Below are 54,809 nucleotides of genomic sequence, written 5' to 3'. Positions count from 1 at the left end.
CGTCCGGCGCACCGCAGGGCGGCACCCCGGACGGCACCCCGCCCCCGGCGGCCCCGCCGGCCGCCCCCGCGGGCGGTACGGAACCGGCACCGCCCACGGCCTCGGGCCCGAGCGGCGATACCGCCTCCACGACGGGGGCCCACCCAGCCGTCCGCGGCCAGGCCGTGCGCGAACGGGCCGTACGCAACCGGGCCGTACGGCTGAGGGCCATCGGCGCCCTCCCCGTCGGCGGGGCACTGCTCGCCGGCGGGCTGCAGTCGACGGCACCGATGGCCATGGCCCACGACGCCGGCGCCGCCAAGGGCGACGGCACCGCGAAGTCCACCGAGGGATACCGCAGCGCGGGCGAAGCCGTGTGCGACGTGCTGGACGGCCTGTACCACGCCCGCAACCCCACCGTGCACGGCACCGGCACCGTCACGGGCACCGGCACCGGCACCGGCACCGGCACCGGCACCGGCAAGGCCAGGAACCGCGCCCCGGACGGGTTCCACGCCAGGGTCGATGCGGAGGCCCCGCTCCCCGTCCGCGGCTCGCTCGACGTCTCGCCGGGCGGCGCCCGGAAGGGCGCCGGCCCGAGCCCCGTACCGTCCCAGCGCGCGGCCCCGCAGCAGTCGTCGGGCGGTTTGCTCGGCGCGGTGGGCGACCTGCTGGGCCTGCGGGGCAAGCAGCCGTCGTCCCAGGCACCGGCACCGCGACGGCCGGGCGCCACCCCGTACGCGCCGCCGGCCCCACGCGCGGGCGGGTCCGCCCGCCGTACGCCGCCCAAGGTCCCCGCGCCGTCTGCCGGCGCACCCCCCACCGGCATCCTGTCCGGCAACAAGATCAGCCCCGACTCGCTGCTCGACCTGGTCCTCCCCCGCCGCCCCTCCGACGGCGGCATGGACGAACCGCTCTCCCTGCTCCCCGCCCGCATCCGCCTGGGCACCCCCGACTCCCCCTGGTGCCTGCCGAAGGTCTCCCTGGAACTGTCCATCGGCGCGGCCCGCTACCGCGACCGCCTGCTCGCCGCCGAGCAGCCGTTTCGGGTGCTCACCCCGCTGCTGATCCTGACCGGGCTGACGTACCACGGCATCGCCGCCGTCCCCACGCACGCCGGCGCCGAACGCGTCCTGGTCTTCACCGTCTGGCGGGCCGACATCGCGAGCCTCCGCCAGACCGCGGGCCTGCTCTCCCCCGCCTGCGCCCGCCGCCACGCCCGCGACTGGACCCCGCCCTTCCACGGCCTGCCCGGGCTCGGCCTGCCGCTGCTGGACATCGGGCTGCCCGGTATCGGCCACGTCTCCCCCGAGCCGCCGCCGTGGGCCCCCTGCCAGGGCGAGCTCGAATCGGACGCCCGGCCCTTGAGCACCACGACCGCCACCGGACGCCCGGTCGTCCTGCTCACCCGCGCCCTCAGCGGCAACCTCCTCGGCCTGCTCCCGGTCACCTTCACCCCGGACATGCCGCCCCCGCTGCCGCCCGGGCTGACGATCCCCATCCCGCTCTTCTTCACGCAGGTCGTGACGTACAACCAGCTGCTTACCGCGCAGCGGCTCACGATCCCCGGCCTGCACCAGCAGACGTCACTCGGCTGACTGGCACACGACGGCGCCGGCCAGCAGCACGGCGGTCAGAGCGGTGACGACGAGGGCCCTACGGACAACGGACATGGCACACCTCAGTGCAGCGACGGACCGGTTCGAGCAGCCCACAACCTACCGTCACCGATCAACCACTCAGTGTCATGCCGTTACGAGGAACCACCCGCAGGGACTACGAGGCCTTCTGGCCCCGCACCTGGATCCCGTCCAGCAGCTCCCGCGTGGCCGCCGCCACCGCATCCACAGCCTCCTCGAACGCCTCCCGGTTGTGCGCCGCCGGCGCCCGGAACCCGGAGATCTTCCGCACGTACTGCAGGGCCGCGGCCCGGATGTCCTCTTCGCCGACCTCAGGCGTCATCGGCGGGCGCAGGGTCTTGATGCTTCGGCACATGGCTCCAGTGTGCCCGCACCCACTGTCACGCCCACCCGGCGCGCGGCCGCCGTCCCCACCACCAGCCGCTCTCACCACCGGGCGCGGCCTCGTCCTCCACGGTCAGCTCGATGTACCGGCCGTCCACCTCCCCCAGCGACTCCCCGAACAGCTCCGCCACCGGCCCCGGCAACCTCCGCACCAGCGAGGCCACCCCGTCCCGGCACACCAGTTCCCCCCGCGCCGTCTCCCGCCCCGCCTCCAGCCCCCGCACCACCCGCTCCCACGCCTCCAAATGCCCCCGCACCTCCCGCAACACGCTCCCCTCCACCTCCCACAACGCCTCGTCCACCGCCCCGTACGGCGCCCTCCGCAACGCCTCCATCGCCTGCTCGAACCCATCCGTGACCGGCGTCTCGCTCTGCCTCATGGCCCCATGCTCCGCCCGCAGGCCGCACCCGTCGCGCACTGCACGCCATACGTGTCAGTGGCTCCTGTTAAAACTGGACCGCGCCGATTCGCCTCAGGGGGGCCTATGTGACGAATCCGAACCACGACCTCGATCCCGTCTCCGGGCTGTACGAAAGGCTCATCACCGGCAGCCTCGAAGAACGCATCAAGGCGCTCAAAGCCGAGGGTTGGAGCGCCGTCAACGAAGCTCCTCGGCCCGGCCGAATACGTCGAACACAAGGGCAGCAAACCGATGGGCGCCGTCTGGCGCCTCCGCCAAGAACTCCCGGCGGATGTCTGGACCTACTCGGCCATCGCCGCAGGCTGACGCCCCAACTCCTGTTACTGAACTGATGCTTTAAGGTTCCTGCGCCACCCCCCCGAGCGACCTTCTGTCACCGGCATGCAACACCACGTATCACCCGAACCCGATCCGCCGTTCCTGGTGCGTCACGACATCACGAGCATCGGAGGGTTCCCAATGGGTCGAGTCAACGCGGTGACGCGCTACGTGTCGCAGGTCGCCCTGGCCACGTCCACGGCAGTCGCAACGGTGATCAGCTTCTCGACTCCCTCATCGGCAAGTGCGGTGGGATTTGCGAAAGTGGTCGGCTTCTGCCTGGACGCGAAGGGCCAGGCGGTTTGCCTCCCCACCACCACGCTTGGCCACTTCGTGCGCGGATCGGGCAGGAATGTGAACCGCCAGGAGGCGTCCGTGCAGGACAGCTTCGGGATGGACAGCGCCGGCGGGAACTGGTGCAACTGGCGTATCGACTGGCGCTACTCGGACACGAATGGCCGTACTTACCTCATCAGCCGGGGCGAAACGCACCGCAAGTGCACGCTGCACAGCTCAATCGGCCGTGTCGACACGACGCACCACACGTTGAAGCACTACGGCAAGGCGTGCGCGGACTTCTTCGTCGCTGGCACCAGGCGCGCATCGCAATGCCACTTCATCACCGAGTGACAGCCGGAGCGACCATGCCCTCACGTATGCACCCCTCGCTGGCTTCCCGCGCGCTGCGCGTACTCCTGGGCGCGGGAGTGAGCTATGCACTCGCGACCGGGCTGGTCCTGCTCGTCTTCGCCTTGCTTCCCCAGGACGCCCTGCGTTCTCTCCAAGAATCGGGATTCTTCTGGACAGTGCTGGCCACCACTGTCGTCATCTTCGTGGCGGGGGCCCTCGCCCTTCGGAGTCGGCGCGAGCGGTGAGGCCACGGCACCACGCCGGCTGTCGGTAGCCCATTCACACCAGCCCCGTGCACAACACCCGTGAATTCGTGACTGCGTACACCCGTGTCGGGGACCGTGGGCGAGCGTTGAAGCACTGCGGAGGGGGCGGGCGTGACCGGCCCCCCAGGTGTCGCGACATCGTCGAGGAACAGGGCGGGATCCCCATGGTCAACAAGTCGCCGAACGTGCGGTCGGGCCGGTTGATGCGGTGGGTGCTGACGGCGGGGCTCAGTTACCTGGGGGCGATGTTCGTCGTGCTCGGATGCCTCTCGCTGCTGCCGAAGCGGACGCAGACGTCCTTGTCGGAGACCGCCGTGGGGTGGGCCGTGCTCGGGGTGAGCATCGTGCTGTTCACGCTGTTCGCCGGGCGGAGCCGCGGGCGGTCGTGAGCCACCCGCCCCGCCCGTCACGCCCGCATCCACGTGCGCGTGCCGAATGAACCGCAGGCGCGGGAGGCTATGTCCGCGGCGAAGGCGAGGGCGGCGTCGAAGACGGCTGGGGTGAGGCGGGTCGTGAGGTGGGCGGCGAGGTGGTGGGCGAGGGCGCCGTGGAGGACGTCGCCGGCGCCGAGGGTGTCGACGACGGGGGTCACGGCCGGGACGGGGATCTGCCCGCCGGGCCGCAGGATGGGGGACGGGCCCTGGGTGACCGCGGTCCAGCGGACGCCGGCGTCGTGGAGGAAGGCGAGGACGTCGGCCGGGGTGGAGGTGCCCGGGGGGTGGAAGTCGGCGGAGCAGACGGCGACGTCGACGTAGGGGAGCAGGGTGGGCGTGGCGGGACGCCAGCTGCCCGCGTCCAGGAGGGTGGGGACCCCGGCGGCGCGGGCGAGGCGGACGGCGGGGACGGCGAGGGCGGGGTGGTGGGCGTCGACGAGGACGATGTCGGCGTCGCCGACGAGGACCGAGAGGTCTCCGGGCGGGGACACGGAGGTCCCTGAGGCCGCGTTGGTCGAGGCGACGGCGCGGTCGCCGGTGGCGGCGGTGACCAGGATGGTGGAGACCGCGGGCGGTTCGGGGGAGTCCGCGGTGAGGTTGATGACGTCGACGCCGAGGGCCGCGAGGTCGGCGTCGATCGCGCCGGCGAGGACGTGGCCGCCGAAGGCGGTGAGCAGCACGGCCTCGCCGCCGAGGTGGGCGAAGGTGGCGGCGGCGCCCGTGGCGGGGCCGCCGGCGGCGATGGTCTGGGCGCGGGCGGTGAGTTTCTCGTTCGGGGCCGGGACGTGGTCGACGAGCGTGATGACATCGAGAGTGCAGAGGCCTACGAAGAGTGCGCGCATGGGCGCATAGTGGCAGCAGGGGGCGTGCGTTTCCCGTCTTACGCGCCTCCTACGGGTGGGGGTGCACCATTTTTCCGGGAGTCCTGACGCGCAGCGCGTCGGTGCCACTACGCTGAGTGCTCGCAATGGTGCGCGGGGAATGCCGTGAGCAGGAGGGCCGCATGGGGAACGCGCGACCAGGTGGGGCGGGTCCGGCGGACGTCGAGGTGGTGCTGGCCAGGGCACAGAACGCCTTCGACGTCGACGACCGCGTGCTGGGGCGGCTGTCGACCGCGCTGATGGGCTGCACGGAGCTTGCGTCCTTCCGCCAGCGCAAGGGTCCGCCGCGCAGGCTGAGCCGCAGAACGTTGCGGCACACGTTCCTGCTGGCCGACGGCAGCACACAGCTGCTGTGGGAGATCGAGCACAACACCGGCCCCGGCGCCGACGAACCGCTGTACGAGGTGTACTCCGACCCGGACGCGCTGGCCGTCGCCCAGCACGCGATCGACGCGCGCTTCGGGGAGCCCTCGCCGGAGGAGCTGGAGGCGGAGGCGGCGGACTGGCTGGCACGGTTGCCGCAGCTGGCGATGGACCTGACGCCCGGACCTCGGCAGTACACGGAGGAGCACTCCGCGGAGCACGCGTGGCGGGTGCTGCGGCGTGCCGAGAACACGGACGTACCGGGCGAGGAGCTGCGCAGCCGGCTGGGCGCGGCGGTGGGCCACGACATCGCGTACGTCACCGGGCGGCACACCCGGATCGGCACCGGCCGGGTCGCCGGCTGGACGCTGTACGAGCATGCCTTCCTGCTGGCGACCGGCGAGGAGATCAGCCTCTGGGAGGTCGAGCACACGATGACCCCCGACGGGCGGCCGGTCTGCGAGGTGTACGCCGACGAGACGGCGGCCTGCGACTCCGCGGACGTACGGCTGGAGGCTCTCTAGCCGCGTTCCGGATTGCGGCCGGGGTGCGGCCGGAGGAAATTGGGGCGTAGGCGTGTCGGTGGGAGGCGGGAGGTTCCCATGCCGGTCCTGACGGAGGTCGAGTTCCCCGGTGTGACGGCCCTGCAGTACGAGGAGGCGAACCACCGCGCGGGCTTCGGGCCCGAACACCCTCCCGCGGGGCTGCTCTCGCACGCCGCCGTGATCACCAACGAGGGCCTGCGGCTGGTGAACGTCTGGCAGTCCGCGCAGGCGCTCGAGGCCTTCATGGAGATCATGATGCCCGCCGCCAAGGAGTCCGGCTTCCCGGAGCCGAGCGGGCCGCCGAGGATCTCGGAGCTCTACAACTTCGTCGTCCCGTAGACACGGACCGGCGGCCCTGGGTGACGGGGGGTGTCGCCAAGGCCGCCGGAGTCCGTGTGGTCGTGCGTGGCCGGTCGCTCGTCTCAGACGGACAGGCCCTTGCTGCGCAGCCAGCCCATCGGGCCGATCGGGTCGCCGCCGCCGGGGCGCACCTCGAGGTGCAGGTGCGGGCCGGTGACGTTGCCCGTGGCGCCGACGCGGCCGATGGTGTCACCGGTGGTGACCTTGCCGGAGGTGACGATCATCGAGGAGAGGTGGCAGTACCAGAGCTCGGTGCCGTCGTCGAGGGTCAGGATGATGCGGTAGCCGTACGAACCGGCCCAGCCCGCCTCGGTGATGGTGCCGCTGTGGATGGCCTTGACCGGGGTGCCGGTCGGGGCGGCGAAGTCCTGGCCGGTGTGGGTGTTGGCCCACAGCGAGCTGGACTCGCCGAAGCCCGCGGTCAGGGTGTACGAGGTGACCGGCTTGACGAAGCTCTTGGCGAGCTCGGCCAGGCGGGCGGCCTCGAGCTTCTTCGCGGCCTCCTCCGCGGCCTTCTTCTTGGCGGCGGCCTCAGCGCGGACCCGCTCCGCCGCCGCGGACTTGGCTGCCTTGGCCGAGGCCTCCTGCTGCGCGGCGGTCCTGGCGGCCCGGTCGGCGGCGTTCCGCTGCTGCTGGGCCTGGTCGAGGATGCGGTTGCGCAGCGCCTCACCCGCGTCGGGGCTCAGGGCCTCGGCGACGGGCTTGGCCTCGGGGGCGCTGTCGTCGTCGACGAGCGCGCCGATGCCGGGCAGTTCGGACGCCTCGGGCAGATGGGGAAGGGAGACGGGGAGGGGGTTCTTGCCCTCGGCGGCGGCGACCCCTCCGACACCCAGCACGGCCACGGCCGCGACTCCGAAGACCGCCGAACCGCGGCCCAGGGAGCGCTGCTTGGCGACGCGGTGCCGGCCGCGCACGGGCCCGGCGGACTCCTCGGTGGGGTTCCACGGCTCGGCCGGCGGGCCCTCGTGGGGCGCGCCCTCGAAGGCCTCGAAGGCCTCGATGTCCTCGGCGTCCTCGCTGTGCCGGGCGTCCGCGAAGGCCTCGATGTCCTCGGGGAGCGGGTGGGTGGCGACGGTGGCGGTGGTGGCGGCGGCCTCGTACGCCTCGTGCCCGGCGGCCTCGTGCTCCGCGACGGTGGCGTCCTGGGAGGTCGTCTCCGCGGCGGCGGCCGCGTCGAGCCAGCCGGCGGCCATGTTCCACTGGCCGGTGTCCCAGCCGTCGATCGCGTTCTTCGTCGGCGGTGCCTGCTCGGCTGCCGGGGGGTTCCAGCCGGCGGCGATGTTCCACTCGGCGGTGTCCCACTCGGGGTATGCGCTGACGGACCCCTGTTGCTGTCCGGGTATCAGGGCAGGCTCGTTCGACGCCACGCGGGCGCACTCCTTTCCTTCCTTCTCGCCTACCGGGTTAGCTGACGGGTTCGGAGCAGGAAGGTCTCCTACGAGGACCGCGGAGGGCCCCCGATTCACCCCAGGAAGTGGTTCCCCGGTTCCCGCGGACGGGATTCGGCAAGCGCACGGCGCCGCCCTGTCGGCGGTGGGACGACCGCGCTGCGTTATCGAACGTTAATAGAGGCGCCCGCCAATTCCAAGCCACTCAAGCGAGTTCATGACGGGAATCTATGGGGATGGACGGGACAGAAGCGGACATTGGGTCGTGACTGCCGTGACCTATGGGAAATGTGAGTGTGCATCAGTCGTTATGCGGAAGGGAGTGTCGCGCTCACGAGGAGTGATGGTCACCCCGGACCCCGGCCGCCGAGCGCGCGCCCCAGACGGCCGTCCAGGCGCTCCGCCGAGGCGTCGGCGCCGCGGTGCGCCGCGAGCATTCCGTGCACTTCACGCTGCAGGACCCGGGTGAAGGTGACGTAATGCGCGGTCGCCGGACGGGCCCTGGCGGCCTGCAGCGCGCACCACAGCAGGGTCGTGTAAGCGGGGGTCGCGGCGGACGGCGAGGGCGGGGGCTCCGAGCCGCGTCCCGTGGGGCGGTCGTAGAACCAGGCGCGGGGGTCGTGAGGATCGTCACAGTTGACATTCCCGGCTCCGTATGCCGACCGCCGTGCCGGGGCGAAGCCGGCCCGGAGCAGGGCATGTTGGGCGTCGCGTCCGGTCAGGAAGCGGATCAGGTCCGCGGCGTCGTCCGGGCGGTCGCTGTTCGCCGCCACGCCGAGGCTCTGACCGCCGAGCGCCGCGATGCCGGGGAGCCGGGCCACGCCGAAGCGGACGCCTGGGGCGAGGGCGGCGTCCAGCCGGTTGTAGGCGTAAGGCCAGTTGCGCATCAGCACGCTCTGCCCCTCGGTGAACTGGGCGAGGGTGACCGACTCGTCGGCCTCCAGGGACACCGGGTTGAGGTTGTTGGCGGCGCCCAGCCGGCCGAGCTCGTCCAGGCCCTCGCGCAGCCCGTCCTCGGTGCCGATGTAGCGGCCGTCGCCGTCGACGAGTTCGACGCCCGCGGTCCAGAAGGTCTCCAGGGTGTTGACGGTCAGGCCCTCGTACGCGCGCAGCTGGGTGGTGTAGGCGGCGTGGCCGAGCGGGCGGACGTCGGCGAGCAGGTCGCCGATCTTGGCGTATCCGCGCAGGTCGGCGGGGCGGCGCCCGGCCTTGGCGAGGTCGTCGGTGCGGTAGTAGAGCAGGCCGACGTCGGTGTTGAAGGGCACCGCGTACGTGCGGCCCTTCCAGCGCCCGGCGTCCGCGGCCTGGCGCAGGAAGTCCCCGTCGACGAGGGCGGGGGCGAGCGGGCGCAGCAGCCCGCTGTCGGCGAACTCGGGGATCCAGCTGATGTCGAGGTTGACCACGTCGTACGCGGCGGTGCCCGACTGGAAGGCGCCGATCAGCTCGCTGCGCTGCTCGTCGGAGGCGGAGGGGAGCTCGACGAGCCGGGCGGGCCGGGACGGGTTGCGCCGGTTCCACTCCTCGATCAGGGCGCGGCGGACGCCGGGTCGGCCGCCGGCGGTGAGGTCGGCGTCGCTGGCGACGATCAGCGGCCGGGAGCGGTCGGGCTCCGGCGCCGGGGCGGCGGCGGGGCCGCTGCAGGCCGCCCCGGCCAGCAGGAGCAGGGCGCCCAGCGCGCGGCGCGCGCGCCGGCGGCGGACGGGGCGCGGAGGGCGGAGGGTGCCGTCCACGCCTCGGGGCCCGGTGGCTGTCATGACCCTCCCGAGGTGAGGCGGGTGATGGTCTCCGCGACCCGGTTGGGCAGGTCCTGCGTGGCCGTGAGGCAGGCGCCGCCGCCCTCCGTCACGGCCTTGTTGAAGCGCAGCGAGCAGCCGTAGCCCTCCAGGGACACCACCAGCACGGGGACGTCCACGTCCGGCGGGTCGACGCGGGCGCTGTCCTCGTCGTCGGTGATGAGGACGATCAGGGCGCCGGGGGAATCGGCGAGGGCCCGGGACCACTGCCGCAGGGCGGCGGCCACGGGGGCGTCCCGCTCGACCGGTGCCAGCGCGCGGATCGCGGCGTCCCGCGCGGCCGCGTCGTTCGGCCCGGGACGCAGGAGGGTGCGGCCGGGCACGGCGGCGATGCCGTACCGGTAGCCGGAGGCTCGGGCCAGCACGGAACGCACGACGGGGACGTTGGCCCCGGAGTAGGAGGAGCTGGAGACGTCGACGGCGAACAGGACGTCGCGCCGGGTGCCGGCGGCCTCACCGTGGTCCCGCAGCGCGGCCTCGATGTCCTGCCGGGTGGGCGGTTCGCCGCCAGCCGGGGGGTCGGCGACGAAGACGGCGCTGTCCAGCGGGGTGTCCCCGGCCGCGGTCGTCCCGCTGACGTCCGTACGGAAACCCTGCGCGGCCAGCGCCCACTGCCCCGGGCGGGAGCGGAGCCATTCCCCGAGGCGGTGCACAGCCTCGGCGCGTTCGACGCGGTCGGCCCGGCCGGTCTCCCAGGTCACCGGTACGAGGGTGAGGTCGAGGGGCGGCACGTCGGCGGGGTAGTAGGCGGTGTAGGGGTCGGACTGGTTGCCCAGGCAGGGGGGACGGGACTCCAGGGCCGGGGTGACGAGGCCGGCGAGAGTGGACTCGGTGGTGAGCAGGGCCTGTTGGGTGCCGCGTCGTTCGACCAGCCAGGTCCGGGCGGAACAGGCCAGGGCCCGGTCGTCCGGTGGGGGCACGGCGTCGGTGGTGACCCGGGTGCCCGGCGCCAGGTGCAGCAGCTGGTCCAGGGCGGCGTCCGAGGAGTGCGGTTCGGCGCTGCGGACGACCACGCCCTGGGCGCGGGCGGCGTCGACCAGTTGCTGCGCGGTGCTGCCGGTGCGTGCCACGCCGTCCAGCGAGGTCGTGGTGGCGAGGACCGCGGGCGAGTGCGCGAGGGTGACCGGCCGGCCGAGGACGACGACGCTCTCCGGCCGCCGGGTCTCGGCCAGGACCTGGGTGCGGGCGGTGCCGGCCGCCGGTATCCACACGTCCGGGTGCGGCCCGACGTCCCGCAGTGGCATCGCGCAGTCCCCGCCGTCCTGGCAGGCGCGTTCCGGTTCGGCCCAGGCGGCGGAGGCGCGGAAGGCGGCGATGGTGCGGTCGGTGGGGGCCGCGTAGACGGTGGTGTTGATCTGGCCGCAGCCCTCGGGCCGGCCGCCGAGGGAGGCGCTGGTGGCGGCGGCTTCGCTGTCCTGGAAGGTGTCGAGCACGGAGGTGAGCGCGGCGCGCGTCTCCGGTGAGGTGAGCACCCGCAGTTCGAGCGGGGCGGGGCACAGCGGTGCCGGGCGGTGCGCCCATGTCCAGCCGGTGACGCCGCCCGCGACCAGGGCCAGGGCGGTGCCGGCGCCGACCACGCGGTGCCAGAGCGGCTGGTGGGGGCCCGCCGTCCACGTCCAGGCGAAGCCGGCGTACTGGGCGAGCCGGCGCAGCGGTGCCAGCCAGCGGGTCCCGCGGGCGGGGCGCGGGGTGAGCCGGGCCTGGGACAGGACGGTGTCGCCGGCGCTGTTGCTGGAGCGTTCGGTCGGGAACCAGGGGTCGTAGTCCGCGCGCTCGTCGAGCGTGGCGGCGTACTCGCCGGCCAGTTCGTGCAGCCGGACCCCGAGGCGCTGCACGGTGACCGGCTCGTACGGGTCGGTGCCCTCGGCCAGCACCCGGACCAGGGCGCCGGTGAAGGGCGTCGGGTCGATGCCGTCGCCCTTGTGGATGCGCGAGCCGACGGCCGAGGAGGTGATCAGGGAGAACGGCCGCTCGGGCAGCGGCACCAGGCCGGCGTTGCCGGAGTAGCAGCAGTCCAGGACGAGGACGACGCGCTCGGCGCGCGAGGAGGCGAGCAGCCTCAGCAGGTCCCGGTACGGGATGCCGTCGAGGCGGGCGCCGTCCTTGGTGGACTCCCGGGTCATCAGGTACAGCTCGGGCTCCCCAGTGGCCAGGTCGACGTAGCCGTGCCCGGTGAAGTGGACCAGCAGCAGGTCCTGGGCCTGGGCGGCGGCGGTGCCGATCAGCCGCAGCGCGCGGTCGCGGGTGCGCGCCTCGGCGAGGGTCTCCACGGTGCGCGGGATGAACCGGCCGAGTCCGCCGGAGACGAGCACGGCGCGCAACCGCGCGACATTGGCCCTGGCCGAGGGGATGTTGGAGAAGTCACGGGAGTGCTCGTACTGGGACACCCCGATCAGGACCGCCCGCGACCGGGACGCGAACGGTTCGTACGGCATGCCCGCCGGACCTCCCCAGGGCCGTCTTCCTCCGGATCTAGTTCTCCAGCGTCTGGCGGATGCGGGCCGCCATCGCCTCCAGCTCGCCGCGGGTCAGGGCGTCCCGGCCGGTGAGGACGCACTCCACGTCCCCGGCGCGGACGGTGACGCTGAGCGAGTCGCCGGGCTGGTTGCGCAGGTGGTTGCGCAGGGCGCGGAGCAGCGTGAGCGCGGTGGCCTGCAGGGTCTCCTGAAGGATCATGAGGAGCAGGTCGTAGGCGACGCCCATGCTCTCGTCGGCGGGCCGCTCCCGGCGGACGACCAGCGGCGCCAGCTCCTCGTCGGCCCGTAGCCAGACCTCCAGTCTGCGCAGGTCCTCCGCCGCGTCCGTGCCGCCTTCCAGCTCGATGGTCACGTACGTTTCCATGACGCCTCCCCTCGTTCCCAGCCTACGCTGACGTGTCGTCATTCACAGGCCCTGTGCGGAGAGTTGTGTGTACCGAGCAGGAAATCGCGGCGGCCCGGAGCGAGGCGCCCCACCCCGCCGGCGACCCTGTGCGGCAGGATGCCCGAGTACCCCGGAACGAGGGATTCGCCCGACCCCGGAGGCCGCGATGAAGCTGGGCAGGGCACTGGCGAACGGCTGCGCACAGGAGACGGACGAGGAGCTCACAGGCCGGGAGCCGCTCGTGGACGAGGAGAAGGCCCTCACCGGCCGGACCCCGGGCACCGTGCCGGCCCCCGCGGCGGAGCCCGCCGAGGCCGCGGCACGGTGAGGTTCGGCCGCCGGTTGCCCGAGGAACGGCCGGCGGTGCCCCCCCCACGGGGTACAAGCCGGCCTTCCCGATGCCGGCGTACGACGGCGCCCGCGTGGGCCTCCGGGGCGTCTGCCGGGGCGGGCGGATCGTGTACGGCGCCCTCGACGCCGTCTGCGGCCACCGCCAGCGGCACCGCAGCCCGGCGCCGGGCTGCGACTGCGGCTTCCACTGCCTGCACACGGCTGCCGAGGCACAGGCCCTGACCTGCGCGACGGACCGCCGCGACGCGCTGGTGCTCCAGGTGAGCGTGCTGGGCGCGTACACCCGCTACGAGCGCGGGACGCGCTACGCCCGGCAGCGGGTGCGCACCGTGCGCATGGGGCGCCTGCCGCTGCGGGCGGGCCGCCCGGGTCTTTCGTGCGCGACGGCACCGGACTGCCGGGCCGGCGCGCCTCGACGGCGTCCTGCCGCCGCTGCGCGGCGGGACTGTGCGTGCCGCGGCCGGCGGAGTTCGCGCGGCCGGCCGGGCCCTGGGTGAACATGACCGGGGAGCCTCCGGGACCCGGCACCGCCGAGGAGCCGCACCATGAGCGACTGCCGGCGGAGGCGGAACGGCTCAGGGAGATGCCGGACCGCTTCCAGGAGCGGCTGGAACGGCTGGACCGCCTGGAGGAGAGCCCTCCGCCCGGGTGGCCGCCGGCGGGTCCGGCCGTGCCGGGCCGCCTCATGATCGGCCGCCCATACTGGAACACATGGAGCACAACGCCGAGCTCAGGGACTTCCTGCGGGCCCGCAGGAACCGGCTGAGACCGCAGGACGCCGGCATCACCGTCAGCGGTGCGCCGCGCCGTGTGCCGGGGTTGCGGCGGGAGGAACTGGCGCGGCTGGCCGGGGTGAGCACCGATTACTACACCCGTTTGGAGCAGGGCAGGCACCAGAATGTCTCGGAGGCGGTGCTGGACGCCGTCGCCCGCGCCCTGCGGCTGGACGCGGCCGAACGCGCGTTCCTCTTCGAGCTGGCGCGGCAGCGCACCCCGCCCCGCCGCAGGCCGCAGCGGCCGCAACGGGTGCGCCCCGAGGTGCACCGCGTACTGGACCTGCTGGGCGACCGCACCCCCGTGTTCGTCATCGGCCGCCGCACGGACGTGCTGGCCGCGAACCGGCTGGCCCGCACACTGATCACCGACTTCGAGGCGCTGCCGCACCGCGACCGCAACCTCGCCCGCTTCATGTTCCTCGACGACGCGGCGCGCGACCTGTACCGGGAGTGGGACAAGCATGCCGCCGAGACGGTCGCCGCCCTGCGGCTGGACGCGGCGCGCCACCCGGACGACCCGGGGCTGACCGAGCTGGTCGGCGAACTGACCATCAAGAGCGCCGAGTTCCGCGCCTGGTGGGCCGACCACAACGTGCGGCAGAAGTCGCACGGGGTGAAGCTCTACCACCATCCCGTCGTCGGTGACCTCACCCTGTCGTACGAGCACGCGCTCTTCCCCGGCGACAGCGACCAGCTCGTGTGCATCCACACGGCCGAGCCCGGCTCGACCTCCGAGGCGGCCCTGCAGCTGCTGGCCGCGTGGACCGGCTCCGACACGTCGACCGGCAGCTTCCCCGACCCGGAGCCCGACCCCCGGTGACGCCGTGAGGGCGGCACCGGCGTCACGCCGGTGCCGCCCTCACCACGGACGCGTCAGCAGCCGTCCGGCTTGACGCGGACGATCTGCGGGTCGTGGTCGCTCGCCTGGTCGGCGAACTCCGCGTTGATGTGCACCACGTCGTAGTCGAAGTCGCGCAGCGCCGGACTGAGCAGGATGTGGTCCAGCGACTGCGAGTTGCCCTCGTAGACGTAGGTGTAGCGCTCGAACTTCGGCAGCGTGGTCAGCAGGTCCTTCAGCACGCCGCCCGAGGTGAGGGTGGACACCGTGTCGGAGAACTCGTAGTCGTTGAGGTCGCCGAGGACCACGACGTTGGCCTGCCGGTCGGCCGCGAGCAGCGACTTCACGAAGGTGTTGACCTCGGTGGCCTGCAGCTTCCGCTGGGTCTCGGAGCCGCGCACCGGCTGCTGGTTGACACTGTGCAGGGGCTGGTCGCCGCCCTTGGAGTTGAAGTGGTTGGCGATGACGAAGACCGGCTTCCCGTGGAAGCGGAACTCGCCGACCAGCGGCTTGCGGCTGGCCTTCCATGCCTCGCTGCCGGGGTTGATCCGGCCGGGCGAGACCGACAGCTCCGCGCCCTTGCGGGTCTTGACCGCCTCGACCGCGGTGGTGGCGTCGCCGCCGGCGCGGTCGGTGAACTGCACGCGGTGCGGGTTGAAGAGGAACACCTGGCGGATGTTGCCGCCGGGCTCACCGCCGTCGGTGTCGTTCGCGGGGTCGACCGACCGCCAGCTGTAGCGGGGGCCGCCGGCGGCGACGATCGCGTCGGTGAACTTCCGCACGGTCTGGTCGGCGGTGACGGTGCCGTCGTCGGTGGCGCCGTTGTCGTCCTGGATCTCCTCCAGCGCCACGATGTCGGGTGAGGAGAGGTTGGTGACGACGCCGTCGGCGAGCCGCGCGAACTTGTCCGCGGGGTCGGCCGGGTCGAGGTTCTCCACGTTGTACGTGGCGACCGCGAGCTCGCCGCCCTTCTGCTTGCGGGTCACCTCGCGCCCCAGGCCGTTGTCGACCAGGGTGCCGAGCTGCGTGGCCTGGAGGCTGTAGCCGCCGAAACCGTCGTAGTCGATCGGGCCGGTGGTGGTGCCGGCCAGCTCGTCACCGACGTCGGCGGTCGGGACGTCGGCGCCCGCGCCGATCGACATGACCTTGATGCGCCCGGTGTTGGGCCGGTCGTACGAGCCGTACACCGTGCCACCGCGGCGGGTGCGGTTCTCCTCCGGCTTCACCGTCACCCAGACCTCGTGGTACCGGGTGGTGCCGCCGACGACGCGGGCGTCGGAGAACCGGGCCAGCTCGCCCTCGTGGGCCTCGTAGAAGTCCAGCGCGTACCGGGCCGGGTCGAGCGGCAGGCCCTCGATGCTGCCGCCGCCGGCGTCGGGCGCGTACGCCGCCGGGACGGTGGACGCGTCCAGCGTGACGGGCGCGGGCAGGGCGTTGCCGGCCGACAGGACGGTGGTGGCCGGGCCGGTGACCTCGGTGACGGACTGGCTGCCGGTGCTCGGGTAGTACTCGGAGACCTTGCCGGTCACCAGAACCTTGTCGCCCACGGCGACGGTGGGCGTGACGGAGCCGGTGTAGACGAACACGGCCTCGCTGGTGCGGGCGTCGGCGTCGGCCTCCGGATCCTGGATCCAGTAGCCCTTGGAGCCGGCGGTGCGGACGCCGGTGACGATGCCGGGGACCCGGGTGACGGTCTGGCCCTTGAGCGGGGAGACCCGGGTGGTGCCCTGGATGTCGTGGATCCGGGTGGTGCCGGGCTCGCTCGGCTCGGGGGTGGGCGTCGGGTCCGGGGTGCCGCCGCCCGGGGTCTGCCCGGCGGCGTTGACCGGGGTCGGCGCGCCGGCGGTGAGGTCGGCGGCGTTGTCGTCGGTGTCGGCCAGGGACGCGCCGCGGGCGACGGAGGCGGTGTTGCTCGCCCCGCTCGCGGGGCCGCTGCCCTCGCGCACGACCGCGGTGCCGAAGCCGACGAGGTCGACCACGCGCGGGTCGGCGGTGCAGTCGGCGGCGGTGATGCAGGTCAGCGGGGTGGTGCCGTTGACCAGGGCGATGGTGCCGCTGGTGCCGCTCATCGCGATCGAGCCGCCGGCGTCGGCGGTCGGCAGGGGCGTCGTGCCGCCGGTGCCGGCGGACTCCGACACCAGGTAGCGGCCGCCGGGGGCGATCGACCCGGTCAGCGCGGTCGCCTGCCACTTGGAGGAGGCGGACGGCGTACCGGGCAGGTACTGCACGCTGTAGCCGGACAGGTCGTACGCGGCCGAGCCGGCGTTCGCCAGCTCCACGAAGTCGTTGGTCAGCGTCGCGCCGGAGTTGCCACCACCGCCGTAGACCTCAGCGACGACCGCCTCGCCGGAGGGGGTCGCATGGGCCGCGGGCAGCCCGGTCAGTACGACGGACGCGGCGATTCCGGTCGATATGAGCGCGAGCGCCGCGACGCGGCTGCGGTGTCGGCTCGGTCTGGCGATCGGCACGAGGGTTTCTCCAATCGGGGTCCAACAGCCCGTCAAACACGGGCGGCGCACGGCGGACCGGCTCAAGTTACGCGCGTAGAAACTGACATGACAAGGGCGATGAGGTTAATTCTGCGAGTTCGCCGTGGCGCAACCGCGACACCGGACCCGCCGCCGGACGCCCCCGGATCGGACGCGTCACCGATCGGGCGACCCCCCGATGGGTCACCCGGCGCGCCGGGACCGGCGGAGATTGCCACATTGGTGACGTCCCGTCAGTACCGGTCGACCATCTCACCCTCGCGGAGCCCGACGTGCGCCCATCCCCCGGACGGCCCGGCCGCCGCCGCCTCGCCCTCGCCCCCGCCCTGCTGGCGGCCGCCACCGTCCTGCTCACCCCGGCCCCGGGCGCGGCCGCCCCGGTCCCCGCCGCCGGCTGCGCCCCGGTCGCCTACGCCGGCACCGGCGCGGCCGGCCGGGGCGGGGACGGCGCCGCCGCCGTCGCGGCCGGCCTGCACGGCCCGGCCGGACTCGCCACCGACACCGCGGGCCGCCTCTACATCGCCGACTCCGCCAACCACGCCGTCCGCCGCGTCACCGCGGGCGCGGAGGGCGCCGCGCCCGTCATCACGACCTTCGCGACCACCGACTTCGCACCGTACGGCCTGGCCGTCGGCCCGGACGGCACGGTCTACGTCTCCGGCGAGGGCAAGGTCGTCTCCGTGGGCGCCGACGGCCGCGGCACGACCACCCTGCTCGCCGAGGCCGGCCGGCACGACGCCGTCGCCGTGGGCGGCGACCGCTCCGTGTACGTCTCGGGCGGCACGGCCGGCGGACTGCGGCGGATCCCACCCGGCGGCAAGGCCCCGGTCCGCTTCTTCCCCGGCGCCACCGTCGGCGCCCTCGCCACCGACCGGGCAGGCAACGTCTACGCCGTCGTGGACGGCCGCGTCCGGCGCATCGACGACGACGGCCGGGTCACCCCCGTACCGGGCGCCGCCCGGGTCGCCACGGGCGACGTCCGCGGACTGGCGGTCACCGAGGACGGCTCCCTCTTCTACCCCTCCCCGCTCGCCCGCACCCCGGGGACGGGCCCCCTGAAGCGCCCCTGGGGCACCGCCCTGGCGCCGGTCGGGCGGCTCTACGTCTCCGACCACGCCGCCCACCGCGTCTACGTCGTCGCCCGGCCCGTCCTCGTACCGGGCCGGCTGCGCGTCACCTCGGGCCCGCACGGCCACGCCACCGGCGACGTCCTCAAGGGCGTCAGGGGCAGCGGGACGACCGTCACCGCCCACAGCGAACCCGAGCGGGGCGTCCTCGTCCAGCAGGCCAACGGCCTCTTCTCCTACACCCCGCGCGAGAACTTCTCCGGCACCGACGCGTTCACCGCGACCATCACCGACGCCTGCGGCAACGCGACGACCCGCACCGTCCTGGTGCGGGTCGTCGCCAAACCACTGCCGCGCGCCGGATGACGCGCGGCCCTCAGCCGCGCGCCTCGGCCACGGCGGCCCCGAGGGCCTCCTTGATGCGCGGGCCCAGCCGGGCGAAGCCCAGCTCCTTCATCGCGGCACGCAGCAGTTCGTCGTCCGACCGCTCCTGGCCGTCGCCGTCGATCCACCGGACCAGCGCGGTCAGTTCCTCCGCCGAGTACGCCGTCACGGCCTTCCCCGGCGTGATCGCCGGCTTCACCGCGGCGGGCTTCGCCTCCCGGGCCTCGGCCACCGGCTCCGGCTCGGCCACCGGCTCCTCAGCGACCGGCTCCACGACCGCCTCAGGCTCCTCGGCAGGAGCCTCCTCAACCACCACAGCCTCAGCCACCGGCTCCGGCTCGGCCACCGGCTCCGGCTCCGGCTCCGGCTCGGCCACCGGCTCCGGCTCCTCAGCGACCGGCTCCACGACCGCCTCAGGCTCCTCGGCAGGAGCCTCCTCAACCACCACAGCCTCGGCCACCGGCTCCGGCTCGGCCACCGGCTCCTCAGCGACCGGCTCCACGACCGCCTCAGGCTCCTCGGCAGGAGCACCCTCAACCACCACAGCCTCAGCCACCGGCTCCGGCTCCTCAGCGACCGGCTCCACGACCGCCTCAGGCTCAACCTCGGCAGGCGCGGCCTCGGGCTCGGGCTCGGGCTCCGCAGCAGCGGCCTCCTCGGCGACCGGCTCCGCCACGACCTCGACGGGCGCGGCCTCGGCGACCGCCTCCGCCTCTGCCTCCGTAGTCGCAAGTGCCTCGACCACCGCGGCCTCGGCAACGGCCTCCGCGGGCGCGGCCTCCGCCTCCGCCTCCGCCTCCGCCTCCGCGGGAACCCCCTCCGTCGCTTCCGACGTGGTGCGCGGTTCGGGGACGACGGGGGTCTCCGGCTCGCCCAGCAGAGCGACGACCTCGGCCGTGTCCGCCCGGCGCTCCGTCAGCTCCGCGAGCACCCCGGCGAGGCCCTGCGCCTCCAGGCGGTCTCGGGTGGCCTTGAGGTTGGGCAGCCGGTACAGCGTGCCCTCGTCCGCGGCAAGGCGGTCGAGGAGCTCCGCGAGCTCCTCGAAGGGCAGGGTGTCCAGCGCGGCCTCGGGACGCAGGAGGCGGCCCAGTTCGGTGAGCCCGGTGACGGCGGCCTCGGCGGCGCGGGAGGCGTCGTCGAGGAAGTCCGCGTCCGCCGGGACGGCCGGGCGGCCGGCGCCGCCGAGGGCGGCCCAGTCGGTGCGCTCGGAGGCCGCGGAGGCCAGGGCGGTGTGCACGGCGTCGCGCCGCGGCCGCCCGGTGGCCAGCCCGCGGATGCGTCCCCGCAGCGACCGGCGGCGCAGCCAGGCGACCTTCACACCGCGGTCCCGGCGCCAGGCGCCGCTCGCGGTGGCGGCGACGAGCTCGTCCAGCTCGGTCTCGGCCACGTCGTAGACGTCGGCGCTCAGCGTGCGCAGCGTCAGCCGGACCCGCAGCAGCAGCGCCATGGCCCGGCCGGCCTCGGCCACCGTGCGGGGGGCGTCGATGCCCAGGGCCTCGGCCTCCTCCAGGCGGAGCGCGGCGGAGCGCAGCGCGGGCAGGTCACGGCCGCGCAGCTCCGCGAGGAGGGTGGAGGCGGCGCGGGCCTCCTCCGGGCCGGCGACGGTGTCCACGGCGGCGTACCAGGCGTGGGTTTCGGTCGTCAGCGTGAAGCCGCCGAGCTCCGCGTAGGCGCGCAGGTCGTCGCGCGCCTCCGCGGGGAGGGAGGCGATGTCGGCGGTGCTGTGCAAGGAGGGTGCGGTCATATGAGGTCCGGTTCCTGGCAAGTGCGGTGGGCGTCGGCGGCGTACGCGCGGCGGATCGGCCCCGGGCCGGGCCGGGGTGCTCGCGGTGGCCCCACGATACGGGCGCGGCACAGCCCGGCGCACGTGCCCCGTCCGTAACGGTGGGCACGGCAGTCCCACACCTGCACACAGAGAGATGGGCCGGATGCCCCATGTGACCCCGGTGTCGTTCCGGGACTCCTGCGACTCCCGCGCGCAGTGGGACAGATTCCATCAAGAGGCGACAAAAGAACGCTATGGGATAATTGGAAGTGGACACGAAAGGGATTTTTCGTGATCGACAAGACCGTGTGGGGCGGTTACCAGAGTGGCCGGCCTGACCGGAGCGGCCAGGCCGAGGCATTCGACGCCATCGGCGACCGGTACGACGAGGCCTTCCCGCACAAGGAGGGGCAGTCCTCCGCCGGCCTGTGGCTCGTGGACACCCTGCCGCGCGGGTCCCGCGTGCTGGACCTCGGCTGCGGCACCGGACTCCCCACCGCCCGGCAGTTGAGCGACGCGGCATTCGACGTCGTCGGGATCGACCTGTCCGAGGGCATGCTCGAACTGGCCCGGACCTACGTCCCCGACGCCACCTTCCACCAGCTCGACATCGCCGACCTGCGTCCCGGCGGCCCGGTCTCGCTGGGCCGCTTCGACGCCGTCGCGGCCTTCTTCTCGCTGCTGATGCTGCCGCGCGCCGAGATCCCGCACGCCCTCCGCACGATTCACCATCTGCTGGTCCCGGGCGGGCTGTTCGCCCTGTCGATGGTGGAGGCCGACGTGGACGACTTCGCCATCCCGTTCCTCGGCTGCACCATCCGCGTCTCCGGCTACCTCCGGGAGGATTTGCTGCACGTCATCGAGTCGGGCGGCTTCGAGATCGTCAAGGAGTTCTCGTACACCTACGCCCCGGCCTTCAGCGACGTACCGCCGGAGGAACAGGTCTTCCTCTGCTGCCGGCGACTCGACTGAGGCGGGACGGGACCAGGACGTGGCGCGGCACCGCACCCCAGACGAAGACCCCGGCGGGACCGGGGGCATCGCGGAACCGCAGGCGCGACAGCCCCTGTGGCCCCGTGATGCCGAGGCGCCCCGCGGGCCCGGGCAGCCGCAGACCGACCGGCTCCGCTACCTCGACGCGGCGACCCGGCGCATCGCCGCCGGCATGGACCTGGACGAGACCCTGCGCGAGCTGGACACGGCGGCCGTCCCCGCCTTCGCCGACGCGATCTTCGTCCATCTGCACGACCCGCTGCTGACCGGGGAGGAGACGGAGGACCGGGACACCGTGGATCCCGTCGTCCTGCACCTGCACCCCACGCGGCGGCGCGCCACGGAGCGGCCACCCCCGGGGCTGCCGTCGCCGGACGCGGAGGCCACCGCGCCCGAGCCGCCGCAGATCGCGCTGCGGTGCGTCAACCGCCCCGGGCCGCAGGGGGTGTCGGAATGCGTACGGCTCAGCACCACGGGCCGGCTCACCCGGTTGCTGCGGGAGGGCCGCCCGGTCTTCGGCGACGCCCCCGGCATCGCCCCCGCCACCAGGGAGCTGCTCGGCCCGGTGGCCGGCCCGCCCGGCACGCTGCCGCCCGGCCGCCGCCTGATCATCGCCCCGCTGCACGGCCGCAACCGCCTGATGGGCACCCTCTCCCTGTTGCGCCACCCCGAACGCGCGCCCTTCACCGCCGACGACCTCCTCGTCGCCTCGCAACTCGCGACGCACACCGCGCTCGGCGCCCACAAGGCCCTGATGTACGGCCACGAGGCCTCCGTCGCCGACGCGCTGCAGCGCACCATGCTCCCGGCCTCCCTCCCCGAGCCCACCGGCGTCCGGCTGGCCAGCCGCTACCTGCCCGCCTCCGAGACCGCGCGGGTGGGTGGCGACTGGTACGACGCCATCCCGCTGCCCGGCAGCCGCGTCGCGCTCGTCGTGGGCGACGTGATGGGCCACTCGATGACCTCCGCCGCGATCATGGGCCAGTTGCGCACCAGCGTGCAGGCCCTCGCCGGGCTCGACCTGCCCCCGGACGAGGTCCTGCACCACCTCGACGAACAGGCCCAGCGGCTCGGCATCGAGCACATCGCCACCTGCCTGTACGCGGTCTACGACCCCATATCGCACCGGCTGCTGATCGCCAACGCCGGCCATCTGCCGCCGGTCGTCCTGCTCCCCGGCGGCAAGGGCGAGGTGCTGCCCGTGCCGGCGGGCGCGCCGATCGGCGTCGGCGACGTCGACTTCGAGACCGTCGAGATGCCCGCCCCCATCGGGGCCACGCTGTTCCTCTACACCGACGGGCTGGTCGAATCCCGCGGCCACGACATCTGGACCGGGATCGAGAACCTGCTCGCCCGCGTCCAGACCCCCGGCCATGACCTCCTCCCGCCGCCCCTGGAGGCCTTGTGCGACCAGGCGCTCGGCGACCTCGGCCCCGGCGGCTCCCGGGACGACGACATCGCGCTGCTCGCCGCCCGCTGCGAGGGCTTCCCGACGCACAGCGTCGCCTACTGGTACCTCGCCCCGCAGCCCGAGACGGCCTGCCACGCCCGTCGCCTCACCCGCCGCGCCCTGCACCGCTGGGGCCTCGACCCGATGCTGGAGACGACCGAACTGCTCGTCAGCGAGGTCGTCACCAACGCCGTCCGCTTCGCCTCGCGCCCCATCACCCTGCGCCTGCTGTGCACCGACGTACTGCGCTGCGAGGTCGGCGACGACTCCCCCCTGGTCCCGCGGGTACGCCGGGCCGGAGCGGAGGACGAGAACGGCCGCGGCCTGTACGTCGTCGACCGCCTCGCCGCCCACTGGGGCGCCCGCCGTCTGGGCACGGGCAAGGTCGTCTGGTTCGAACTCCCCATCCCCGACGAGGCCCGCCGTTGCGGCGCGACCCCGGCGTAGCGGCCCCCGGGACCCTGCCCGTCCGTCACCACCACCCCGGGGGCGAGGGCTTGCCCGGCATGTCACACCCCTGCCGCAGGCCGCCTCCACCACCCAAGGCGGGGCATATGGCCATAATCCCGACATGCGCACACACATCGCCGCAAGCACTCTGCTGCTCGCTGTCACGGGCGTGACCCTCAGCGGCTGCAGCTCCTCCAAGGACACCGCCGCCACGGCACCCGAGACCGCCGTGTCGTCCGCGTCCGCGGTGTCCCAGGACGACCCCGAGAAGGCCCTGACCGACGCGGGGATCCCGTCCTCGGTCCCGTCCTCGCTCCCGGCCTCCCCCACGGGGGCCGAGCGGGCCGCACTCATCGCGGCCCTGCAGGCCGTCAACCCCGACTTCGCCAAGGACCCCGACAAGGCCATCGACGCCGCCCGCAAGCTGTGCGGCGCCATCAACAGCAACAGCCCCCAGGCGGACGCGGAGGCAGCCAGGAGCTTCACGTACCACGGCAACGAACTCACCGAAGCCCAGGGCAAGGCCATCAACGACGCCCTGAAGCGCCTCAAGTTCTGCGACGGCTGACGCCACCGTCCGCCCCCCGAACGCCGCGGGCCCCCGTCCGGATGCACTCCGCCGGAGGCCCGCGGCAGGAACCGTCCATCTGTCGCCGCCGCGCTGTCGCTGGACATGACGAAGGTCTTCGGCGACCCGAGCAGCACGTGTCGGGCAGGGGGCGCTTTCGCGCATTCAGGCCCCGGACGGCTTGGGCAGCTCGGTCACGAAGGTGCCCAGCCCCGGGTACATGACGGCGAGGCCGTCGTCGCGCAGTTGGCGCAGCACCTTCTGCCCCGTCGCCACCGCGATCCCGAACTCCTGTTGCAGCTCCATCAGAGACGGCAGCCGGCCGCCGGGCGGGTATGTGCCGTCCGCGATGCGCTCCTCCATGAGCGCGTACACCTGCCGCCACCCCGCCGAACCGCTGATCGTCCTGACGCCCCGCTGCGGCTGCTCCTGCCACGGGGGTGCCCGATGACAGCCGGAAGCAGCGGAGAGCGCGTCACAGGCACGTGTGCGCGCTGCCAGAAGCACACCGAGGACGGCCGGTCCTGCCTGGTGGCGGTTCGTCGCTCGCCACAGCCCGCCGCATGGTGTTCCGGACGATCCCCAGATGCCGCGCGATCCCCTTGATCGACATGCCCTCCGCGCGGTGGAGCCGACGGGTCTCAACCCAGTCCTCCACACCGATCACCTCTTCCACCTGACCCCCATGGAGCCAGACTGATCACTCGATCACGGGAGGGGTCACTTTTCATCGACCGATAGGGGTCACGGTTCACGGAACGGTGACAGGCGCTCTGTGCGTCGCCGTTTCATCGACCACCTCGAGGGCTTGGGCCTCAAGGCGCGGGCCGCGGCAATGCAAAGGATCTCCTCGTAACGCCGAGGACATCGGTGCGTGATCATTGTCCGCCTGGGGCCAGCAAGCCCTCAGGCGGTCGGCCAGCTCCCAGGCCATGCGCGCGGGCCGAGATGACGGCGTGCGGGTGGGATACACCGGCTGGTGCCGACGGGCGCGTCGCACCTCCGCCGGGGCGAGCGAGAGGTGATGGTCATTGGCGTGGTGGAAGCAAGCCGTGCAGGACGACTGCAGAGAGCGCGTCGGCCATGGCGTCCCTGTCGTGCTCCGCTGTCGGCAGGTTGTCGGGGCTGAGCCGGTCGGCGACCGGATCTTGTGCAAGGGCGAGAGCGGGGCCCGTGACGGCGAAGTAAAGGATGTGGGCTGGGACGCCGGGAATGCGGCCAGCCTCGATGAGGCTGGCGACGGTCGGTTCGATGCTGTCCCAGAACGGCTTGATGAACTGCTGATGCAGGTAGTCCAAGCGGCTTGAGTCCCGGGACGATTCGTCGGTCAGCAACCGGTTCATGGCGGAGTCGTTGGCGGCGAGCCGGTAGAGGTGGACGATGACGCTCCTCAGGCGTTCGTCGTCGTCGCGGCACCCTGCCAGGAGCCGGTCGAGCGCCGGCTGGGCGTCGCGCAGCGCAAAGTCCACGACCGCGCGCCAGAAATCGTGCTTCGACCCGTATCGCTCGTGGATGAAGTTGTGGCTCACGCCGAGCCGCCGGGCCAGTTCCCGCATCGTGGTGCCGGCGTAGCCGAGCTCGGCGAAGGTGTCCAAGCCTCGCCGGAGGATCTCGCTCTCGTGCATCTGGACGGGGGCATACTTGCCGCGGGCCGTCGCCGCCAAAGTCTGTCGCGGTGTTCCGTCGGTCACTCTGGCATCGCTCCGTTCGGCGCCGGCTGGCCTGACGTCGTCGGCGCCTCCTCGCCGGTCAAGGTGCTCACGCCCTCCAGGACTGGCGCATCGTTGCAGGTCACTGGAATGTCGACGTCGAATCACCGGGTTGCGCGGCGAAGCGGTCGCTGACGTTCCCAGTCTTCCATGCGGTGCTCTCCCGTTTCGCCCCAGGGCTTGCCTGCCCGAAGTTGCTTGACGGTTGTCAAGCTTCGAAGGATGCTTGACGTGTCAATCATTCCGCGTCGGGCACCGATGCTTACCTGAGGAGTGCTCCATGTTCTTCAGCAAGGCCCCTGAGACCGCGAACGTCCCCACCGCTTCCACCTTCATGCGGCGCAGGAAGGCGATCGGCACCATGACCGGCCTCGCGGTGGCCGCCGCCGTGGCCTCCGCGGCCGTCCCGGCCGCCGCGCAGAGCCAGGCACCGCACGCCGCCTCGACCGGCCATGCGGCCCATCACCACTACCTGTCGCCACTGCAGGTCACCTCGGCCTACTACGCCAGCTACAACGGCGACCTGGCCGCCGGCTTCGACCGCTACATCTCCAAGGACCTGGTCCTGCACGGCTTCAACGGGCCAGAGCGGCGCGAGGATTGGATCAAGGGCGACCTCGACATCAAGGCCGGCCTCACCGGCTTCAAGATGACCGTCCTGGACCAGATCGTCGAGGGCGACAAGGTGGTCACCCGCTGGAGCTTCGGCGGCCGGCACACCGGGACCATCTTCGGCATCCCCGCCTCAGGTCGTGAGGTCCAGCTCAGCGGCATCTCCATCGACCGCGTCATACACGGCCAGTCCGTCGAGCACTGGTCCGAGGGCAACTTCGGCGTGTTCCTTGACGAACTGCGCGGCGAGACCCCTCCCGGCACCGTGCACCCCAGCACCAACTAGCGCCGCCGCGCCCCGGCTCCGTCGAAGGGCGCCGACCGAGGCGCATTCACGGCACCCCGGGTGCACCGCTCACCCGGTGCACCCGGGGACCGCCCGGCGGACACCACCGCAACACAACCCGTTCACCGCATTCATCTGGCAGGAGAGAGTCCCATGGCACCCCTTCTCGACGGCAAAGTCGTACTGATCACCGGCACCGGCGGCGGCATGGGCCGCGTCGCGGCGCAGGTATTCGCAAGAGAGGGCGCGAAGGTCGTGGGTGCGGACATCCACACAGACGCCAACGAGGAAACCGCCGAACTCGTACGCCGCATCGGAGGCGAGATGACGGGCATCGCACCCATCGACCTCACCGACCCCGAGCAGGCGCGCCACCTCGTCGAAGACGCCGCACGCGCCTACGGCGGGCTCGACGTCATCTACAACAACGCCGCCTCACTGCGCTTCGGCCCACTGCCCGACTTCTCGGTCGAGGACTGGCACACCACCATCACCGGCGAGCTCGACATCCCCTTCTTCGTATCCGAGTTCGCCTGGCCGCACCTGGTCCGCCGCGGCGGCGGCGTCATCATCAACGTCGCCTCCATGGCCGGCATGATCGCCGGAGCGAACCCCCCGATGGTCGGGCACACCGCCGCCAACGCCGGCGTCATCGGCATGACACGGCAACTCGCCCTCGAGGGCGCACCGCACGGCATCCGTGCAGTGGCGATCAGCCCCGGCCCCGTCCTGACCCCCGCCAGCGACCGCGACCTCGGAAACGACCAGGCAGCCCGCGACGCGATCACCAGCAAGACCCTCCTCAAGCGCTTCGCCCGGCCGGAGGAGATCGTCGAACTGGCCGCCTTCCTCGCCTCCGACCGGGCCTCGTACATCACCGGCGCGAACTACGCGGTCGACGGCGGCGCCAGCGCCTGGTGACAAAAACCACCCCGCCCGGCAAACGGAAAGTCCGGGGGAGAACTGGGTGCCCGCTGCTGAGGATGGCACGCGTAGTTCGCGGCGCGGCGTTCACACCGATGCGACCTGAGCAGATGAAGTCGTGGGGGCCGGGGTGTGCGGCTGGCTGGGCGGGGGCCCGCGGCTGACAGCGCCGGGCAGTAGGGGGCCCCGCCGCGGCAGACAGGCCAGCGCGTTCGGCGGGGCCGGATTGGGGTTCGTTCAGCCTTTCATCCTGCCAGCAGGTCGGCCGCTGCGCTGGGCCTCTGGCTCCCCGGTGCTGTCCGGGCGGGTCGGCGGGCAGCAGGGGCGCCCGCGCAGGTTCCAGCCAGTGCCGGTGCAGTCCTCTGGGACCGGCTAGGGCCCTCCTCGTCTGTGACGCTGAACTGGTGGCCCTGGCCGCAGTCGCATTCGTGGATGCCGCCGACCGGTACTTTCTCGCCGGGGCGATGCATGCGGGTCTTCTCGTCCGTGATGTCCTCCTCGCCGAGCCATTGGGGAGGGGCCCCGATCTGTGCTCATGATCTGTGAACGTGGCGCCGTGGCGAGCCGGGGCCCGTCGAGGGCGGTGGCCACTCGAAGGAGTGAGCGCGCCCGGCCGGGGTGGGCTGCTCCCTCCCGCCCGCCCTACAGTCGAACACGTGCGCGGTTGCCGCGATGCGGGGGAGGTGCCACCCCGGCGACCCGGGGATGGCGCCGAGCCGGTCGCTGTCACCGAGACCCGGCCCGTGCGTGCTCGAAGAGAAGACGCCAGCGACGCGCTGACAGGCGCCCACGGACGGCCGTCCCCGGGCCGCGCGCGGTACCCGAGCGCTCCGCGTGGCACCTGACGAACCGCGCAATTCGGGGGAGCACGGGGGGAGCTAGCGATCCCCGAACGCCTGAGGCCCAGGTCGGAACGTGTCTGACCTGGGCCTCTTCCGTAGGCCGTGTGGGACTCGAACCCACAACCAATGGATTAAAAGTCCACTGCTCTGCCAATTGAGCTAACGGCCCGCACCCCGCAGCATAGCCGGACGGCGGCCGTGGCTCCGAGCGCATTCGGCCCGTGCGGCGCGGCCGCCGCCGGCGAAGGGGCGGGGCGGTCAGCCCGGAGTGTCGGCCGGGGCGGGGGCGGGGAGGTCGGCGGAGGCGGGGCCCCGGTCGCGGAGGAACCAGTGGCGGGCGGAGACGAACCACCATGTCGCGGCGAAACCCAGGACGACCAGGACGGCGATCGGCGCGTAGTTGAAGGTGTTCACCGTGACCGGGCTGACCTGCGGCAGCATGAAGAGCACCGTGATGAAGACGACCCAGGAAACGGCGATGACGCCGATCGGACGGGACCAGCGGCCGAGGTGCCAGGGGCCGCGCTCGAAGTCCTCGCCCTTCCCGAGGCGCAGGAAGGTCGGTATGACGTACGCGATGTAGAGGCCGATGACCGCGATGGAGGTCACGGCGGCGTACGCCGTCAGGTTGATCAGGTACGGCAGGCCCAGGACGAGCGCGCCGAGCGCGGCCAGCCAGACGGCGTTGGTGGGCGTCCTGGTTCGCGGGTTGATGCGGTGCCAGACCGCGGAGAAGGGCAGCGCCCCGTCGCGCGAGAAGGCGTAGATCATGCGGCTGTTGGCGGTGACGGAGGCCATCCCGCAGAAGAGCTGGGCGCCGATGACGACGAGCAGCAGGAGCTTGCCGCCGACGTCGCCGAGGCCGTCGATGAGGATCTGCGCCGGGGGCACGCCGGTCGGCGTGCCGAGGACGTCGTCGTAGGACCGGATCGCGTACGTGAAGCCGAGCAGCAGCACGAAGCCCGCGATCCAGGAGATCCAGATGGACCGGACGATGCCGCGCGGCCCTGCGGTGGCGGCGTCGTGGGTCTCCTCGGTCATGTGCGCGGACGCGTCGTAGCCGGTGAAGGTGTACTGCGCCATCAGCAGGCCGAGCAGGACCACGTAGAAGCTGCTGCCCCAGCCGGTGTTGTTGACGAAGTGGGTGAAGACGAACGACGTCGACTGGTGCCGGTCCGGCACGAAGGCGAGCGCGCCGACGATCAGGCCGACGCCGAGCACGTGCCACCAGACGCTGATGTCGTTGAGGAGCGCGACGATGCGCACGCCGAAGGTGTTGAGCAGCCCGTGCAGCACCAGGATCGCGGCGAACAGGACGATCGTGTGGCCCGGGGTGCTGCTGAAGCCGAACTGCAGGTCCAGGTAGGCGTTGAGGAAACTCGCGGCGCCGAAGTCGATGCCGGCGGTGACGGCGACCTGGCCGAGCACGTTGAACCAGCCCGCGAACCAGGCCCACGCGGCGGCGCCGCGCGGCGGGGCGAGCCGGTGGGCCCAGTAGTACAGCCCGGCGGAGGTGGGGTACGCGGAGCAGATCTCGGCCATCGCCAGGCCGACGACCAGCGTCATGAGCCCGACGGCCAGCCAGCCCCAGGTGATCACGGCGGGGCCGCCGGTGTTCATGCCGAAGGCGTAGAGGGTCAGGCAGCCGGAGAGGACCGAGATGATGGTGAAGGAGACCGCGAAGTTGGAGAACGCGGACATCCGGCGGGCCAGCACCTGGGTGTAGCCGAGCTGGCGGAGGCGTTCCTCGTCGGAGACGCTGGGCACGGACGGCGGATTTGTCATGCCCCCAGCGATTCCCCGGCAGAGGGCACGGCATGCGTCACGTCCTGTCCGGAAGTGGACGGAAACTCCCGTGACCGGGATCACAAGCGCCGTACGGCTGCTGGGCCGCGCCGCGATCACCCGGCGTGATCACCGTGCCCGACGCGGTGGACGCCACGGGCCGCCACGGCGTGGCGGTCGCGCGGGCGCACGACGGCGAGCGCGCCCTCCTGCTGGAGGACGGTTTCTTCGCAGACGGCATCGTCGACCGCGGCCGCCGAGGCTCCCCCCGGCCAGGTGCCAGGCGAGCCGAACGAACGCCGAGAGCCCGGCAGCGAAGTGCTGCCGGGCTCTCGTTCGTTCAGCTGTTCAGCGGGCGTCAGCCGTTGCGCTTCCAGCGCGGCTTGTCCGTGCGGCGGTCGAAGCCGCCGGGGCGGTGGTGGTCGTCACGACGGCCGTACGGGCGGCGGTCGTTGGCGTCACGGTCGCGGTTGAACCCCGGGCGGTCGTCGCGGCGGTCCCGGTTGAAGGGGCGGTCGCCACCGAAGTGGCGGTCACGGGACTCGTGCGGGCGCGCCGGGCGCTCGTCACGCCGGTCGTACGAACGCGCCGGGCGCTCGTCACGGCGGTCGAAACCGCGGTCACGGTCACGGTCGCGGTTGAACGAGGGGCGGTCGTCACGACGGTCCCGGTTGTACGACGGGCGGTCGTCACGACGGTCCCGGTTGTACGACGGGCGGTCGTCACGACGGTCCCGGTTGAACGAGGGGCGGTCGTCACGGCGGTCCCGGTTGTACGACGGGCGGTCGTCACGGCGCTCGTATCCGCGGTCACCGCGATCACCCCGGTCACCCCGGTCACCGCGGTCCCGGTTGTACGACGGGCGGTCGTCACGGCGGCGCTCGTAGTTGCCCCGGTCGTCGCGGCGCTGGAACGTGCGCTGCTCCGGTGCGGACGCCTCCGCGGCCGGGGCGGGGACGGTCGCCGCGGCGGCGGCCTCGGCGGCCTCGGCCTGGGCGGCGGCCACGGCGGCCTCCGGGTCCTCGCCGCGCTCACGGGCGGCACGGGCGGTGAGGCGGTCGGCCTCCTCGCGCAGTTCGGCGGCCCGCCGCTGCGCGCGCTCCAGGGACTTGGTGAGGTCGGCGACCTCGCGCTCGGCCTGCTGGGCGGCGTTGCCCGCCGCGTCCGCCTGCACCTCCGTCAGCGACCGGGCTCCGGTGATCTTGGCGACGTCCTCGTCGAACGCCCCGGCCCCGCCGACGACGTGACGCGAGGCGTCGACGCCCGCGTCCTCCATCAGCCGGAAGATCTGCTTGCGCTGGTGCGGCAGGGCGAGCGAGACGACCGTGCCGGACTGGCCGGCGCGGGCGGTGCGGCCCGAGCGGTGCAGGTAGTCCTTGTGGTCGCCGGCCGGGTCCACGTTGAGGACGAGGTCGATGCCGTCCACGTGGATGCCGCGGGCCGCGACGTCGGTGGCGACGAGGACGTTGACGTAACCGTCCTTGAAGTCCGCCAGGGTGCGGGTGCGGGCGCCCTGGGTCATGCCGCCGTGCAGGGCGTCGGCCTTGACGCCCGCGTCACGCAGCTGCTCGGCGACCCGGTCGGCACCCATCTGGGTGCGGACGAAGATGATCGTGCGGCCCTTGCGGGCGGCGATGGCGGCGGTGACCGGGGCCTTGTCCTTCGGCTTCACGACCAGGACGTGGTGGGTCATCGTGGTGACCGCGCCCGCCGAGGGGTCGACCTCGTGCGTGATCGGGTCCTTCAGGTACCGCTTGACCAGGGTGTCGATCTCGTTCTCCAGCGTGGCGGAGAACAGCAGCCGCTGACCGCCGGCCGGGACCAGGTCGAGGATCTCGGTGACCTCGGGCAGGAAGCCCATGTCGGCCATCTGGTCGGCCTCGTCGAGGACGGCGATCTGCACCTGGTCCAGCGCGCAGGCGCCGCGCTCGATCAGGTCGCGCAGCCGGCCCGGGGTGGCGACGAGGATGTCGACACCGCGCTCCAGGGCGTAGATCTGGTTCTGCATGGAGGTGCCGCCGCAGACGACCTTCATCTTCAGGCCGAGCACGTCGCCGTACGGCTGCAGGGCGTCCGCGACCTGCATCGCCAGCTCGCGGGTCGGGGTGAGGATCACGCCCCGCGGGCGCTTGCGCTCGGTGCGGCCCTCGGCCAGGGAGGTGAGCAGCGGCAGACCGAAGGAGAGGGTCTTGCCGGAGCCGGTGCGGCCGCGGCCGAGGATGTCGCTGCCGGCCAGGGCGTCGGGGATCGTCGCCGCCTGGATCGGGAAGGGGGTGGTGACCCCGTTCTGCGCCAGCTTGCGGACGATCGCCTCGGGAAGGCCGAGGTCGCCGAAGGTCACGGTGGGGGTCTCGGGAGCGGTGTGCTCCTCGGTGACGGTCTCGTCGGTGCCGTCGGTGTCGATGGGCATGGCGGAACGGTCGGCAGTGTCAATAGACATGCTGAAGCTAAAACCTCTCGGAGATTTCGGCACGCGCCAGCTCCGGAGGTTGCTTACAACCGCCTCGATGCGGTCAGCCACAGGAGAAAAGGAACGCGCCAACGCGGCGCGTCTCGGTTCGGCGCCGGGCAGTGGGATCAAACGATCTACCAGCATACGCATACGAGACCGCTTTGGCCAATTCGGTCCTCTCGGTCCCCCGTGCCCCTCACGCGGCACCGTTCACCGAGGGCGCGCTGGACGGCGAGGGCTCGGGCGACTCCCCGCCCCCGGACGGCGACGGCGAACCGTCACCGGGCGAGGACGTCGTCGACGGCCGGTCGGACGGCGGCGCGGACTGCGAGGGCCGTCCCGAGGACGAAGGGCGCCCGGACGGCTTCTGGCTGTGGGAGCGGCCCGGGCCCTGCGTCGGCCCCGGGACCGACTCCTGCGCCGACGCCGAGGGCGAGCCGGCGCCGGGCGCGGGCGCCCCGGGCCGCCCCTCCACCCCGCCGGGGCCGCCGGGCATCACCATCCCGCCGTCCTCCCAGGTCCCCCCGGCGTCGCCGGCCTCCCCGGCGACGCCCGAGGACGCGCCCTTCGGCTGGGCGTCGCCGCCCGCGCCGCCCACGCTCATGCAGCCGGACGCGGAGCCCAGGGCGAGCACGGGCAGGAGCAGCACGGCCGCCGTACGCGCGCGGGCGGTGGCAGGGGTCACGGGGGCACCTCTGGTGGATCTGGCGGGACCGGTGGGTCCGGCGGGGGGCGTCGCGGGATCGGGCTCCGCGCTGCCCAACGGGCCCACGGCCCTCGGGGACACGCCCGTACGGGCGGGAGCGCGGCCGCGCGGCGGCCGGACCGCCCCCGGCGCGGGTCACCGAACGCCTCCCGCCCGGCGACCCCTTGGCCCGCGCCCGGCACCGGAATCCGCGTCGGACGCTGCCCGAACGGCCTTCCGTCCCGGACAATGGCGGTGTGCTGGAGATGTCACGCGAAGCGTTCGAGGAACTGGTCAGCGACGCGCTGGACCGGATCCCGCCCGAGCTGACCCGCGTCATGGACAACGTGGCGGTGTTCGTCGAGGACGAGCCCGACCCCGCCGATCCGGAGCTGCTGGGCCTGTACGAGGGGACGCCGCTGACCGAGCGCGGTGAGTGGTACGCGGGCGTCCTGCCGGACCGGATCACGATCTACCGCGGCCCGACCCTGCGGATGTGCGCCACGAAGGAGGAGATCGTGGACGAGGTCGCCACGACCGTCGTCCACGAGGTGGCGCACCACTTCGGCATCGAGGACGAGCGGCTGCACGAACTCGGCTGGGGCTGAGCCCCGATGACCCCCCGCGGGCGCGCGGGGGCACTCCGCCCTGCGGCGCATGGCCCGCGACGGCCCAGGGCATACGTCGGCAATGGTCCGCGTTCGATCTCGTGTGCCCCGTATCCGTGACCTTTGGCGCCGCCGCACCGCCGCACCGCCCGCCCCCTCGCTCCCCGTCTCCCCCGCCGGCCCGTACCTGGGCGCGCTCGGGCTGCTCGTGGTGACGCTGGTGGGCGGCTGGCTCGGCCTGGTGGTGCTGGGCGGCATCGAGGAACCGGTCGGCCCGATGAACACCCGGATGTCGCTGCACCCGTCCTGGACCGGGGACACCAAGGTCAACGTCTCCCCGCTGGGCTCCCTCCAACTGGACAGCCACGACGGCCCGTTGCGTCTGGTCGTGGACGTCGACACCCTCGACCCCGACCGGGCCCGGACCCTCGTGCGGCACCCGGAGCGGATCAGCGGACTGCAGAGCCAGGTCGCCGCCGACGTCCAGCACAGCACGGCCGAGCTCGCGCTGCGGTCCTCGGTGGCCGCGCTGACCGGCGCCACCGCCCTGGGCCTGGCCGTCTACCGCAGGCCCCGCCGCGCCCTCGCCGCGGGCGGGCTGTCCCTCGCGGTGCTGGTGGCCTGCGCGGGCACCGCGTACGGCACCTGGAACCCGCGCAGCGTCCTGGAGCCCAGGTTCTCCGGGCTGCTGAGCAGCGCCCCCTCGGTGGTCGGCAACGCGCGCAGCATCGTCAGCGACTTCGACATCTACCAGCAGGAACTCGCCCGCCTGGTGACCAACATGACCCGGCTGTACGACGCGACGTCCACGCTGCCCGCGTACCACCCGGATCCGACCACGCTGCGCGTGCTGCACGTCTCGGACATCCACCTCAACCCGGCGGCCTGGCAGATCATCGAGTCCGTGGTCGCCGAGTACAAGATCGACGTGATCGTCGACACCGGCGACCTGATGGACCACGGCACCACCGCGGAGAACGGCTTCACCTCCGCCATCCCCGACCTGGGCGCGCCCTACGTCTTCGTCCGCGGGAACCACGACTCCATGGACAGCCAGCGCGCCGTCGCGGGCCGGGCCAACGCCTACGTGGTCGACGACGGCCGGTCCGTGGTCGTCAGGGGGCTGCGCATCGCCGGCATCGGCGACCCGCAGTTCACCCCGGACCGCTCGGTCGAGGCGGCCGGCGACCCGTCGGAACGGCTGGCGGGGCGGAAGCTGGCCGAGGCCGTCCGGCGGCAGAACGCCACGGGCGCCAAGGTCGACATCGCCGTCGCCCACAACCCGATCGCCGCCGCCCAGACCGACGGTGTCGCCCCGCTGATCCTGGCCGGGCACACGCACACCCGGGACGTCAGCGTCCTGGGGGAGGGCAGCCGGCTGATGGTGCAGGGCACGACCGGCGGCGGCGGACTGCGCGCCGTCGAGGGCGACACCCCGCAGAAGGTGGAGGCCTCCGTCCTCTATCTGGACCAGGACACCCACGCGCTGCAGGCCTGGGACGAGATCACCCTCGGCGGGCTCGGGCTGTCCACCGCCGAGGTCTCCCGTCACCTCCCGGAGGAGGTGGAGCCGGGCCGCCCCGGGGCCTCCTCTCCCACCTCCTCGGGGACACCCTCCGCCACGGCGACGAGCAGCCCGTAAACCGTTTTGGCGATCCCCCCTCGCATCCCATATGCTGCTGACGCGTCCCGACGGCCGAAGATCCGCCCGGCGGGTCATTCAGCCCTCATCGTCTAGTGGCCCAGGACGCCGCCCTTTCAAGGCGGTAGCACGGGTTCGAATCCCGTTGGGGGCACATACGTCTGCGTCATCCCGCAGACCATGCGCGTTGGCAGTGCGGCCGGTCACCGGCGGCGCTGCCTTCTGTGTTTCCGGGCCCCGGCCGGTGCCCTCCCTGGCGCAGGCCCGCAGGTCACGCGTGCGTGGCAGCACCCCGGGTCTGATACGCTGGTCCAGCGAGATCGGCCCGCCAGCGCGTGTCCGACCGGTCACCGAGAATCACCGACCGGAAGCCCCGTACCCGGCGATCCGTCCCTCGCGCAGCGCGGCGGAATCCCGTTGGGAGCACGCACGAACGTGTGGGAGACTGTCTCTCGCACGGAGCGCAGAGCAAGGTCCTGTGGAGCAGTTTGGAGTGCTCGCCACCCTGTCAAGGTGGAGGCCGCGGGTTCAAATCCCGTCAGGACCGCGCTGGCTGGGTAGCTCAGTTGGTACGAGCGATCGCCTGAAAAGCGATAGGTCGCCGGTTCGACCCCGGCCCCAGCCACCAGCGCCCATCAGGGCAAGAGCCCCTCTCCACGATCTTTGGAGAGGGGCTCTTTCGTGCCCCTTACGCCAATGATCCGGATCGGGAACGGGGCTTGAATCCCGGCGGCTGTCTCCTGGCCGCCGGGCTCAAGTTCTCACCCGCCGCCGACGGCGGGGGTTTCGCGTTGGCGCAAGAGTCGCCCGTACGCAGCTTCCTCCCGAGACGCCGACCGTGCAACGCCTGCGATCGCTCCGGCCCCAGGACCCAGCCGGCTGATCGCACCACCTACGCAACGGAGACCGGGCAGTGCTCATCGCGACCGGACGACGTGACGCACCCGTGGTCCTGGGCGCAGCCGTCACCACATCCACAGACACGCGAACCGAGAGCGGGAATCCCTTGTCTCAGCCGGCGGGAGGTACCTGAGACGCTTCGAGCCCGTGTCGAGGGCGCGCACGGAAGAGTTCCGCACCGGCCATGTCGCACACCGACACCGACACCGACACCCACCCGACCCCGACAGTGCCGTCAGGTTCTTTCCGGCGACCGCAACCCGGTGACCGCCCCACCGCACTGGAGTGGTGTGACGGTCCGCGCCGCGCGGACCGGGAAAGGGGCGGAATGGTGACCGGCGACGACGCGCTGCGCGCCTTCGTCGAGGGCCGGCGTACGGCGCTCTTCCGCAGCGCCTATCTGCTCTGCGGCAACCGCGACGAGGCCGAGGATCTGGTCCAGACGACCCTGGTGAAGGTGGTGCTCGGCGGCAGGCGCCTGGGCCGCCTCGACAGCATCGAGGCATACGCGCGCAAAACCCTGCTCAACACCTTCATCGCCGCCCGGCGCCGCTTCTGGCGGCGCGAGCACGTATACGGCGAACTGCCTGAGTCGGCCTCACCGCCGGCCGACTCGGACACCGGGCTGATGGTCCGGGCGGCCCTCGCCCGCCTCACCCCCAAACAGCGCGCCGTGCTGGTGCTGCGCTACTGGGAGGACCTGAGCGTCGAGGCCACGGCGGAGTTGCTCGGTATGCGCGTGAACACGGTCAAGAGCCATACGGCTCGGGGGTTGGCGGCGCTGCGCGCCGAGATGCAGGAGGAGCTGGTATGAGCATGGACACCACAGAAGTGCGGACGCTGCTGGGACGCGCCGTGGAAGAGGCGGGGCAGCCCTCCTTCAGCACGGACGCTGTATACGCGAAGGCATCGCGCATCCGGTGGCGGCGACGGGCCGTGGTGAGCGGTGCGGCACTCGCCGTCGTCGCGGCGGGAGCGGTGGTCGTTCCGGGAATGGCGGGGGGGCGGGAATCCGGCGGGACGTCGGTGGCCGCTCCGGTCGAGCTGACGGGCGGCAGCGGCCAGGCAAAGAAGCTGGCAAAGCTGCTGCCTCCGGCAGTGGGAGAGATCGAGCAGGTCTCCTGGGCGGTGCTGGTCAAGCAGGCGGACGCCAAGCACGCCGAGGAGCCGCATGTGGGGCCGCTGGACGGCCAGTACGCGGTTCGCCGTGACGGAGGCGTCGGCTACCTGCACATCAGGATCATGACCGGCGAGTACATCGACGCCAAGACCGGCGGCAAGGGAATGCCCGACGACCTCTGCCAACCGGACAGCGGCCACAGCGACTGCGTGCGCGAGCAGCTGCCGGACGGGCGCGTGCTCACCATCTGGCAGGAAGGCGCCACGGCAGGCCCCGGCCTCGTCTCCCCGAGCATGAGCCCCATCGGGGCCTCCCAGACCTGGGGCCCGGAGCTCGTGGGCCGGCTGACGCTGCCGGACGGCCAGGTCCTGGCGGCAAGGGACAGCACCGGATTCGAGGGGAAGAACGAGCTGGGACCGCTGCTGAAGACGCCGCCGCTGAGTCGTGAGCAGCTGCGTGAGCTGATGCTGAGGCCGGAGCTGCTGCCGAGGAAGTAGCCTCCCGACCCGTTCCGCCACCGGCCACCGGCGCCCCTGACCAGGGCGTGAGCCCCTCTCCACGATCACTGGACCAGTGGCTCCTGGCGCTGGTACGACGCGGGCGGCTCCACCACCAGCGCGAGCACGGCCGGGCGACGGCGTCGTCGTCAAGCGGGCGACCTGCAATCCCCAGCGCCGGGCCCCTCCACGGGGGCCCGGCGCCTCGCGCTTTCCCTGGCCGCGGGCCGAGCCCCAACGACGACGCCTACGCCGTACCGCGTCGACGTGCGGAGGAGTCAGGACGGCCGCTCCAGGGGCCTGCCGATCCACCTCGAGGAGGAAACCGCACAGCCGGCTGCCGAGGAAGGACTCGCTCCGACCCGCCGAGGGCTCCGGAGCACCGTGTCGATGAAGGACATCCCCGCCGCCCGAAGGGAGGGGAGGGGCGAGTGATCGTGCTGGACATCTCCGTCCTGGTCGCCGCCCTGGTGGACCGGGGTGCCACCGGTAATCGGTTCGCCCTGCGCGCACGGCGGATGCGATGCTGGGACGCGTATGTCTACGCAGCCCCCCTCCCCCGTATTCGGTGAGCTCGCCGCACGATTGGCCGAGCTCACCCTGCGCGACGCGCAGCGCCTCGGCCGTCGCCTGGACGGTGCACGCCGCATCCGCAAGCCCGAGGCCCGCTCGGCCGTGCTCGCCGAGATCCGGGCGGAGATCGACAAGGCCGCGCTGAAGGTCGAGGCGCGGCGCACGGCCATACCCGCGATCAGTTACCCCGCGCAGCTGCCGGTCAGCCGGAAGAGGAACGAGATCCTCGAGGCGATCCGCGACCACCAGGTCGTGATCGTCGCGGGCGAGACCGGCTCCGGCAAGACGACGCAGATCCCCAAGATCTGCCTGGAGCTGGGCCGCGGCGTCCGCGGCCTGATCGGCCACACCCAGCCCCGCCGGATCGCCGCCCGCACGGTCGCCGAACGCGTGGCGGAGGAGCTGCGCACCCCGCTGGGCGGCGCGGTCGGCTGGAAGGTCCGGTTCACCGACCAGGTCGGCGACGGCACGCTGGTCAAGCTGATGACGGACGGCATCATGCTGGCCGAGATCCAGACCGACCGGGAGCTGCGCCAGTACGACACGATCATCATCGACGAGGCCCACGAACGCAGCCTCAACATCGACTTCATCCTGGGCTACCTCGCCCAGCTGCTCCCCCGCCGCCCCGACCTCAAGGTCGTGATCACCTCCGCGACGATCGACCCGGAGCGCTTCTCCCGGCACTTCGGCGACGCCCCGATCGTCGAGGTCAGCGGGCGTACGTATCCGGTGGAGGTGCGCTACCGCCCGCTGCTCGCCGAAGATGCCGATGACGACGACCGCGACCAGATCACCGCGATCTGCGACGCGGTCGACGAGCTCCAGGCCGAGGGCCCGGGCGACATCCTGGTCTTCCTCTCCGGCGAGCGGGAGATCCGCGACACCGCCGACGCCCTGAACAAGAGACAGCTGCGCCTCACCGAGGTCCTGCCGCTGTACGCGCGGCTGTCCTCGGCCGAGCAGCACAAGGTGTTCCAGCGCGGCACGGGCCGCCGTATCGTGCTGGCCACCAACGTCGCGGAGACCTCGCTCACCGTCCCCGGCATCCGGTACGTGATCGACACGGGCTTCGCCCGCATCTCCCGCTACAGCCACCGCACCAAGGTGCAGCGGCTGCCCATCGAGCCGATCAGCCAGGCCAGCGCCAACCAGCGCAAGGGCCGCTGCGGCCGGGTTGCGGACGGCATCTGCATCCGGCTGTACTCCGAGGACGACTTCGAGTCCCGCCCGGAGTTCACCGACGCCGAGATCCTCCGCACGAACCTGGCCTCCGTCATCCTGCAGATGACCGCGGCCGGTCTCGGCGACATCTCCCGCTTCCCCTTCATCGACCCGCCGGACGCCCGCAACATCAAGGACGGTGTCCAGCTGCTGCAGGAGCTCGGCGCGCTCGACGGGCAGAAGCTCACGCAGACCGGCCGCAAGCTCTCCCAGCTGCCGGTGGACCCGCGACTGGCCCGCATGGTGCTGGAGGCGGAGCGCAACGGCGTGGTCCGCGAGGTCATGGTCATCGCGGCCGCCCTGTCGATCCAGGACCCGCGGGAACGCCCCCAGGACAAGCAGCAGCAGGCCGACGAGAAGCACCGCCGCTTCGCCGACGAGACCAGCGACTTCATGGCGCTGCTCAACCTGTGGCGGTACGTGCGCGAGCAGCAGAAGGCGCTGTCCTCCTCCGCCTTCCGCCGGATGTGCCGCACCGAGTACCTCAACTACCTCCGCATCCGCGAGTGGCAGGACATCTACAGCCAGCTGCGCACGGTCGCCAAGACGATGGGCATCCACCTCGCCGAGGGCGACCACGAGGTCAACCTCCAGCATGTGCACCAGTCCCTGCTGGCCGGTCTGCTGTCGCACGTCGGCCTGAAGGACACCGACAGCAAGAACGAGTACCTGGGCGCCCGCAACGCCAAGTTCGCGGTGTTCCCCGGCTCCTCGCTCTTCAAGAAGCCGCCGCGGTGGATCATGTCGGCCGAGCTGGTGGAGACCTCGCGGCTGTGGGCCCGGGTCAACGCCCGCATCGAGCCGGACTGGATCGAGCCGCTCGCCCAGCACCTGGTGAAACGGTCCTACAGCGAACCGCACTGGGAGAAGGACCAGGCCGCGGTCATGGCCTTCGAGAAAGTGACGCTGTACGGCGTGCCGATCGTGGCCGACCGCAAGGTCAACTACGGGAAGATCGACCCGGAGACCAGCCGCGAGCTGTTCATCCGCAACGCGCTCGTCGAGGGCGACTGGCGCACCCACCACCAGTTCTTCCTCGACAACCGCAAGCTGCTGGCCGAGGTGGAGGAGCTGGAGCACCGGGCGCGGCGCCGCGACATCCTCGTCGACGACGAGACGCTCTTCGACTTCTACGACCGCCTGGTCCCCGAACACGTCGTGTCGGGCGCGCACTTCGACTCGTGGTGGAAGCACAAGCGCCGCGAGGAGCCGGAGCTGCTCAATTTCGAGCACTCCATGCTCATCAACGAGAACGCCGAGGCCGTCACCAAGGACGACTACCCCGACTCGTGGCGGCAGGGGAAGCTCAAGTTCCGTGTGACGTACCAGTTCGAGCCGGGTACGGACGCGGACGGCGTGACCGTCCACATCCCGCTGCAGGTGCTCAACCAGGTCACGCCGGACGGCTTCGACTGGCAGATCCCGGGCCTGCGCGAGGAGGTCGTCACCGAGCTGATCCGCTCGCTGCCCAAGGCCATCCGCCGCCACTACGTGCCGGCGCCGAACTACGCGAAGGCCTTCCTCGACCGTGTCGTCCCCGTGCAGGACCCTCCCCTGACCTTCGGTATGGGGGACCCCATGCCCGAGACGCTGGCGAGGGAGCTGCAGCGGATGGTGGGCGTGCCCGTCACCGCCGAGGACTTCGACCTCGCCAAGGTCCCGGACCATCTGAAGATCACCTTCCGGGTGACCGACGAGCGCCGCCGCAAGCTGGCCGAGGACAAGGACCTGGAGGCGCTGAAGCTGCGGTTGCGGCCGAAGACCAAGGCCGCGATCAGCAAGGCCTTCGACGCCTCGGGCTCCATCGGCATCGAGCGGCGCACGGGGCTGAAGCAGTGGACGGTGGGCACCCTGCCGCGCACCTTCGAGACGCGGCGGTCCGGGCAGCCGGTCAAGGCGTACCCGGCGCTGGTCGACGAGGGCGAGAGCGTGGGCGTGCAGCTCTTCGACACCGAGGCCGAGCAGGCCGCGGCGATGTGGCGCGGCACACGCCGGCTGATCCTGCTGAACGTGCCGGCGAACCCGGCGAAGTTCGCCGCGGACCGGCTGTCCAACCAGGACAAGCTCGCCCTGTCGCGCAGCCCGCACGGCTCGGTGACCGCCCTGTTCGACGACTGCGTCACCGCGGCCGCCGACCGGCTCATGTCGGAGCACGGCGGCCCTGTCTGGGACGAGGAGTCCTTCCGGAAGCTGTACGACTCGGTGCGCGCCGACCTCGTCGAGCTGACGGTCAGGACGGTCGCCCAGGTGCGCCAGGTGCTGGCCGCCTGGCAGGCCTGTGAGCGCCGCGTGAAGGCCACCCAGAGCCTTGCCCTGGTGGCGAACCTCGCGGACGTCAAGGAGCAGCTGGGAGCCCTCGTGGGGCCCGGTTTCGTGACCGCCGCGGGGGTGCGCCGGCTGCCGGACCTGCTCCGCTACCTGGTGGCCGTCGACCGGCGGCTGCAGCAGATGCCCACGGGCGTCCAGCGCGACACCACGCGCATGGAGAAGGTGCGGGAGATCCAGACCGAGTACGCCGAGCTCCTGGCCGCCCAGCCGGCCGGACGCCCGGTCCCCGAACGGGTGCGCGACATCCGGTGGATGATCGAGGAACTGCGGGTCAGCTACTTCGCGCACGCCCTGGGGACGGCGTTCCCCGTCTCGGACAAACGCATCTTCAAGGCCCTCGACGAAGCCTGGGGCTGATCGGGTTCGCAATCACCCTCTGACCTGCTGTACAGTCTTCCTCGCGGCCAGGGAACGACGGCCGCGAAGCCTGGTCCTGTGGAGCAGTTTGGAGTGCTCGCCACCCTGTCAAGGTGGAGGCCGCGGGTTCAAATCCCGTCAGGACCGCAAGTGAAGCAAGGCCCGCGTCCAGCGAAGGACGCGGGCCTTTTTGTTGCGTGCGCGGCGGCCGGCGTGGCCGGGATGCGACGGCGGAGGGAGCCGGTCCCCTGGTTCCCGCCGTTCCCGCGTGGTACGCCTGGCACATGAGCGCGACGCCGAGGGACCCGGGCACTCCCCCGGGACGTGACGCGGGAACTGCCGCGCGCGCACCTGGCGGTCGCGGCGGGAGACGGACGGCGGGGGGCGGGGGCGGACGGCGGGGCCTCACCCGGCGCTGTCCGGTGTGCCACCGGCCTGATGCGGCTGACCCCGCGGCGCACGGCCGCCCCGCTACCCCACGAGACGGCGGAGGAACAAGACTCCGACATGTGACGGGAGTCACGCGAAAAGTTCGCTCTCTGGGGGAACTTGGGGCCTCCTGTGGGACCGTCAATTTAATATGTGCAATTGCACTCACGACAGAGGGCCCAGTCCTGGCCCAGCCCTCACAAGACGGACACATCACACGCACAAAAAAGATCGCACCGGAGCCGGCGGACTCCGGTGCGATCGACGTTCCTATGGGTGTCCCTGATGGGGGCAGGGACCCATCGGAGCGGACGTCATGGCGAGTTGGGGGCCTCGCGTGGACGCCCGTTTGATCAGGTCAGGCCTCGCTGCGCTGCTGCGGAATGCCCGCGAGCAGTGCACGGACCTCCGCCTCGCGGTAGCGGCGGTGCCCGCCGAGCGTGCGGATGGACGTGAGCTTGCCAGCCTTGGCCCAGCGCGTGACCGTCTTCGGGTCCACGCGGAACATCGTGGCGACCTCAGCGGGGGTCAGCAGCGGCTCGGCATCAGGGGTGCGAGCGGTCATGAGCGGCCTCCTCGAGAGAACCGAACCAACACGGTTCTTTCCTCTAAATTCTGCACCTTGACCCGCGTTGCCCGAAATGGCGGACGCGGGCCGAGTCGGTAATAGGACGAACGGCTTGTCCTTGGCACTACAACTACACCATCTGTCCAGCCGTGTCGGCCAAACCGATGGATTTGCCCTCTGAGGTGTCTAAGCTCGACGGAAGCCGATGGACCGGGCCATAACGGACAGTCACACCTGAGTGACGATCAGTCACAGCCAACCCACGAGCCACAGCCCCACCTCAAGGGCATGCAATCCCGGACATTCCACCCAGAGCGAGTGGAAAGAGGTCCTTCTGGACCCGATGTCCCATATTGTCATGGGGGGTGGGGATGAGGGCAAGACCCCTAAACGTGCTTTAGGTCACGCTTAGGCCAAAGGTACCGGTCAGCCGGACTCAGGACCAAAGTCCCTCCCCGGCGACCGCTCCCGACGGACCCTCAACTCGCGTACTGCAGCTCCCTGACGGCCCGCCACCGGTCGGTGAGCCGCTCGTACGCCTCGCCGGCCCGGGTGCCGTCCTCGTCCCGCAGCGCGGCCAGCGCCTCCGCCACGTCGGCGGCCGACCGGTCCTCCGCGAGGGAGTCGTGGGCGATGGCGTGGACGAGCCCGCCGTAGTCGAGTTCGACCAGGGAGCGCGGGTGGAACTCCTCGAGCCAACGCCCTACATCTACCAGGCCGTCGATCAGGGGTCCCTCTTCGAGTGAATCCTTGAGCACCCGCAGCGCCCGGGCCGTCCGCCGGCGGGCCTGCACCATGGGCGTCCGGTAACGCATCACCGGCTGCTTGGACTCGCCCGCGCCCGCTGGTTCGTACTCACGCTCGGAGTCGTCGAACAGCACGAACCAGCGCACCGGGACGTGCCACGTCGCCCCGCGGATCCACGGCCGGGCGTCGGCGTTCTCGGGCTTCTCCGCCCGCCACGCCGCGAAGTCCGCCTCCGCCTGCTCGCGCACGACCGGCGGCAGCACCGCGTCCACCACGGGGGCGGGGAACTCCTCGACCAGTTCGGACAGGGCCAGCCAGCCGCGCAACCGGGTACGCCAGGGGCAGACGTGCGTCACACCGTCCACGACGGCGACGAACGCGTCCCCGCTCTCGCGCACCGGGACGGCGACGGGCGGGACGGACAGCAGACCGGCCAGCGACTGGCGCAGCTCGTCCTGTGCGGTCCGCTGCGCACCCTGGGCGGCGTACCGGTACCAGTACCCCCGGTCGGGCTCCGGAAAGGCCGCCAGCGGCTCGTACACCCGCAGATAGGCCGCGTACGGGACCAGCACCGATGACAAGCCCACACCCGCTCCCTCGTGACGGCTTCCGCCCTGGCATCGTCCCACGTCGCTTCCAGCACGGGGAGTGATCCACGACACTGGGAAGATGTTCACGGCCGGGTGGTTCTAGTCTTCTGCCAACCGGCCCTCCCCCACCCACCCGGAGGGCGACCTCTGGACATTCGGGAGTCACCACAGTGACCGACGTACGTCAGACACCAGGCATCGTCTCCACGCTGTTCCGATCGGAGCAGGGTGGTCACGAGCAGGTCGTCTTGTGCCAGGACCGCGCCAGTGGCCTCAAGGCCGTCATCGCGATCCACTCCACCGCCCTGGGCCCGGCCCTCGGCGGCACCCGCTTCCACGCGTACTCCTCCGACGAGGCGGCGGTCGAGGACGCGCTCAACCTCGCCCGCGGGATGTCGTACAAGAACGCGCTCGCCGGGCTCGACCTCGGCGGCGGCAAGGCCGTCATCATCGGCGACCCGGACATGGACAAGTCCGAGGAGCTGCTGCTCGCCTACGGGCGCTTCGTGGCCTCGCTCGGCGGCCGCTACGTCACGGCCTGCGACGTCGGCACCTATGTGGCCGACATGGACGTGGTCTCCCGCACCGCCCCGCGGTGGACCACCGGCCGCTCGCCCGAGAACGGCGGCGCCGGCGACTCCTCCGTGCTGACCGCCTGGGGCGTCTTCCAGGGCATGCGCGCCTCCGCCCAGGCCAAGTGGGGCGACCCCACGCTGCGCGGCCGCAGGGTCGGCGTGGCCGGTGTCGGCAAGGTCGGCCACCACCTGGTCGAGCACCTGCTCAAGGACGGCGCCGAGGTCGTGATCACCGATGTCCGCGGTGAGGCCGTCGACCGGATCATCGCCCGTCATCCGCAGGTGACCGCGGTCTCCGACGCTGACGTCCTGGTCCGTACCCCGCTGGACGTGTACGCACCCTGCGCGCTCGGCGGCGCCCTGAACGACGACTCGGTGCCGGCCCTCACCGCCTCGATCGTGTGCGGCGCGGCCAACAACCAACTGGCGCACCCGGGCGTCGAGAAGGACCTGGCCGACCGCGGCATCCTTTACGCGCCCGACTACGTCGTGAACGCGGGCGGCGTCATCCAGGTCGCGGACGAGCTGCACGGCTTCGACTTCGAACGGGCCCGCGCCAAGGCGACGAAGATCTTCGACACCACGCTCGCGATCTTCGAGCGCGCCGCCGCCGACGGTATCCCGCCGGCCGCCGCCGCCGACCGACTGGCCGAGCAGCGCATGGCCGAGCGCACCCCGGCGGAGAGCTGGCTGCGCCCGTGACCCGCGGGGCCGCGGCCGGGCCGCGGTCCCACCGGCACGCCCCTGTCCGCACGCGGGCGGGGGCGTGTCTTCCGTCACAAAGCGGACACCCACGGGGTGCCGCCGACGTACGGTGTGCGCGCGTCCTCGCGAGTCGGGGCGGCCCCCGGCGGGCCTCCGCGACGAGGACGGCGGGCCGGACATCCGACCGTTACCACGCCCCGGCAGCCAGACGGTGGCGGAAGAAGGTAAAATCGCGACTGACCAGCCAGGACGGGGCCATCGCGGGCCCCTGCTCCGACGCGCGTCGTGCGGGCGACGTACCGTGCGGCCTCGGAAGCAGGTACCGTTGAAGTCCTACGGACCGGGACTCTCATCCGAGGGCCCGTTCCACATCGTGAACGCGTGTCAAGACTCGGGGCCGTCGAGCCCCACCGTTGAGGGGGTCGAGCCAATGGGGCGCGGCCGGGCCAAGGCCAAGCAGACGAAGGTCGCCCGCCAGCTGAAGTACAACAGCGGCGGTACGGACCTGTCACGTCTGGCCGAAGAGCTGGGCGCATCGTCGACACTGCCGGTCAATCCGGAGGTACAGGAAGACGACGATGACGACGAGCTGGAAGACGACCCGTACGCACGGTACGCGGATCTCTACGGCGACGACGAGGACGACGACGAGGACGACGAGTCCCAGTCCTCATCACAACGCCGTCGCGCTTGACGCAACACATTCCGTTCCAGCTTGACCACTGACCCGGTCCGGGCATCGTCCGGACCGGGCTTTGTGCTGCCCGGCGGCTTCGTGCTGCCCCCCACCGGTCAGCCCGCGTAGTCCCCGGTCAGCCCGACGGCCTCGGCGTGCTCGCCGCGCTCCACGACCTCGCCGGCCACCCAGGCGTCCAGGCCCCGGTCGGCCAGCGTGGTCAGGGCCACGTCCACCGATTCCTGGGGCACGACGGCGACCATGCCGACGCCCATGTTCAGGGTCTTCTCCAGCTCCAGCCGCTGCACGCCGCCGAGCTCGCCGACGGTGGCGAACACCGCGCCCGGCGTCCACGTCGAGCGGTCCACCGTGGCGTGCAGGTGGTCCGGGACGACCCGGGCCAGGTTGTTGGCCAGGCCGCCGCCGGTGACGTGCGAGAAGCCGTGCACCTCGGTCGTACGGGTCAGCGCCAGGCAGTCCAGCGAGTAGATCCGGGTGGGCTCCAGCAGCTCCTCACCAAGGGTGCGGCCGAACTCCGGGACCTCCCGGTCCAGCGCCCAGCCGGCCCGCTCGAACAGCACGTGCCGGACGAGCGAGTACCCGTTGGAGTGAAGACCCGAGGACGCCATGGCGATCACGACGTCACCCTTACGGATGCGATCCGCGCCCAGCAGCCGGTCGGCCTCGACCACGCCCGTACCGGCGCCGGCGACGTCGAACTCGTCCTCGCCCAGCAGGCCCGGGTGCTCCGCCGTCTCGCCGCCGACCAGGGCGCAGCCGGCGAGCACACAGCCCTCGGCGATCCCCTTGACGATGGCGGCCACCCGGTCCGGGAAGACCTTGCCGACGCAGATGTAGTCGGTCATGAAGAGCGGCTCGGCGCCGCAGACGACCAGGTCGTCGACGACCATGCCGACCAGGTCGTGGCCGATGGTGTCGTAGACGCCCATGCGGCGGGCGATGTCCACCTTGGTGCCCACGCCGTCGGTGGCGGAGGCCAGCAGGGGCCGCTCGTAGCGCTTGAGCGCGGAGGCGTCGAAGAGCCCGGCGAAGCCGCCGAGACCGCCCACGACCTCCGGGCGGGTGGCCTTCTTCACCCATTCCTTCATCAGCTCGACCGCGCGGTCGCCCGCTTCGATGTCGACTCCCGCCGCGGCGTAGCTGGCACCGGTGTTCTCGGACATGGCTGTGTTGTGTCCTTGCGTCGAATGCTTACGGGCGACGGAGCGCGTCGGCCGCGTCGGGGCCGCCGGCCAGCTCGGTCTCCAGCAGCTGCTTGCCCAGCAACTCCGGGTCCGGCAGCGCCATCGGGTACTCGCCGTCGAAGCAGGCCCGGCAGAGGTTCGGCTTGGCGATCGTGGTCGCCTCGACCATCGCGTCGATGGAGATGTACGCGAGCGAGTCCGCGCCCAGCGACTTGCCGATCTCCTCGACGGTCATGCCGTTGGCGATCAGCTCGGCGCGGGTGGCGAAGTCGATGCCGAAGAAGCACGGCCACTTCACCGGCGGCGAGGAGATCCGGATGTGGACCTCGGCCGCGCCCGCCTCGCGGAGCATCCGGACCAGCGCGCGCTGGGTGTTGCCGCGGACGATCGAGTCGTCCACGACCACCAGGCGCTTGCCCTGGATGACCTCCTTGAGGGGGTTGAGCTTCAGGCGGATGCCGAGCTGCCGGATGGTCTGCGAGGGCTGGATGAAGGTCCGGCCCACGTACGAGTTCTTCACCAGGCCCGAGCCGTACGGGATGCCGCTCGCCTCGGCGTAGCCGACCGCGGCCGGGGTGCCGGACTCCGGGGTCGGTATCACCAGATCGGCCTCGACCGGGGCCTCCTTGGCCAGCCGTCGGCCCATCTCGACCCGCGAGAGGTAGACGTTGCGGCCCGCGATGTCGGTGTCGGGGCGGGCGAGGTAGACGTACTCGAAGACGCAGCCCTTGGGCTTGGCCTCGGCGAAGCGGGAGGCGCGCAGCCCGTTCTCGTCGATGGCGATCATCTCGCCGGGCTCGATCTCGCGGACGAAGCTGGCGCCGACGATGTCGAGGGCGGCGGTCTCGGAGGCCACCACCCAGCCGCGCTCGGTGCGGCCGAGGACCAGCGGGCGGATGCCCTGGGGGTCGCGGGCCGCATAGAGCGTGTGCTCGTCCATGAAGACCAGGCTGAAGGCGCCCTGGACCTGGGGCAGCACCTGGCGAGCGGCCGCCTCGACGGAGAGCGGCTTGCCGTCCTCGTCCGCCTGGCCGGCCAACAGCGCCGTCACCAGGTCGGTGTCGTTGGTCGCGGCGACCTTGGTGGCCCGGCCGTTGCCCTGGGGCAGGGCGGCGACCATCTCGGCCAGTTCGGCGGTGTTGACCAGGTTGCCGTTGTGGCCGAGCGCGATGGAGCCGCTGGCCGTGGCGCGGAAGGTGGGCTGGGCGTTCTCCCAGACCGAGGCGCCGGTGGTCGAGTAACGGGCATGCCCGACCGCGATGTGGCCCTGGAGGGAGCCGAGGGAGGTCTCGTCGAAGACCTGGGACACCAGGCCCATGTCCTTGAAGACCAGGATCTGGGAGCCGTTGCTCACTGCGATGCCCGCGGACTCCTGTCCGCGGTGCTGCAGGGCGTACAGCCCGAAATAGGTGAGTTTGGCGACCTCTTCGCCGGGGGCCCAGACACCGAAGACGCCGCAAGCGTCCTGGGGGCCCTTCTCGCCGGGGAGCAGGTCGTGGTTGAGTCGTCCGTCACCACGTGGCACGGCACCGAGTCTAGGGCAGGTTCCGCCGTCGTCCGAACGAGGGAACCCGACAAAAGCGCGTTCTATGCGCGTAAACCCATGGGGCACTTGGCCGTGTGACCTTGGTCTAGGGACGCAGTCCGGGGTCGCGGACCATGGCCGTCAGCTCGGCCGCGGCGCGTGTCGCGGGGCCCGGGCGGCGCCGCCTCCGCTCCCACCACGGGAGGGCGACGGCCCCCAGCGAGAGGTCCTCGAGGCCCCTCACGCGGCGCACGAACAGCCGGCCGTCCGGGGTGCGGACGACCCGGGTCACGTCGGCCCACGGGACGTGCCGGGTACGCAGGTACCGGCGGACCGCGAGGCCGTCGGGACCGGCGGTGATCCGCCAGGTGATCATGGACACCGCCTTCTCGACGAGCCACAGGCTGCCCAGGACCGACAGCGCCGAGCGCCACCAGTCCTCGCCGGAGAACGCCGAGGCCGCGTTGGAGCCCACCTGGAAGACGAGAACGCCCAGCAGGAGCAGCGCGCCCAGGGTGCGGCCGGCCGCACCGCCGTGCCAGCCGACGGGGGCGGTGGCGGGCTTCATGGCGGCCGCCGCCTCGGCGACCCGTGCCTCCGCCTCCCGGCGGTGCTCTCCGGGCCCCTGCGGTTCGTCGTCGGGGGCCGGCTCCGTCCACCGCCGCGCGGGTGAGTCCGTCGTGGCGAACAGCACGTCACCTGAGGCCGTGGTGCCCACCAGCACCAGTTCCGCCCCCTCGGCCGGCAGGCCGAAGAGCACGCACTCGCCGCGGGCCCACGCGCCGGGCCCGGCCGCGCGGTACGTCAGGACCGGCGGACCCGCGGCGCCGTCCACCGGGCGGATCACGGTGCGACCGTCCTCGCGGCCGCACAGCACCCGGAGCGCGGGTGCGGGCCGACGGCGCAGCGACCGGACCCGGAACGCGGCGACCGCCCCCGACAGCAGCAGCGTGGCACCGGCGCCGCCCGCCGTGAGCGTCAGCAACTGCAGCCCCGTGCGGTCCTCGTAGGGCTCCGCGGCGAAGCGCCGCCATTCCCCGTCGACGAGCACGGGCAGCCCGGAGCCTCGCTCGTGGTCCTCCGGCCACATCACCGCGACGCGGTGCCGGCTGCCGTCGCCGAAGCGGGCGACGACGTGGTCCTCGGCGCCGTTGGCGACGACGACCGCCTCCACGCGGGCGGCCGCGGCCGCGTGGAGGCGGTCCGCCCGGTCACCGGACACCGCGATGCCCGCGGTCACCACCGCGACCACCAGGCCCGCCAGGCCTGCGGCGATCCGGACCACGCCCCGCCGCACCGGCGCGACCCGCTCCGGTACCGGGAGCAGCACGCCTCCCGCGGCCTCCAGGGCCAGCGCGCGCTGCCGGCGGCGCACCCGCAGCCGTACGAAGGCCGCGGCCCAGCCCCAGCAGAGCGCGGCCACCACCAGCGCGTCCGCGGCCCGTCCGGCTCCGCCGTCGGCCCGGAAGGCGGGATCGGTCAGCCAGAACAGCAGCAGTGGAGCGGACAGCAGCGCCGCCTCGGGCAGCAGGAACAGCCATGCCACGTGGACGAAGAAGCCGATCGCGCCGATCGCGTACAGCCACATCGGTCCGCAGGGCGCCGCCACCGTGCACACCGGGTCCCACCCGACGGGGACGACCGCCGCGAGCACCGCCACCACCAGCGTCGCGGCGGCCCAGACCGGCCGTGCCCACCCGGGCGGGCGCGCGGCGGCCCAGCGCCGGGCGTCGGCGGCGAGCCATGGGCGGGCCGGCATGCCGGCCGGTGCGGTCGTCGAGGTCACCGGCGCATTATGGGGGTGCCGGGTCCGCCTCAGCCCAGCAGGGGCAGGTACGGGGCCAGGTCGGCGCGCTCGCCGCTCGCCGAGATCGCGGCGGAGGCGAGGGCGTCTTCCCAGGACGTACGGCCGGTGGCGAGGCGGATCCAGGTCAGCGGGTCCGTCTCGACGACGTTGGGCGGGGTGCCGCGGGTATGGCGTGGGCCGGGCACGCACTGAACGGCCGCGTACGGCGGGACACGGACCTCGACGGAGTTGCCGGGCACGGCGACGGCCAGGGTGTCCGCGAGGAGCCGTACGACGGCGGCGACGGCCTGCCGCTCCAGGGGGACCGGCACGCCGGTGGCCCTGGTGAGGTCGTCGCTGTGGACCACCAGCTCGACGAGCCGGGTCACCAGGAAGTCCGCGGACCGCATCGCGCCGAGCGTGATCGCCACCAGGCGCTCGGGCGCCACCGCCTCGTCCAGCACCGAGGCGAGCCCGTGGGCGGCCTCCTCGAGGCGGCCGGCGGCGTCGGTGGTTGCCGCCGCGGCCTCGCGGGTGTCGGCGTCCAGCGGGCCGGCGATGCGCGCCGTGGAGCGCGCCCACGTGGTGAGGTCGAGGTCCGCCCTGGCCGGGGCGGGCGCGTTCACCACCCGCGCGACGGCCTCCAACTGCCGGGCGATGTGCACCACCAGCGTGTGCACGTCCCACCCCGGCAGCCCGGAGGGCGCCATCTGCTGACTTTCCGTCAGGCCATGGGCCGCCCCCAGGACATGCCCCAACTGCGCGGTGAGCGCGGCGCGGGTCCTGGCGGGGTCGTAGGTGCGGGCCTTGCGGGCGGTGGGCGGCATGTCCGCAGCCTACGCGCCGGGCCCGGCCCGCACCCCGACCCCGGCGGTCAGGCCTGGCGGGCCCGCTCGAAGGTGAGCAGCAGCCCCTCCACCGCGCCCGGGCCGATGCGGCCCTTGACGTCGGCCGAGGTGATCGCCTTGAGCTGCCAGCCGTCCTCGGCCTGCTTGTTGAGCGCCTTCTCCAGCTTGTCGTTGTCGATGGCGTCGCCGATCAGCGATTCGCGGAAGCTGACGACCTTGTACTCGTACATTGACACCCCTTGTCGTACCGGTGGTTGCGGGACGCACAGTAGTACCGCCGGTCGCGGGCTGTGCGGGGCGGACCGGTCCGGCCGCCCGGTCGACGAGGGAACCGCCCCCGGAGTCGGCGGACAGCGGCACCGGTTCGGCGCCCCACACGGCGGCCTGGGGTATGGGGCCGTCCGCCACGGCGCCGTCACGGCCCCCCGGCGAAGCGCCCCCGCGCCTGGCGGCACGGGGGCGCGTGAGGACGGCGGACGGATCAGGCCAGGATCGCCGGGATCGTGCCCTCGTGAGCCGTGCGGAGCTCGTCCAGCGGGATGTCGAACTCGCCCTGGAGCTCGACCGCGTCCCCGTCGACGACACCGATCCGCGTCGCGGGCAGACCACGCGCGCCGCACATGTCGGTGAAGCGGAGCTCCTCGCTGCGCGGCACCGAGACGACCGCCCGGCCCGCCGACTCCGAGAAGAGGAACACGAACGGGTCGAGGCCGTCCGGCACGACCAGCCGCGCGCCGTTGCCGCCGCGCAGACAGGACTCGACGACGGCCTGGATCAGCCCGCCGTCCGACAGGTCGTGGGCCGCGTCGATCATCCCGTCCCGGGAGGCCGAGATGAGGATCTCGCCGAGCAGCTTCTCCCGCTCCAGGTCCACCGCCGGCGGCAGTCCGCCGAGGTGGTCGTGGACCGCCTGGGACCAGGCGGAGCCGCCCAGCTCCTCCTTGGTGTCGCCCAGCAGGTAGAGCAGCTGGCCCTGGTCCTTGAAGGCGACCGGGGTGCGGCGCGTGACGTCGTCGATCACGCCGAGCACCGCCACGACGGGCGTCGGGTGGATGGCGACGTCACCGGTCTGGTTGTAGAGCGAGACGTTGCCGCCGGTGACCGGCGTGCCCAGCTCCAGGCAGCCGTCGGCAAGTCCCCGGCACGCCTCGGCGAACTGCCACATCGCGGCCGGGTCCTCGGGCGAGCCGAAGTTGAGGCAGTCCGAGACCGCCAGCGGCTTGGCGCCGGTCGTGGCGACGTTGCGGTACGCCTCGGCGAGCGCCAGCTGCGCACCGGCGTACGGGTCGAGCTTGGCGTAGCGGCCGTTGCCGTCGGTGGCGACCGCGACACCGAGGTTGGTGTCCTCGTCGATGCGGATCATGCCGGAGTCCTCCGGCTGCGCCAGCACGGTGTTGCCCTGCACGAAGCGGTCGTACTGGTCGGTGATCCACGCCTTGGAGGCCTGGTTCGGGTGCGCGACCATCGTCAGGACCTGGGCGCGCAGCTCCTCGCCGGACCCCGGGCGCGGCAGCTTGTTGGCGTCGTCGGCCTGGAGCGCGTCCTGCCACGCGGGACGGGCGTAGGGGCGCTCGTACACCGGGCCCTCGTGGGCGACGGTGCGCGGCGGGACGTCGACGATCTGCTGGCCGTGCCAGAAGATCTCCAGCCGGTCGCCGTCGGTGACCTCACCGATGACGGTGGCGATCACGTCCCACTTCTCGCAGATCTCCAGGAAGCGGTCGACGTACTGCGGCTCGACGATGGCGCACATGCGCTCCTGCGACTCGCTCATGAGGATCTCCTCCGGCGAGAGCGTCGCGTCGCGCAGCGGCACGGTGTCCAGTTCCACGCGCATGCCACCGGAGCCGGCCGAGGCCAGCTCGGAGGTGGCGCAGGACAGGCCGGCGCCGCCGAGGTCCTGGATGCCGGCGACCAGCTTCTCCTTGAAGATCTCCAGGGTGCACTCGATGAGCAGCTTCTCCTGGAAGGGGTCGCCGACCTGGACGGCGGGACGCTTGGCCGGGCCGGTGTCGGAGAAGGTCTCCGAGGCGAGCACGGAGACGCCGCCGATGCCGTCGCCGCCGGTGCGGGCGCCGTAGAGGATGACCTTGTTGCCGGCGCCGGAGGCCTTGGCGAGGTGGATGTCCTCGTGCCTCATCACGCCGACGCACAGGGCGTTGACCAGCGGGTTGCCCTGGTAGCAGGGGTCGAAGACGACCTCGCCGCCGATGTTGGGCAGGCCCAGGCAGTTGCCGTACCCGCCGACGCCCGCGACGACGCCCGGCAGGACGCGCTTGGTGTCGGGGTGGTCCGGCGCGCCGAAGCGCAGCGGGTCCATGACGGCGACCGGGCGGGCGCCCATGGCGAGGATGTCGCGGACGATGCCGCCGACGCCGGTGGCCGCGCCCTGATAGGGCTCGATGTACGAGGGATGGTTGTGCGACTCGACCTTGAAGGTGACCGCGTAGCCCTGGCCGACGTCCACGACGCCGGCGTTCTCGCCGATGCCGACCAGCAGGGCGTCGTTGGCGGGGGCCTTCTCACCGAACTGGCGCAGGTGGATCTTGCTGCTCTTGTACGAGCAGTGCTCGGACCACATGACGGAGTACATGGCGAGCTCGGCGCCGGTGGGACGGCGGCCGAGGATCTCCCGGATGCGGTCGTACTCGTCCTGCTTCAGGCCGAGTTCGGCCCACGGCTGCTCGGTGTCCGGAGTCTCGGTGGCGTGCTTCACGGAATCGAGTGTCATGACGCGTGAACCAGCTTCTTGAGGATCGAGGTGAAGAATCCGAGGCCGTCGGTACGGCCGGTCCCGATCAGCGACTCGACGGCGTGCTCGGGGTGCGGCATGAGGCCCACGACATTGCCCGCGGCGTTGGTGATGCCGGCGATGTCCCGGAGCGAGCCGTTGGGGTTCCAGTCCGCGTAGCGGAACACCACGCGGCCCTCGGCCTCCAGCTCGTCGAGGACGCGCTCGTCGGCGACGTAGCGGCCGTCGATGTTCTTCAGCGGGATGCTGATCTCCTGGTCCGGCTCGTAATCGGCGGTCCAGGACGTCGAGTTGTTCTCGACGCGCAGCTTCTGGTCCCTGCAGATGAAGTGCAGGTGATTGTTGCGCAGCATGGCGCCCGGCAGCAGATGCGTCTCGGTGAGCACCTGGAAGCCGTTGCAGATACCGAGGACCGGAAGGCCGTCCTTGGCGCCGGCGATGATCGACTCCATCACGGGCGAGA

At 72.3% G+C, this 54,809-nt stretch carries 45 protein-coding genes, 5 tRNA genes, 1 pseudogene and 1 riboswitch (1 of these 52 only partly in view); of the genes and pseudogenes, 26 read left to right on the top strand and 25 right to left on the bottom strand.

What is annotated here, in order from left to right:
- Positions 1-1,577 (top strand): DNA polymerase III subunit gamma/tau domain-containing protein (locus AC3EUJ_RS02690; RefSeq protein WP_488180936.1); only part of this gene is annotated, 1,577 nt, incomplete at its 5' end.
- Positions 1,578-1,755: 178 nt separating this feature from the next.
- Here the strand turns inward: AC3EUJ_RS02690 and AC3EUJ_RS02685 are convergent.
- Positions 1,756-1,974, bottom strand: coding sequence for a DUF2277 domain-containing protein (locus AC3EUJ_RS02685; protein WP_431959213.1), 219 nt, complete (start codon positions 1,972-1,974; stop codon positions 1,756-1,758).
- A 25-nt stretch (positions 1,975-1,999) separates the two neighbouring features.
- Positions 2,000-2,383 carry a hypothetical protein gene (locus AC3EUJ_RS02680; RefSeq protein ID WP_431959212.1) on the bottom strand — a complete coding sequence of 128 codons (384 nt, stop codon included), beginning with the start codon at positions 2,381-2,383 and terminating at the stop codon, positions 2,000-2,002.
- Between the two features lie 519 nt (positions 2,384-2,902).
- Here AC3EUJ_RS02680 and AC3EUJ_RS02675 point away from each other — a divergent pair.
- The 3 genes from AC3EUJ_RS02675 to AC3EUJ_RS02665 all read left to right on the top strand — a co-directional run bounded on the left by AC3EUJ_RS02675 (position 2,903) and on the right by AC3EUJ_RS02665 (position 4,028).
- Complete coding sequence (locus AC3EUJ_RS02675) at positions 2,903-3,373, top strand: hypothetical protein (RefSeq protein WP_431959210.1); 471 nt, start codon at positions 2,903-2,905, stop codon at positions 3,371-3,373.
- 14 nt (positions 3,374-3,387) lie between these two features.
- Entirely contained in the window at positions 3,388-3,618 is a 231-nt protein-coding gene (locus AC3EUJ_RS02670) for a hypothetical protein (RefSeq protein WP_431959209.1), read from the top strand.
- 185 nt (positions 3,619-3,803) lie between these two features.
- Positions 3,804-4,028 (top strand): hypothetical protein, encoded by a 225-nt coding sequence (locus AC3EUJ_RS02665; RefSeq protein WP_431959208.1) that lies wholly within the window; start codon positions 3,804-3,806, stop codon positions 4,026-4,028.
- Positions 4,029-4,045: 17 nt separating this feature from the next.
- On the opposite strand, the gene AC3EUJ_RS02660 is transcribed toward AC3EUJ_RS02665, so the two are convergent.
- Positions 4,046-4,915 (bottom strand): PfkB family carbohydrate kinase, encoded by an 870-nt coding sequence (locus AC3EUJ_RS02660; protein WP_431959207.1) that lies wholly within the window; start codon positions 4,913-4,915, stop codon positions 4,046-4,048.
- A 161-nt stretch (positions 4,916-5,076) separates the two neighbouring features.
- On the opposite strand from AC3EUJ_RS02660, the gene AC3EUJ_RS02655 reads away from it, so the two are divergent.
- Together AC3EUJ_RS02655 and AC3EUJ_RS02650 are read left to right on the top strand one after the other, a co-directional pair.
- A complete protein-coding gene (locus AC3EUJ_RS02655) occupies positions 5,077-5,841 on the top strand; it encodes a DUF6227 family protein (RefSeq protein WP_431959206.1) in 765 nt (254 codons plus the stop codon).
- A 78-nt stretch (positions 5,842-5,919) separates the two neighbouring features.
- A complete protein-coding gene (locus tag AC3EUJ_RS02650; RefSeq protein ID WP_431959205.1) occupies positions 5,920-6,201 on the top strand; it encodes a hypothetical protein in 282 nt (93 codons plus the stop codon).
- 83 nt (positions 6,202-6,284) lie between these two features.
- Here the strand turns inward: AC3EUJ_RS02650 and AC3EUJ_RS02645 are convergent, their stop codons facing one another.
- From AC3EUJ_RS02645 to AC3EUJ_RS02630, 4 genes are all read right to left on the bottom strand, one after another.
- Positions 6,285-7,415, bottom strand: coding sequence for a M23 family metallopeptidase (locus AC3EUJ_RS02645; RefSeq protein WP_431959233.1), 1,131 nt, complete (start codon positions 7,413-7,415; stop codon positions 6,285-6,287).
- 185 nt (positions 7,416-7,600) lie between these two features.
- A riboswitch (cyclic di-AMP (ydaO/yuaA leader) is annotated at positions 7,601-7,740 on the bottom strand.
- A 217-nt stretch (positions 7,741-7,957) separates the two neighbouring features.
- The gene (locus tag AC3EUJ_RS02640) at positions 7,958-9,364 is read right to left on the bottom strand and encodes an extracellular solute-binding protein (RefSeq protein ID WP_431959204.1); all 1,407 of its coding nucleotides are present in this window, start codon (positions 9,362-9,364) and stop codon (positions 7,958-7,960) included.
- Positions 9,361-11,838 carry a caspase, EACC1-associated type gene (locus AC3EUJ_RS02635; protein ID WP_431959203.1) on the bottom strand — a complete coding sequence of 826 codons (2,478 nt, stop codon included), beginning with the start codon at positions 11,836-11,838 and terminating at the stop codon, positions 9,361-9,363. Before AC3EUJ_RS02635 ends, AC3EUJ_RS02640 begins: the two co-directional genes overlap by 4 nt.
- A gap of 37 nt (positions 11,839-11,875) precedes the next feature.
- Entirely contained in the window at positions 11,876-12,244 is a 369-nt protein-coding gene (locus AC3EUJ_RS02630) for an effector-associated constant component EACC1 (RefSeq protein ID WP_431959202.1), read from the bottom strand.
- A 187-nt stretch (positions 12,245-12,431) separates the two neighbouring features.
- Here AC3EUJ_RS02630 and AC3EUJ_RS02625 point away from each other — a divergent pair, with 187 nt between their 5' ends.
- The 3 genes from AC3EUJ_RS02625 (at position 12,432) to AC3EUJ_RS02615 (ending at position 14,212) form a co-directional block, all read left to right on the top strand.
- The gene (locus AC3EUJ_RS02625; RefSeq protein WP_431959201.1) at positions 12,432-12,593 is read left to right on the top strand and encodes a hypothetical protein; all 162 of its coding nucleotides are present in this window, start codon (positions 12,432-12,434) and stop codon (positions 12,591-12,593) included.
- A gap of 70 nt (positions 12,594-12,663) precedes the next feature.
- Positions 12,664-13,113 carry a hypothetical protein gene (locus AC3EUJ_RS02620; RefSeq protein ID WP_431959200.1) on the top strand — a complete coding sequence of 150 codons (450 nt, stop codon included), beginning with the start codon at positions 12,664-12,666 and terminating at the stop codon, positions 13,111-13,113.
- Positions 13,114-13,327: 214 nt separating this feature from the next.
- A complete protein-coding gene (locus AC3EUJ_RS02615) occupies positions 13,328-14,212 on the top strand; it encodes a helix-turn-helix transcriptional regulator (RefSeq protein WP_431959199.1) in 885 nt (294 codons plus the stop codon).
- A 53-nt stretch (positions 14,213-14,265) separates the two neighbouring features.
- Here the strand turns inward: AC3EUJ_RS02615 and AC3EUJ_RS02610 are convergent, their stop codons facing one another.
- Positions 14,266-16,644 (bottom strand): endonuclease/exonuclease/phosphatase family protein, encoded by a 2,379-nt coding sequence (locus AC3EUJ_RS02610; RefSeq protein ID WP_431959232.1) that lies wholly within the window; start codon positions 16,642-16,644, stop codon positions 14,266-14,268.
- Between the two features lie 347 nt (positions 16,645-16,991).
- Between AC3EUJ_RS02610 and AC3EUJ_RS02605 the strand changes: the two genes are divergently transcribed.
- Positions 16,992-18,152 carry an Ig-like domain-containing protein gene (locus AC3EUJ_RS02605; RefSeq protein ID WP_431959198.1) on the top strand — a complete coding sequence of 387 codons (1,161 nt, stop codon included), beginning with the start codon at positions 16,992-16,994 and terminating at the stop codon, positions 18,150-18,152.
- A gap of 10 nt (positions 18,153-18,162) precedes the next feature.
- Here AC3EUJ_RS02605 and AC3EUJ_RS02600 read toward each other — a convergent pair whose 3' ends face one another.
- Positions 18,163-19,914: a hypothetical protein gene (locus AC3EUJ_RS02600; RefSeq protein ID WP_431959197.1), complete on the bottom strand. Its 1,752-nt coding sequence runs from the start codon at positions 19,912-19,914 to the stop codon at positions 18,163-18,165.
- Between the two features lie 312 nt (positions 19,915-20,226).
- Between AC3EUJ_RS02600 and AC3EUJ_RS02595 the strand changes: the two genes are divergently transcribed.
- From AC3EUJ_RS02595 to AC3EUJ_RS02585, 3 genes are all read left to right on the top strand, one after another.
- Positions 20,227-20,907: a class I SAM-dependent DNA methyltransferase gene (locus tag AC3EUJ_RS02595; RefSeq protein ID WP_431959196.1), complete on the top strand. Its 681-nt coding sequence runs from the start codon at positions 20,227-20,229 to the stop codon at positions 20,905-20,907.
- Between the two features lie 19 nt (positions 20,908-20,926).
- Entirely contained in the window at positions 20,927-22,825 is a 1,899-nt protein-coding gene (locus AC3EUJ_RS02590) for an ATP-binding SpoIIE family protein phosphatase (RefSeq protein ID WP_431959195.1), read from the top strand.
- 124 nt (positions 22,826-22,949) lie between these two features.
- Positions 22,950-23,396: a hypothetical protein gene (locus AC3EUJ_RS02585; RefSeq protein WP_431959194.1), complete on the top strand. Its 447-nt coding sequence runs from the start codon at positions 22,950-22,952 to the stop codon at positions 23,394-23,396.
- Positions 23,397-23,561: 165 nt separating this feature from the next.
- On the opposite strand, the gene AC3EUJ_RS02580 is transcribed toward AC3EUJ_RS02585, so the two are convergent.
- The 3 genes and pseudogenes from AC3EUJ_RS02580 to AC3EUJ_RS02570 form a co-directional block, all read right to left on the bottom strand.
- Positions 23,562-23,771 (bottom strand): GntR family transcriptional regulator, encoded by a 210-nt coding sequence (locus AC3EUJ_RS02580; protein WP_431959193.1) that lies wholly within the window; start codon positions 23,769-23,771, stop codon positions 23,562-23,564.
- A gap of 157 nt (positions 23,772-23,928) precedes the next feature.
- A pseudogene (locus AC3EUJ_RS02575) lies at positions 23,929-24,063 on the bottom strand (IS21 family transposase); the annotation flags it as partial.
- Between the two features lie 361 nt (positions 24,064-24,424).
- The gene (locus tag AC3EUJ_RS02570; RefSeq protein WP_431959192.1) at positions 24,425-25,087 is read right to left on the bottom strand and encodes a TetR/AcrR family transcriptional regulator; all 663 of its coding nucleotides are present in this window, start codon (positions 25,085-25,087) and stop codon (positions 24,425-24,427) included.
- 298 nt (positions 25,088-25,385) lie between these two features.
- On the opposite strand from AC3EUJ_RS02570, the gene AC3EUJ_RS02565 reads away from it, so the two are divergent.
- Positions 25,386-26,003 carry an ester cyclase gene (locus AC3EUJ_RS02565; RefSeq protein ID WP_431959190.1) on the top strand — a complete coding sequence of 206 codons (618 nt, stop codon included), beginning with the start codon at positions 25,386-25,388 and terminating at the stop codon, positions 26,001-26,003.
- Between the two features lie 153 nt (positions 26,004-26,156).
- Entirely contained in the window at positions 26,157-26,924 is a 768-nt protein-coding gene (locus AC3EUJ_RS02560; RefSeq protein ID WP_431959189.1) for an SDR family NAD(P)-dependent oxidoreductase, read from the top strand.
- A 941-nt stretch (positions 26,925-27,865) separates the two neighbouring features.
- Here AC3EUJ_RS02560 and AC3EUJ_RS02555 read toward each other — a convergent pair.
- The 4 genes from AC3EUJ_RS02555 to AC3EUJ_RS02540 form a co-directional block, all read right to left on the bottom strand.
- A tRNA-Lys gene (locus tag AC3EUJ_RS02555) sits at positions 27,866-27,938 on the bottom strand.
- An 89-nt stretch (positions 27,939-28,027) separates the two neighbouring features.
- Positions 28,028-29,554, bottom strand: a complete 1,527-nt coding sequence (locus AC3EUJ_RS02550; protein ID WP_431959188.1) for an amino acid permease — start codon at positions 29,552-29,554, stop codon at positions 28,028-28,030.
- A 358-nt stretch (positions 29,555-29,912) separates the two neighbouring features.
- Positions 29,913-31,994 carry a DEAD/DEAH box helicase gene (locus AC3EUJ_RS02545; protein ID WP_431959187.1) on the bottom strand — a complete coding sequence of 694 codons (2,082 nt, stop codon included), beginning with the start codon at positions 31,992-31,994 and terminating at the stop codon, positions 29,913-29,915.
- 208 nt (positions 31,995-32,202) lie between these two features.
- A complete protein-coding gene (locus tag AC3EUJ_RS02540; RefSeq protein ID WP_431959186.1) occupies positions 32,203-32,691 on the bottom strand; it encodes a hypothetical protein in 489 nt (162 codons plus the stop codon).
- A 257-nt stretch (positions 32,692-32,948) separates the two neighbouring features.
- Between AC3EUJ_RS02540 and AC3EUJ_RS02535 the strand changes: the two genes are divergently transcribed.
- The 9 genes from AC3EUJ_RS02535 (at position 32,949) to AC3EUJ_RS02495 (ending at position 42,087) form a co-directional block, all read left to right on the top strand.
- Positions 32,949-33,299: a metallopeptidase family protein gene (locus tag AC3EUJ_RS02535; RefSeq protein WP_431959185.1), complete on the top strand. Its 351-nt coding sequence runs from the start codon at positions 32,949-32,951 to the stop codon at positions 33,297-33,299.
- A gap of 82 nt (positions 33,300-33,381) precedes the next feature.
- Positions 33,382-34,941, top strand: a complete 1,560-nt coding sequence (locus tag AC3EUJ_RS02530) for a metallophosphoesterase family protein (RefSeq protein ID WP_431959184.1) — start codon at positions 33,382-33,384, stop codon at positions 34,939-34,941.
- Positions 34,942-35,022: 81 nt separating this feature from the next.
- Positions 35,023-35,095, top strand: a tRNA-Glu gene (locus tag AC3EUJ_RS02525).
- 318 nt (positions 35,096-35,413) lie between these two features.
- A tRNA-Asp gene (locus tag AC3EUJ_RS02520) sits at positions 35,414-35,488 on the top strand.
- A 4-nt stretch (positions 35,489-35,492) separates the two neighbouring features.
- Positions 35,493-35,569 (top strand) — tRNA-Phe (locus tag AC3EUJ_RS02515).
- Between the two features lie 600 nt (positions 35,570-36,169).
- Positions 36,170-36,655, top strand: coding sequence for a SigE family RNA polymerase sigma factor (locus tag AC3EUJ_RS02510; RefSeq protein WP_431959183.1), 486 nt, complete (start codon positions 36,170-36,172; stop codon positions 36,653-36,655).
- Between the two features lie 2 nt (positions 36,656-36,657).
- Positions 36,658-37,458, top strand: coding sequence for a hypothetical protein (locus AC3EUJ_RS02505; RefSeq protein ID WP_431959182.1), 801 nt, complete (start codon positions 36,658-36,660; stop codon positions 37,456-37,458).
- Between the two features lie 537 nt (positions 37,459-37,995).
- Positions 37,996-41,940, top strand: a complete 3,945-nt coding sequence (hrpA, locus tag AC3EUJ_RS02500) for an ATP-dependent RNA helicase HrpA (protein WP_431959181.1) — start codon at positions 37,996-37,998, stop codon at positions 41,938-41,940.
- Between the two features lie 72 nt (positions 41,941-42,012).
- A tRNA-Asp gene (locus tag AC3EUJ_RS02495) sits at positions 42,013-42,087 on the top strand.
- Between the two features lie 640 nt (positions 42,088-42,727).
- On the opposite strand, the gene bldC is transcribed toward AC3EUJ_RS02495, so the two are convergent.
- Positions 42,728-42,934 (bottom strand): developmental transcriptional regulator BldC, encoded by a 207-nt coding sequence (bldC, locus tag AC3EUJ_RS02490; protein ID WP_003949541.1) that lies wholly within the window; start codon positions 42,932-42,934, stop codon positions 42,728-42,730.
- 482 nt (positions 42,935-43,416) lie between these two features.
- A complete protein-coding gene (locus AC3EUJ_RS02485) occupies positions 43,417-44,271 on the bottom strand; it encodes a DUF8083 family protein (protein ID WP_431959179.1) in 855 nt (284 codons plus the stop codon).
- A 173-nt stretch (positions 44,272-44,444) separates the two neighbouring features.
- Between AC3EUJ_RS02485 and AC3EUJ_RS02480 the strand changes: the two genes are divergently transcribed.
- Both AC3EUJ_RS02480 and AC3EUJ_RS02475 read left to right on the top strand, forming a co-directional pair.
- Positions 44,445-45,551: a Leu/Phe/Val dehydrogenase gene (locus AC3EUJ_RS02480; protein ID WP_431959178.1), complete on the top strand. Its 1,107-nt coding sequence runs from the start codon at positions 44,445-44,447 to the stop codon at positions 45,549-45,551.
- 328 nt (positions 45,552-45,879) lie between these two features.
- Positions 45,880-46,248 (top strand): DUF3073 domain-containing protein, encoded by a 369-nt coding sequence (locus AC3EUJ_RS02475; RefSeq protein WP_245938689.1) that lies wholly within the window; start codon positions 45,880-45,882, stop codon positions 46,246-46,248.
- A 98-nt stretch (positions 46,249-46,346) separates the two neighbouring features.
- Here the strand turns inward: AC3EUJ_RS02475 and purM are convergent, their stop codons facing one another.
- The 7 genes from purM to purQ form a co-directional block, all read right to left on the bottom strand.
- On the bottom strand, positions 46,347-47,414 hold the full coding sequence (gene purM, locus AC3EUJ_RS02470) for a phosphoribosylformylglycinamidine cyclo-ligase (RefSeq protein WP_431959177.1): 1,068 nt from the start codon (positions 47,412-47,414) through the stop codon (positions 46,347-46,349).
- Between the two features lie 28 nt (positions 47,415-47,442).
- Entirely contained in the window at positions 47,443-48,960 is a 1,518-nt protein-coding gene (purF, locus tag AC3EUJ_RS02465; RefSeq protein ID WP_431959176.1) for an amidophosphoribosyltransferase, read from the bottom strand.
- A 106-nt stretch (positions 48,961-49,066) separates the two neighbouring features.
- Positions 49,067-50,746 carry a PH domain-containing protein gene (locus AC3EUJ_RS02460; protein WP_431959175.1) on the bottom strand — a complete coding sequence of 560 codons (1,680 nt, stop codon included), beginning with the start codon at positions 50,744-50,746 and terminating at the stop codon, positions 49,067-49,069.
- 29 nt (positions 50,747-50,775) lie between these two features.
- Positions 50,776-51,573 carry a maleylpyruvate isomerase family mycothiol-dependent enzyme gene (locus tag AC3EUJ_RS02455; RefSeq protein WP_431959174.1) on the bottom strand — a complete coding sequence of 266 codons (798 nt, stop codon included), beginning with the start codon at positions 51,571-51,573 and terminating at the stop codon, positions 50,776-50,778.
- Positions 51,574-51,620: 47 nt separating this feature from the next.
- Positions 51,621-51,824: a DUF4177 domain-containing protein gene (locus AC3EUJ_RS02450; RefSeq protein ID WP_431959173.1), complete on the bottom strand. Its 204-nt coding sequence runs from the start codon at positions 51,822-51,824 to the stop codon at positions 51,621-51,623.
- 251 nt (positions 51,825-52,075) lie between these two features.
- Positions 52,076-54,325, bottom strand: coding sequence for a phosphoribosylformylglycinamidine synthase subunit PurL (gene purL / locus AC3EUJ_RS02445; RefSeq protein WP_431959172.1), 2,250 nt, complete (start codon positions 54,323-54,325; stop codon positions 52,076-52,078).
- Positions 54,322-54,809 carry the 3' portion of a phosphoribosylformylglycinamidine synthase subunit PurQ gene (gene purQ / locus AC3EUJ_RS02440; RefSeq protein ID WP_431959171.1) on the bottom strand. 196 nt of this gene lie beyond the right edge of the window, so only the last 488 of its 684 coding nucleotides appear in the window; its start codon lies beyond the right edge, outside the window; its stop codon occupies positions 54,322-54,324. The genes purL and purQ overlap by 4 nt, the downstream gene beginning before the upstream one ends.

It is taken from the genome of Actinacidiphila sp. bgisy160 (assembly GCF_057707815.1).
The sequence above is the reverse complement of the archived record's forward strand: the minus strand, read 5'-3'. Positions and strand labels throughout refer to the sequence as shown.

Coding starts and splice junctions, on each gene's coding strand:
- AC3EUJ_RS02685 (WP_431959213.1), bottom strand. CDS start 1,974: ATGTGCCGAAGCATCAAGACCCTGCGCCCGCCGATGACGCCTGAGGTC.
- AC3EUJ_RS02680 (WP_431959212.1), bottom strand. CDS start 2,383: ATGAGGCAGAGCGAGACGCCGGTCACGGATGGGTTCGAGCAGGCGATG.
- AC3EUJ_RS02670 (WP_431959209.1), top strand. CDS start 3,388: ATGCCCTCACGTATGCACCCCTCGCTGGCTTCCCGCGCGCTGCGCGTA.
- AC3EUJ_RS02665 (WP_431959208.1), top strand. CDS start 3,804: ATGGTCAACAAGTCGCCGAACGTGCGGTCGGGCCGGTTGATGCGGTGG.
- AC3EUJ_RS02660 (WP_431959207.1), bottom strand. CDS start 4,915: ATGCGCGCACTCTTCGTAGGCCTCTGCACTCTCGATGTCATCACGCTC.
- AC3EUJ_RS02655 (WP_431959206.1), top strand. CDS start 5,077: ATGGGGAACGCGCGACCAGGTGGGGCGGGTCCGGCGGACGTCGAGGTG.
- AC3EUJ_RS02650 (WP_431959205.1), top strand. CDS start 5,920: ATGCCGGTCCTGACGGAGGTCGAGTTCCCCGGTGTGACGGCCCTGCAG.
- AC3EUJ_RS02645 (WP_431959233.1), bottom strand. CDS start 7,415: ATGGCCGCCGGCTGGCTCGACGCGGCCGCCGCCGCGGAGACGACCTCC.
- AC3EUJ_RS02640 (WP_431959204.1), bottom strand. CDS start 9,364: ATGACAGCCACCGGGCCCCGAGGCGTGGACGGCACCCTCCGCCCTCCG.
- AC3EUJ_RS02635 (WP_431959203.1), bottom strand. CDS start 11,838: ATGCCGTACGAACCGTTCGCGTCCCGGTCGCGGGCGGTCCTGATCGGG.
- AC3EUJ_RS02630 (WP_431959202.1), bottom strand. CDS start 12,244: ATGGAAACGTACGTGACCATCGAGCTGGAAGGCGGCACGGACGCGGCG.
- AC3EUJ_RS02625 (WP_431959201.1), top strand. CDS start 12,432: ATGAAGCTGGGCAGGGCACTGGCGAACGGCTGCGCACAGGAGACGGAC.
- AC3EUJ_RS02620 (WP_431959200.1), top strand. CDS start 12,664: ATGCCGGCGTACGACGGCGCCCGCGTGGGCCTCCGGGGCGTCTGCCGG.
- AC3EUJ_RS02615 (WP_431959199.1), top strand. CDS start 13,328: ATGGAGCACAACGCCGAGCTCAGGGACTTCCTGCGGGCCCGCAGGAAC.
- AC3EUJ_RS02600 (WP_431959197.1), bottom strand. CDS start 19,914: ATGACCGCACCCTCCTTGCACAGCACCGCCGACATCGCCTCCCTCCCC.
- AC3EUJ_RS02585 (WP_431959194.1), top strand. CDS start 22,950: ATGCGCACACACATCGCCGCAAGCACTCTGCTGCTCGCTGTCACGGGC.
- AC3EUJ_RS02565 (WP_431959190.1), top strand. CDS start 25,386: ATGTTCTTCAGCAAGGCCCCTGAGACCGCGAACGTCCCCACCGCTTCC.
- AC3EUJ_RS02560 (WP_431959189.1), top strand. CDS start 26,157: ATGGCACCCCTTCTCGACGGCAAAGTCGTACTGATCACCGGCACCGGC.
- AC3EUJ_RS02550 (WP_431959188.1), bottom strand. CDS start 29,554: ATGACAAATCCGCCGTCCGTGCCCAGCGTCTCCGACGAGGAACGCCTC.
- AC3EUJ_RS02545 (WP_431959187.1), bottom strand. CDS start 31,994: ATGTCTATTGACACTGCCGACCGTTCCGCCATGCCCATCGACACCGAC.
- AC3EUJ_RS02530 (WP_431959184.1), top strand. CDS start 33,382: ATGGTCCGCGTTCGATCTCGTGTGCCCCGTATCCGTGACCTTTGGCGC.
- AC3EUJ_RS02510 (WP_431959183.1), top strand. CDS start 36,170: ATGGTGACCGGCGACGACGCGCTGCGCGCCTTCGTCGAGGGCCGGCGT.
- AC3EUJ_RS02505 (WP_431959182.1), top strand. CDS start 36,658: ATGGACACCACAGAAGTGCGGACGCTGCTGGGACGCGCCGTGGAAGAG.
- hrpA (WP_431959181.1), top strand. CDS start 37,996: ATGTCTACGCAGCCCCCCTCCCCCGTATTCGGTGAGCTCGCCGCACGA.
- bldC (WP_003949541.1), bottom strand. CDS start 42,934: ATGACCGCTCGCACCCCTGATGCCGAGCCGCTGCTGACCCCCGCTGAG.
- purM (WP_431959177.1), bottom strand. CDS start 47,414: ATGTCCGAGAACACCGGTGCCAGCTACGCCGCGGCGGGAGTCGACATC.
- AC3EUJ_RS02455 (WP_431959174.1), bottom strand. CDS start 51,573: ATGCCGCCCACCGCCCGCAAGGCCCGCACCTACGACCCCGCCAGGACC.
- AC3EUJ_RS02450 (WP_431959173.1), bottom strand. CDS start 51,824: ATGTACGAGTACAAGGTCGTCAGCTTCCGCGAATCGCTGATCGGCGAC.
- purL (WP_431959172.1), bottom strand. CDS start 54,325: ATGACACTCGATTCCGTGAAGCACGCCACCGAGACTCCGGACACCGAG.